This is a genomic window from Holdemanella hominis, assembly GCF_014306155.1.
GTDB lineage: Bacteria > Bacillota_I > Bacilli_A > Erysipelotrichales > Erysipelotrichaceae > Holdemanella > Holdemanella hominis.
The window spans coordinates 57,672-115,342 of record NZ_JACRWH010000002.1; the positions used below are offsets into that span (position 1 = coordinate 57,672).

Genomic DNA, 57,671 nt, shown 5'->3' on the forward strand with positions numbered 1-57,671 from the left:
AAGGTTTAGCTACACTTTGCATCGGTGGTGGTATGGGTTGTGCGACTATCGTAGAACGTGACTAATTTAAATCAATAATAACTAACTACTCCTAAAAAGAGATTCAGACAAAACTGAATCTCTTTTTTCATTGTTTTAACAATTTTACTGCTATAATCTATATGAAGGAGTAACTATGAAATATAATCTACATCAAATACTATTTATTATCGCAGGCATTGCATTTATTATTACCTACCTGTTGTCAAAGAACATCACCTACATACCCTTAGGCATTTGTTTCTTTATACTATCAAGTCAAAATAAAAGAGAAGACCGTTAAGTCTTCTCTATTTTTCGATTTCCTTTAAGATGTTTTCAATCTTATTTCCCTGTTCAAGACTTGTATCTTGAATAAAGATCAATTCTGGCATCTTACGAATCTTAATTTTTTTTGCAACTTGAGAACGAATAAAACCTTTTGATTGATTTAAAACACGCATACCTGCATCGTTACGACCTTGTTTCCCAAGGAATGTAACATAGACTTTGGCTTGTGATAAATCATTTGTACACTGTACATCCGTTATCGTACAAAAACCTAAATTTGGATTTTTCAATTCAAATTGAAGAATATGTGAAATCTCTCTTTGAATTGTCATTTCCATACGTTCTGTTTTTAATGACATACTATTCTTCCACTTCCTGATCTTCGAAGCCTTCTATAATATCTCCCACTTTAATATCATTAAAGTTTTCGATTGTCATACCACATTCGTAACCATTTATAACTTCCTTAACATCATTGTCGAAACGACGTAATGATCCAAGTTTTCCTGTATAGATAACAATACCTTCACGAATCAAACGAACTTTACAGTCACGTTTCATCTTACCATCCATAACCATACATCCGGCAATTGTACCAATCTTACTTACCTTATAGATCTGACGAACATCCGCCTGACCAATGACAACTTCTTCATATACTGGTGCAAGCATACCCTTCATAGCAGCCTGTAATTCTTCAAGAGCCTTATAGATGATGTTGTGTAAACGGATTTCCACGCCTTCTTCTTCGGCTTTTTTACGAATAGCTGCACTAGGACGAATGTTGAATCCATAAATAATCGCATTTGAAGCACTTGCCAATAAGATATCTGATTCTGTAATAGTACCTACAGTTGAACGGATGACATTGATACGAACATTTCCATCAACTTCTAGCTTTTCCATACTTGCCTTTAAAGCTTCCGCAGAACCTTGAACATCGGCTTTGATCAAGACATTGATTTCTTGAACATCACCCTCATCAATTTTCTTAGCCAAATCTTCTAAAGACATAGCACTTGATGAATTACGTTCTTTTTCAATTTGTTTATCCAAACGATGACCCGCGATTTCAGCAGCCTTCTTATAGCTATCATAAGACATGAATACATCACCAGCTCTAGGAACTTCATTTAAACCAATGATTTCAACTGGACAACTTGGTTCAGCATGTTTGATTTCCATACCACGATCGTTTGTCATTTTACGAACACGACCATAACTAGTACCAACTACAACACTATCTCCCGTTTGTAATGTACCACGCTGAACTAATAATGTCGCAACTGGTCCACGACCTTTATCCAACTTGGCTTCAATTACTGTACCAGAAGCATTTGTATCTGGATTTGCTTTTAATTCTTGCATATCTGCCACTAACAACATTGTTTCCAACAATTCTGGAACACCTGTTCCCTTTTTAGCAGAAACTTGAGTAAAGATTGTATCTCCACCCCATTCTTCAGGCATAATTCCTAGTTCACTCATTTCAGACATGATACGATCTGGATTTGCGCCTGGCTTATCAATTTTATTTACCGCAACTACAATTGGAACACCCGCTGCTTTAGCATGGTCTACTGCTTCTTTTGTCTGAGGCATGACACCATCATCTGCTGCAACAACGATAATAACGATATCAGTTACTTCAGCACCACGAGCACGCATAGCTGTAAATGCTTCGTGACCTGGAGTATCTAAGAATGTTACCTTTCTTCCCTTTAAGGATACTTGGTACGCACCAATGTGCTGTGTAATACCACCAAATTCTCCTTCTGTAACATTCGCTTTACGAATTGTATCCAATAATGTTGTTTTACCATGGTCAACGTGACCCATGATTGTGACAACAGGAGGACGAGACACTAGTTTTGATTCATCTTCTTCCACATTTTGAAGTTGTTCTTCAATATCATCTTCGTCAACAACAACCTCTTTATGTACTTCCACATTGAAGTTCATACAGATCAATTCAATATCCTCATCTGACAATACTGTATTGATTGTTGACATATTTCCCATCATAAATAAGAATTTAATGATTTCAGAACTATTTTTGTGAAGCAATTGTGCTAACTGACCTACAGTAATCGCATCACTATATGTGATTTCCTTTACTACTTCTTCCTTTTTAGGTGCATTAGACTGATACGAACTCTTATGCCCTTTTCGATTTGGTTTCTTTTTGTTTTTATTGTTGTTGTTATAAGCCATCGAATCACCTAACCTTTCATCTTTTCGATAATCGCTTTGGCAAAGCCATTATCTACAATCGCAATAGCACTCATCTTTTTATAAGAAACATCATCTAATACAGATGGTTCTACCACTATATACGGCACATTGTAATATGTGCATTTATCCTGAATCTTCTTCATACGGTTTTGTCCGCATAAAGAAGATACAAGTACAAGTTTTGCTTGAGATTTTTGAATACTAACAAGTAAAGAATCACCCTTTGCTACTTTACCAGCACGATAAGCTAGCTGTATCAAATTCGTAACTTTATTCATTGGTAATGATTGCTTCTAATTCCTGATATACTTCATCAGGAATTTCAGTTTCTAAAGCCCTTTGTAAAGCCTTATTCTTTTTGGCAAGAGCCAACGTTTCTAAGCTTTTAGAAATATAAGCCCCATGCCCATTCTTTTTACCTGTCAAATCGATCTCAATTGTTTGTTCAGGTGTACGTACCACACGAATCAAATCCTTTTTTGGGAAACGTTCTTGTGTTACGACACATTTTCGCATTGGAATCTTACGCATTAAACAAACTCCTAGTCATCATAGTATTCATCATATTCTTCGTAGTCAACATCATCGTCCCAGGCATTTTCATCTTCATATTCCTGTTCTTCGATTTCTGCTAACTCTTCATCCGAATAGATTGGTTTCATATCTTCATAGTTGAATTTTTTTACTTCAACTGGTTTCTTTTCTTCTTCAACCTTTTCTTTTTTAGGTTTAGAAACTTGAGGCTCTTCTTGTTTATTTGAAGCATCTGCCATAGATTCAAACTTAGAAGTATATTCCTTTACATCGGCAGCTGTCTTTTCTTTACGATTTTGTTTCGCAATACGAGCCAATTCTTCCATTTCATCGACTTCTTTTTCTTCAACTGTATTTTCTTTTTCAAATAATGTATCTTGAGAATGTTCTTCAACAGCATCCACTTCTTCATCTTCATAAGTAAAATCAGCTACATCGATGTTTTCAATATCTGCTTCATTTGACTTTAATTCTTCAATCTTCTGTTGTTGCTTATAAGCACGTTCTTTGGCTTTCTTTTCTTCATACTCTTCTTGCATTTTCGCACTAATAGCCATGTAATCAATACCCAATTCCTGCATTTCGCTTTCCGATTTGATATCGATCTTGTGATTTGTTAATTTTACAGCCAAACGCGCATTTTTACCACGCTTACCAATTGCCAATGATAATTGATTATCTGGAACAACAACAATCAATCCGTCTTTTACATTTTCATTTGGAATCACCGCAACACCCACACTAGGGCTTAATGCATTCGCAATTAACTCACTAATGTTGTCAGACCATTCGAAGATATCGATTTTTTCACCGTTCAATTCTTCAATAATTGTCTGTACACGACTTCCACGAGGACCAATACATGCTCCAATTGGGTCGATGTTTTCATTGTGTGAATAAACGGCAATCTTACATCTTTCACCAGGATCACGAGCAATGGCTTTAATTTCAATAATTCCATTGTAGATTTCTGGAACTTCACGTTCGAATAAACGACGAACAAATACTGGAGTTGCACGAGACACTAAAACTTGAGCACCCTTTGTTTCTTTGTTGACTTCAGTAATCACAACTAATATGTTGTCGCCTTCCTTATAATGTTCTGTTGGAATCTGAGCTGATTTTTTCATCATCGCAAATGTTTTACCAATATTTACAATGACGAATTTTTCTTCAACTGTTTCAATCGTTCCTAAAACCATTTCATCGACTTTGTCACAATATTCTTCGTAAACCAATGCTTTTTCAGCTTCACGAATCTTTTGTTTCATTACGTTTTTGGCAAGTACAACAGCCGCACGATCAAAATCCGTAAAATCTACTTCTTCTCCAACCATATCACCTAATTGAATGTTTGGATTTTCTTTTTGAGCTTCTTCCAGTTCGATTTCTAATTCATCATCTTCCACTTCTTCAACAGCCATACGCTCGTGATAAATGTGAATCGTTCCATCCTCAACATCCACACGAACATAAGCATCTGGAATTTCGATGTGTTTGCGGTAAGCCTTTGTCAAAGCTTCTTTTAAAGCATCTTCAACAATTTCTTTCGTTAATTGACGATCTGTTTCAATGCCCTGTAGAGCTTTTGCTAAATCTGCAACTTTAATTTTTGGTTTCATCTTTTTTCTCCTATACCTTTACAGCCGTCATAATCAGCTGAATGTTACTCTTTTCAATAGTGATCTTCTTAGTTCTTGTTTTATCACGATATGAAATCGTTACATCATTTTCTGTAGCTTCAATTAGATCACCGATGACTTGATCTAAGCCTTGTTTTGGATCTTTCATTTTGACAAAAACATATTTGCCAACTGCTCTTTGAATTTCTTCATCCGTACGAAGCTCTCTTTCCGCTCCTGGCGAACAAACTTCAAGCATGTATTCTTTGGCATACCAGTCTTTTTCATCAAGCATTGTGCCAATCGCATCTGAGCAAGTTGCACAAGTATCCAAATCCATTGTACCGTCTTCTTTTTCAACCGAAACTCTTAATAATGGTGTACCTTGATTTGTAATCCATTCTAATTCATACAAATGGCATCCATTGTCATTAAGAACTTCTTCAATCCATTCTTTAAGATTGTCCATACATTTCTCCTTAGTAGCAAAATATAAGGAGTGGTACAACCCACTCCTTGAATTTCTATACAATTTATTTATAGCACAAAAAAGCTTTTTTTGCAACTATTTGTTTTCTTCAAGCTCAACATGACGAAGAATAATCGTCTTGATTAGCTCAGCTGCAAGCTTTGGATCATCATTGCATACAATATATTTGTATTGTGATACCATTTTCATTTCGTTGCTAGCCTTGGCAAGACGTTGTTGAATGATTTCTTCAGGCTCAGTGCTACGACCACGAATACGTCTTTCCAATTCCTCCATTGAAGGTGGAATAATAAAGATAGAAATCGCATCCGGACACTTTTCCTGGACTTGAATCGCTCCCTGCACTTCAATTTCCAATAAGACATTCTTTCCTTCATCGCGCAAGCGATTGACTTCCTTTAAAGGTGTTCCATAATAGTTTCCGACAAACTCGGCCCACTCTAAAAGTCCACCTTCTTGAATGGCTTTTTCAAAATCTTCACGTGTTGAGAAGAAATAATCTCTTCCATCCACTTCTCCAGCACGTGGTTTACGTGTTGTCATTGATGTGGAATACGCTAAATTTAGGCGTTCATCTGTTTCAAAATATTTTCGAATTGTCCCTTTACCAACACCACTAGGACCGCTCAAAATGATTAATAGACCTCTTTGCATGACAATCTTGCTCTCCCTCTTTTCATCCATTTTACAAGTCCAAACCATGTGTGTCAAATTTAATTTAACTATGTTATAATTCTTATCAGACTAAGGAGGTCCACTATGGCTATTGACGGATTATTTTTATACAATATTCAAGAAAAATTAAACGCATATACCCCATGTAAAATTGGTAAAATACAAAATATCAGCGATGAAGAAATATTGATTCATCTACACACACGAAATGAAGGAAACCAAAAGCTTGTCATTAATGTACATTCCAACACAAACCGTGTATATATTGCAAACTTTATTCCTGGCATTCAACCAGAACCATCCAACTTTGTAATGGTCTTAAGAAAGCTCTGCTCACAAGCCATTGTCGAATCTTTTGAACAAGTTGGCTATGACCGCATTTTATGTTTACACTTATCTTGTCGCAATGAATTTCAAGACCTTGTGAAATACGATCTAAATATCGAACTTATGGGGAAATACGCCAATATGATCTTAGTCAAAGATGATGTAATTGTAGATGCATTAAAACGGATTCCCGTATATGAAAATGCCAAACGATTCATCCATCCAGGCGCAAAGTATGTAGCTCCTGCTCAACCGGAAAAGAAAAATCCGTTTGAGATCCAAGATATCGATTTAGATCAAAGTCTTGTTAAACAGATCTATGGCTTTTCACCATTACTATCCAATGAATTTATGTATCGCATAAAAAACAACGAAAAATACATCAATATATTAAATGAACTTATTACTTCTAACACTTTATATATCTATCAAAAAGATTTTCATTGTATTGAACTCAAACATTTAAATGAACAACCAAATACCTATACGATCATGGAAGGGCTAAATCATTTATATGAAGAAGATGAACAAAAAAAGCGGATCAAAGAACAATATGGCGATATTATTCGTACTGTAGAAAAGGAAAAATTGAAACAAACAAAAAAGCTTCCAAAGCTAGAACAAGCCTTAGAAGATGGAAAAGACTATCATAAATATCAAGAATATGGTGATTTGATCTTTGCGTATATGTACCAGATTCAAAAAGAAAAAACAATTGTATTACCTTCTTTTGAAACCAATGAAGATGTAACAATTCCAATTGATATGCGTTACGATCTAAAAACAAATGCGAATAAATATTATCAGAAATATCATAAGATGAAACGTAGTTTAGTGATCTTAGAAGAACAAATTGAACAATGTAAACAAGATATTGAATACTATACACAACTCGAAGAACAGCTTCAATACTGCAGTGTCTTTGATGCTGGGGAAATTCGAGAGGAACTTGTTAAACAACGTGTATTGATGCCTAAAAAGGACAATAAACGTAAAAAGAAGAACAATAAGCCAAATGTCCTTCATTTAGAATTTGATGATTGTGAAATCTATGTAGGTAAAAATAACATTCAAAATAACTATGTGACACACCAAGTCTCTAGAAAGAACGATTTATGGTTCCATGTGAAAGACTATCACGGTTCGCACGTACTATTAAAGAGTGAAGACTTTACCGAACCACAAATTCGATTATGCGCAATGTTAGCCGCGTATTACTCAAAAGGTAAAGATTCAAGTTCCGTACCCGTAGATTATTGTTTGATCTCACAAATTAAAAAGGTACCTGGATCTAAGATTGGTTTTGTGACAATGAAATCCAATAAGACCATTTATATTGACCCAGATGAAAATCATTTATTAGAAATCATTAAAAATCATCAAATAAAGTAAAAGAGATGGAAAATTCCATCTCTTTCTTTTATCCTTTTACTTCGACTGTAGAACCATCAGGACCCGGTGTGTTTTTCAAGTAATCAATGATTTCTTGACGCTTCTCCGCTTTACAAGGCTTACATGCGATATGATCCATATCACCTGTTACCAAGGCTTCAGCCATACCACTACATCCAGGGAATCCACAACCTCCACAGTTATATCCAGGTAGTAATGATGTTACTTTTTCTACACGTACATCTGCTTCTACTTTTAAATATTTGTCGGCAACACCTAAACCTAAGCCAAGTACTGCACCAAGTACAAGCATCATAATTACGGCTACGATTACCATATTTATTCTCCCTTCACTTGATTGTGAGCTGGATTGTTTGTACAGGCATAATCCTTACATCCATCACAATCCGCTTTTAAATCTTCACACCCTTCAGGTTTGGGTGTTTTTTTATTCATTAAGTACAAAACAATATAGATAGCGACTAATGCGCCAAAGAACAATATTGCCAATAAGTATTTCATTATACAATTCCTGTAAAGCAAGAGAAAGCCATAGCCATGATGGCAGCCACAATCAATGCGATTGGATTCCCAACAAAGGCATTTGGAACTTCACTTTGTTCTAGTCTTTCACGAATTGTAGAGAAAATGAATAATACAAGGGCAAATCCTAATGGAGTACCGATTGAGTATACTAACATTTGTGCAAAATTATAACTACTAGAAATATTTACTAAACATACATTTAAAACAACACAGTTTGTCGTAATCAATGGTAAGTAAACACCTAATGATTTATAAAGTGCTGGACTTGTCTTTTTAATGAACATTTCTGTTAATTGAACTAAAGAAGCGATTACCAAGATAAATGTAATCAAATCCATAAATTCAAGTTGTAAAGGTACAAGTACTAAATAATAAAGTGCATATGTAACAAGTGCTGCAACAACGATAACGAAGACAACGGCAACACCCATACCGATTGCTGAGCTTTTCTTTTTAGAAACACCCATGAATGGGCACATACCTAAGAATTGAGTTAAGATAACGTTGTTAACTAAAACACTCGTTACTAAAAGTGCCATTAATTCACCCATCTTACTTTTCCTCCTTCGCTGCAGCCTCTTCTTTTGCTGTTACATGTTGTTTATAAGCACCAACAGCAGCGGCTAAAACCGCAAATGTAATGAAGGCTCCAACACTAGATCCAAAGATACTCACTGTGAAGTCTTCGGGAATAATGTGTAAGTTTAACCAAACTTGCGCTTCGTTAAATGGATTTACCACTTTGATTCCACCTGTTGAAATCAATTCACGAATAAATGACATCGCTAATACTGCTAGAGTATATCCTAGACCCATTCCTAAACCATCAAGAGCTGAATCTAAAACACCGTTTTTACTTGCGAAAGCTTCTGCACGCCCCAAGATGATACAGTTAACTACAATCAACGGAATGAATACACCTAAACTTGTATTTAAACTTGGCGCATAGGCTTGAATCAACATTTGAATGATTTTTACCAATGTGGCGATGATGACAATATAAACGGGAATACGAATTTCATCTGGCGTAATTTTACGAACACATGAAATAATCACGTTGGACATGATTAATACGATAATAACACTAACACCCATACCAATCGCATTGTTTACAGTTGTAGTGATGGCTAGTGTTGAACAAATTCCTAAGAACAATGAGAATACTGGGTTATCTTTTATTAAACCCGCTTTAAAGTTTTCAAAACGATTCATCTAGATAACCTCCTTACTTTAATGTATCGACAAGTTTTGCCGCTTCATGAATACCACTAACAACAGGACCAGAAGAAACAGTCGCACCAGAAATTGTATCCAATTCACCAGTCGCATTTTTTCCTTCTAGAGATTTCTTAAATGGAGCTTCTGTTACTTTCGAACCTAAGCCCTTAGTATCTCCATTGCTGATGGCATTGTATTTGTCGATTTTCTTACTGTCTTTATCAATAGAAACTAAGAATACTGTTCCTTCTTTATATCCACTTACACTCATGTTAAAGATATAAACGTTTTTATATTCATAAACCTTTTGAACTGTATTAGAATCCAATGTTGCATCGACCACTTTAAAATCATTTGCGTTCGCATCTGGATACATAGCTAATAATGATTCTTTTTCTTGTTTTTCATTATTTGCAGCAATAACAGGGGCAGTCATTTGATTCGCAAATGCCAAGGCACCACCTGCAACGGCTGAAACAATAGCCAAGAATAAACCTAAATGTACGATCTTGTTCATAGTGTTACCTCCACTGTTTCAACAACAGCTGCAGTTTCAGGAACAGCATCTACCTTTTGAATGGAACTAGCTGCATAGAAGCTTATAGCTAAACCAATCAAAGCTAGACATGCACAAACAATTCTTGATTTTTTTACCAATTCCAATTGTTTTCCATCGAAATAAGATTCGATCCAAGGTGTAAACATATTCATCAATAAGATGGAATATAAGCATCCTTCTGGAAGATTTGCTTTTAAACGAACTAAAGTTGTTAAAATTGCTGCACCCATCGCAAATACAACACGACCACTTGCACTTGTTGGACTAGTGACTGGATCTGTCAACATAAATACAGCACCAAAAATAACACCACCTGTTAATAAGTGTAATAATGGATACCAAATAACAGCTGGAATTCCATGGTATGAATCAATGCCTGTAATAGCCGCTACAACGGCTGTTAATACAAAGATTGTTCCTAAATAAACAACGGGAACTCTCCAATCAATAATTTGACGAACCGCAAGTACTACACCAATAATCAAAATCAAGATTGAGAATGTTTCACCAATAGATCCAGGATATGTACCTAAAGCTAGACCTGCAAAGCCTCCATATTGAGACAAGAATGAATCCAATACAGTTGCATTGCTTGGTAACCAATGGTATGTGCTCGCAATCACTGTTGTTGGTGTTGCTTGTGAAATTAGGCCTACACTCACACCTGTAAAAGCTTGTAGAATCACAGCACGTCCTACAGCTGCAGGGTTAAAGATGTTTTGTCCAAAACCACCAAATAATAATTTCGCAAGTACAATTGCGAATACTGTCGCAATAATAACTGCATAACAAGACATATTCACAGGTACCATTAAAGTTAAAATGATAGCTGTTACCCATCCAAATGAGCTCTTTAAGAAAGTTTTAACATCTTTCTTCATAATCTTTGCGAAAATGGATTCGCAAACGAATGTAGTAATTAAAGAACAAGCTAATAAAAGAACACAATGTAAAGCAGCACTAGCTCCCCATGCAGAGGCATAGTAAATAACGGCTGCTGCAAACACAACAAGTAAACTTAAAGATAATTCTTTCATGATACGTTGTGTTGACAAGTTATTCTTAATGCTTGGACTTACATGAAAAGTAAATTTCATTTGAATCCTCCCTACTTTTTCTTAAGCATAACAATACGTTTTGCCTTACGAACATTTTCAGTTACATCGATATGAGATGGACAAATATATGTACACATTCCACATTCGATACAACTCATAACGCCACGTTTTGACATTTCGTCAACGTCATTGGCTTTTAATGCAGCTGTAATTCTTACTGGCTGTAAACCACTTGGACAATGATCACTACATTTACCACAACGTAAACATGCGATCGCATCATCGTTTGCAGCTGGAAGTACAGTTAATGCATTCATAGCACGATCAACGACGAACATATCATTGACAATGGTTTTACCCATCATAGGTCCACCTGAAATCAAGCGGACAGTATCTTGTGTATATCCACCACAAGCTTCGATGATTTCACTAACAGGCATACCAACTGGTACACATACGTTATGAGGATCTTTTACGCATTCACCACTAACCGTTAGATTCTTTTGTGTGATGGCTTCTCCTTTTTCAAAGGCTTTCGCAATCGCGATGGCACTTGAAGCATTTCCAATGATAGCACCCGCTTCTGCAGGTAATCCACCATATTCTTTATGTAATACTTCACGCACTAAAACACGTTCCCAACCCATTGGATACACATCAGGGACTGGACGAACCTCAACTCCAGCCGCATCTGTCAATACAGATTTTACTTTTTCAATTAAATCTGGGTGAGATTCTTTGATGCAAATGTAAACCATTTTGGCTTCAGCCATTTTCTTCATGATTTTTGCACCTGTAACTAAATCTTTGGCATCATCCATGACAGATCGGTAATCGGCTGTGATGTATGGTTCACATTCAACGGCATTGATCAAAACATAATCAACTCCATCTGGTTTCATATATTTTACATAGGTTGGGAAACCAGCTCCACCTAAACCAACAATACCTGCATTCTTTACAAAATCAACACACTCTTGGCGAGTAGCACTTTGCCAGTCTAATGGCGCAAAAGATTGAACTTTCGTTTGTTTAAAATTGCATTCAATCACCATGTGATTTTGTGGACGCAAAGAATTGTGCATACGCTTAACAATTCCTTTGTAAGTTCCAGAAACACTTGAATAAATTGGCACATAAAAACCTGACTTTGTTTCAGCCAGTTTTGTTCCAACCGATACAGTATCACCCTCTTCGACAAGAATATCAAAGTCTAAAGTACGGCCTGCAACCAAAGGAATATAGACTTCCTTTTTAGGCATAAGATGTAATAATTCAGACTTTTCTGTCAATTCTTTTTTACCACGGATATGCTGTCTCATTGGTCCTAAAAATAGTGACATATAAATCCTACCTCCCATTTATACTTTTTAATCATAGGCCTTTTTTTTCACAAGTTCAAGAATTTTTTGACAATTTCCCATAATTCAGGTAAGTACTTACATTTACATTAAATGGAAAACATTTTATAATACTTTTATGCAAAAAAATAAATCCATTCTATCCTGGCTGGTAATATCCGTATGCTTTCTAATCTTTATTAGTTCCGTTATATTCTTTGTTCAAAATAAAGGTAATGAAACAACAGAAAACCTAAATGTTACATTAACAGATATTGGCTTTGACACGCCCATCACTCTAAATTGCTCATGTTCACAAGCCGATTTTGCCAAGTATACAAAGATTATAAGAAAGACATTTAAAGAAAACAATAAACGCTTTGACCAGTACCACGCCTATAAAAATATGAATAACCTATATACATTAAATCATGAAGCTTATAATCATCCGATTCAAATGGATGAAACCTTTATAGATTGTTTAAAACTAGCCATGCAGATGCAGTCTGAAAACTCACAATTTGATATCAGCCAAGGTGCACTTTTAAATCTATGGCATGAGGCTAGAGAAAACACGCAAATCCCTCCAAGTGATGACAAGATTCAAGAAGCTTTAAATCATATTGACTTAGATAAAATTCAAATATCTGGTCATGAAGTATCTTATTTAGATCCAAAACTATCCATCGATCTTGGTGCCATTGCCAAAGGATATACCGCTCAACTTGCCAAAGAAGCATTAAATAAAGCTGGCCTAACCAATGGATATATCAATGCGGGAGGTAATGTTGTCTTACTTGGCGAAAAAGAAGATGGCACAAATTGGAAGATTGGTATTCAAAGTCCAGATGCAAGTGATGCCCTAGTTCAATATTCAACAAAAAAAGCCACTTGTTTAGTTACAAGTGGAGATTACCAAAGATATTTTACATATAAGAATAAAAAATATTCCCATATCATTGATCCTAAAACCGGTTATCCTGCAAACTATGTTCGAAGTGTAACCGTCATCACAAAAGATTCAGGCAAGGCCGACGCCTTAAGTACAACGTTGTTCTGTATGAGTGTTGAAGATGGAAAGAAATATTTATCCACACTGGATTATGATGTACAAGCCATATGGATCGTAGATAAAGATAGTGATGTTTCATCGGATTTAGAAACAAAAGATTATAAAATCATCACAACTGATAAAATAAAAAACAGAGTAACTCTTGTCGATTAGAGTTACTCTTTTCATTTACATATTAATCATGTAATACGTGGTTACAACGATCACACAATCCATCTTCATTATCAGATTCAGTATAGTTCCAGCAACGAGGACATACATGACCTGTAGCCTTTTCTACTTGTACCTGACAAACTTCAAATTGTTCTAATTCATCCGTTGTGAATGTGACTTTAGATACAATAAACCATTGTGCTACATTACTTAATACACGATCCATAATTTCTTTTTGTGCATCACTTACATGTAATACGACATGTGCTTCTAATGATTTACCAATTAAACCTTCAGCACGTGCATTTTCTAATGCTTTGAAGACATCCTTACGAACTTTAAATAATTCTTCCATATCCACTTTGATCTTTTCAACATCAAAATCCAATTCTAGATCTTTGAATGTCGTTAAGTGAATACTTTCGGCATCAAAGTGCATGTAGTCATTGACTTCTTCACAAGTATGAGCCAAGATTGGAGCCCACAATTTAGTCATCACTTCAACAGCATTATAAAGTACAGTTTGAACTTGACGACGAACTGGTGCATCTTCTTTTTCAATATAAAGAATGTCCTTCGTGTAATCTAAGTAGTAAGCGGATAATTCATTTGTCATTAAGTTTGTCAAATATGTAACAACATCGGAGAAACGATATTCATTATAAGCTTTTCTACAGAAATCTACAGCATCTTTTAATTCAGTTAAAATATATTGATCCAATTCACTTAATTCATTGAAGCTTACACAATCTTTGGCAGTAAATTTTTGATCATCTAAGTTTGCCATTAAGAAACGCAATGTATTACGTACTTTACGATAGTTTTCACTGACTTGTTTCAAAATCTTTTGACCCATTGAAACATCCGCTTGATAATCTACGCTACAAGCCCATAAACGTAAGATATCTGCACCATATTTCTTTGTGATTTCACTAGGAGCTACGGCATTCCATTGTGATTTAGACATCTTAACTCCCTTTTCGTCCATAACGAAACCATGTGATAAAACTTGTTTGTATGGAGCTTTACCATGAACGGCAGTACCAACAATCAAACTAGAGTTGAACCAACCACGATATTGGTCACTTCCTTCAAAATATAAGTCAGCAGGATAGCCCAAACCACGATCCATCATAGCGCCTGTATGACTTGATCCTGAGTCAAACCAAACATCCATAGTATCTGTTTCTTTACGGAAGATACCATTTGGTGAATGTTCATTTGTATACCCTTCTGGTAATAAATCTTTAACGTCTCTTTCAAACCAAACGTTTGATCCATATTCACTAACTAACTTGGCTACATGATCAAAAATAGCTTGATCCATAATTGGAGTATCGTCTTCTCCATAAATAATAGGAATTGGAACACCCCAAGCACGTTGACGAGAAATACACCAGTCATTACGATCAGCAATCATATTGTGCATACGTTGTTCACCCCAAGCAGGTACCCAAGATACAGAGTGAATTTGTTCTAACAGTTCATCACGAATTTGATCAATTGACGCAAACCATTGTGTTGTAGCACGGAAAATAATAGGCTTTTTAGTTCGCCAGTCATGTGGATAAGAGTGGGTAATGAATTGAAGTTTTAATAATACACCCAATTCATCTAATTTTTGAGTAACTGTCTTGTTGGCATCTTCCACATATTGGCCGGCAAGCCATTCACCAACATCATCCATCATGCATCCTTGTGCATCAACGTTACAATATACTGGTAAACCATATTTCATACCAATGTTAAAGTCATCCACACCAAATCCAGGTGCTGTATGAACACATCCAGTACCAGCATCAGCTGTTACGTGATCTCCGCACATCAATAAACTTTCTCTTTCTGGATACAATGGGTGTGTACATGTAATGTATTCGAATTCTTTTCCTTTGAAAGTCTTTAAAACATCACGTTTTTCAACTTCAAACTTATCACATAATTCTTCAACCATGCTTGAAAGCATAATCAATTTTCCCTTTTCTGTATCCACTAATGAATAGTCAAAATCAGGATTTACACTAATTCCTAAGTTTGCAGGAATTGTCCAAGGTGTTGTTGTCCAAATCACAAAGTTGCAGTCTGTTTCCAATACACCTTTTCCGTCTTTAACAGCAAATTTAACATAAATAGTTGGGCTCTTTACATCTTTATATTCAACTTCTGCCTCCGCTAAAGCTGATTCACTACTTGGTGACCAATATACTGGTTTTAATCCTTTGTAGATTAAACCTTTCATGGCCATCTTTCCAAAGATTTCGATCTGGTGTTTTTCAAAACCCTTTTGAAGAGTGATATATGGATGATCATAATCTCCAATCGATCCTAGGCTTAAGAATCCTGCTTTTTGATTGGCTACTTGTTTTAAAGCATAGTCGTAACAGATTTTTCTAAATTCAGCAATTCCCATTTTCTTACGGTCATACCCCAATTTAGTCACAGCGGTTTCAATTGGTAAACCATGTGTATCCCATCCTGGAATATATGGTGTGTTGTATCCTTCCATAAAGTGAGATTTTACAATGACATCTTTTAACACCTTATTTAAGGCATGTCCTAAGTGGATGTCACCATTTGCGTAAGGAGGACCATCATGTAATACAAATGATTCTGCTCCTTTTCTTCTTTCTAACATCTTTTCATACAATTTTTCATCTTGCCAGCGTTTTTGGAAACCAGGCTCTTTTTTAGTCAAATTTCCACGCATTTCAAATGCCGTTTTAGGCATATGAAGTGTTTCTTTGTAGTCCATACTTTATCTCCTTTTCCAAATAAAAAAAACGTCCTTATAAAAGGACGTAATAAACACGCGGTACCACCTTAATTCATAGTTTTCACTATGCACTTTCATGAGATAACGGCTCAACCGGATCAAACTACTATCATTTCATAAGATCAGCTCAAAAGGGATACCTTAATTCTTATTCATACAATGTTTCACCAAAACTCATTGCTCTCTACAATCCTAACGAATAAAGGCGTGTCTTTATCTTAGCTAAATATATTGATCAAAGTTCAAAACAAGTCTACCCTTTTTTGTGGTAGAAACCACTTCTTTAAACTGGAATCGACCTGTCTTTCTGATTGACACGAAATCATTATTGCACAATTGTAAATTTTGTTCAAGTACCACATCATTAACTTTCACAAATCCTGCATGAATCTTTTTTAACGCTTCACTTCTAGAACAATGTGACAATTGCGCAACTACACTATCTAAACGTAAACTGCTGCACATAACATGTATTTCTTTTTTGTTATTTTCCGTAATGATATAGTCTAAACACTCTTCAAAATGAACTGTACACTTACCAATCTGCGTACAATTGTCAATGATATATTTTGAAATCTTTTCTTTACAAAAGATATATAGATTCTCTTTTTGCACAATCAAATCCCCAATAACACTTCTTTCAATGCCAGAGTGCATTAAACATCCTAAAAGATCGGAGTGGGTTAATGTTTTAAATTTTGAATTGTATGTGGCATGTAGACAAACGCAATCACTAAAGCCCTCATACCCTTCAGGTATAAAACATGCGATCTTTCTTTCTGCATTCTCGTACCCACCATCAAAAACAAGACATATATTTTTGGGCACCATGCTTTGAAGAATGTTCTGTTCAGAAATCGATAAAAAATAGGTCATGATCGGCCTATTTTGTTTTTGAAAGATACGAATTTGATCTTTCATCTGCGAAATAAACACCTCATGACCTACCATAAATGAGCTCATTAAAAGTAATTATTAGTCTTCATCTTCGAAGTCGTCTGGACTTCCTAATGAAATAGTTCCTTGTACACCAATTTCAGCTGGAGAACATAAAATTACGTTTTGACCGATTTTCTGAATTTTTCCATCAAGCGCATAAACAACACCTGTTAAGAAATCAATTGTACGTTGTGCATAATCACGATCTAGCTTGTGTAAGTTAACTACTACAGCACGACCTTCTTTTAAGCGTTGTCCTACTTCTTCAGCTTCTCCAAAGCTTCTTGGTTCAAACAATACCATTTTTGTATTTGAATTCAAAGAAGTTGCGTTCGTACGAGTTTTTGGTCTCTCATAACGACTTTGAGGTTCTACTTCTTCTACCTTTTCAGCTTGTGGTGCTTCTTGATAATCATCATCTTCTTCGATTGGAGCAACGAAGTCTTTTACTTTATCCATAAATCCCATGGGAAAAACCTCCTTAACGAACATAATTATAGCACAAAGAATAACTTATTCAAACTTATATTCTTTTTTTTCTTTCAGAACAAAAGACATGCCATTTTGACATGTCTTTCACGCGTTTATTCTGTTTCAATCAAGCCATAGCCACCATCATGACGTTTGTAGCAAACGGCAATCTTATTTGTTTCATCATCTGTATAAATGAAGAAATCGTGTCCTAATAATTCCATTTTCATGATGGCTTCATCTAAGCTCATTTCCTTTGGAACGATAGATTTAGTACGAACTACTTCGTCATCATCTACATCTTCATCATTAAATAATTCATGATCTAAGAAAGCTTCCGCAAGTGATTCTTTATTTTTACGTGTTAAACGTGTTTTTGTTCTACGAATTTGATCTTCCAATTTATCTACAGCACGATCAATAGCTGCATATAAATCGTCATCTACAACCTCGGCACGTAGAATCGCATAACGTGTTGGGATTGTAACTTCAATTTTTTGTTTTGTTGGATATGTACGAACCAAGACATTCGCTACATCATCCTCTCTGATAATGAAGTACTTTGTTAAAACATCCAATTTTTTATGGATCTTATCTGAGATTCCCTGAGTTACTGTGATGTTTTTTCCTACAATATTGACTTTCATATTATGTACCTCCTATATGATTTGTATTGCTACTTAGATTATAGCACGTTTATTTTGTTTTACATTTTTCGACAAGAAATGACAAAAATATAACCAGTTTTGCCAAGGAGGTTGACAAGACACAATGTAACTATTTTCAGAAAATAACTTGCATATTTTCATTGAATGAGCTATAGTATAGCCAGGTGATTAACATGAACATTCAATCTACATATTTTTACTTTAGATAGCCCTAATTAAGCCAATCACAACTGAATGGTATTTTAATTAGGGCTTTTAAGCATTAACAATTTTACTGTTAATGCTTTTTTGTTACTCACAAATGGAAAGAAGGATATTATTATGATTATTACTTTAAAGAAAAATGCACCCAAACACGATGTCGACAAATTGATTGACAAATTCGAAGGCATGAATCTTCAAGTCACAATGATTCAAGGAGATAACTATAACGTCTTTGGTTTAGTTGGAGATACAAGTATCGTAGATGAAAAAAGCGTTATGGCTAACCCTATCGTCTATAACGTGCAACGTGTTGCTCAACCTTATAAATTGGCCAACCGTATGTTTCATCCAGAAGATACCATTGTAGATGTGAATGGTATTCAAATCGGCGGCAAAAAAATTGCGATGATTGCAGGTCCATGTTCTGTTGAGGGTGAAAACCAAATCTGTCGTATTGCCAAAGAAGTAAAAGCTGCCGGTGCAGATATGTTAAGGGGTGGCGCTTATAAGCCTAGAACAAGTCCATACGCATTCCAAGGTATGGGTACTGCAGGAATCATGTCCATGGTAAAAGCTAGAGAAGAAACAGGACTTCCTATTGTATCTGAACTTATGAGTGCAGAACACTTAGATGAATTCGTAGAAAACGTAGATATCATTCAGATTGGTGCACGTAATATGCAAAACTTTGATTTATTAAAAGCTGTAGGAAAAACGAAAAAACCAATTTTATTAAAGCGCGGTATGAGTGCTACGATTCAAGAATGGATCATGGCTGCTGAATACATTATGTCAGAAGGAAATCCAAACGTCATTTTCTGTGAACGTGGTATTCGTACATTTGAAACCTATACACGAAATACATTGGATTTAAGTGTTGTACCAATCATTAAAGAAAGAACACACTTACCGATCATCATTGATCCAAGTCATGCCGCTGGTGATTATAAATTAATTGAGTCCTTATCTCTTGCTGCTATTGCAGCTGGTGCTGATGGATTGATCATTGAAGTGCATGACGATCCAGAAAATGCTTGGAGTGATGGTGCTCAAAGCTTAAAACCAAAACGTTATGCCGAACTTATTGAAAAAGGAAAAGCCATCGCAAAAGTTATTGGAAGAGAGTTATAAGAAACTGCACACGCAGTTTCTTTTTATGTTAGAATGTTTTGGGTGATATAATGAACAATCCTTATCCTTATTCAAATGACAATAAAAGATATCAAACCATTAATTATTATTTTCGCAACAAATACCATCAAAAAGTAGCGAAGATTCCATTAAATGCTGGCTTTACCTGTCCAAACCGTGATGGATCTAAAGGAACAGGAGGATGCACTTTCTGTTCGAGTATGGGCTCAGGTGATAGTATTTTATGCTTTGATGATTCTTTACAAAAACAATATAAAGAAGGCTTAAAGCGCATGCAAAATAAGTGGCCTGATTGTATTGGGTTTGCGTATTTTCAAAGTTATTCCAATACATATGCTCCACTACCTATCTTGAAGAAAATATATGACCCTTTCTTTAAAGACCCAAACATTCCTGGCGTCGCGATCGCAACACGTGCCGATTGTATAAATGATGAAATTATAGACTACTTAAATAGTCAAAATAAAGAAGTCTGGCTAGAGTTAGGTCTTCAAAGCGTACATGAAAGCACCATGGAACGCTGTAATCGAAAACATTCAACACAAATCGTGTTTGATTGGTTAGACAAATTAAAGGACACAAACATCAAAACATGTGTACATATTATCAATGGACTTCCTGGTGAAGCCAAACAAGACATGTTAGAAACTGTCAAACAGATTTCTAAACATCCTGTCGATGCGATCAAGATTCATATGCTGCATTTGATTGAAGGGACACAAATGGCTAAAGAATATGAAAAAGAACCATTTCATATTTTAACTTTAGAAGAATATGTCGATATTGTAGTCGATCAATTGGAGTTATTACCCCAAGAAGTCATCATTGAACGTTTAACAGGTGATGGAATTGCGAAAGATCTAATTGTGCCAAAATGGACAATCAAGAAAACGATTGTGACAAATGAAATTGATAAGTTAATGGTAAAAAGAAATACGTGGCAAGGCAAACATGTCTAACCACGTATTTTTATTTATTTCAAATTTAAACAATAATATCTTTTCTTACCACGACGAATGATTACATAGTTAGATACATATGCTTGAGTAGAATCAATAACTAAAGCTTCATCATTGACTTTGACACCGTTTAAGCTAATGGAATTCCCTTTGATCCACTCTCTAGCTTCACGACGACTCGAAGCAATCTTAGCCTCTACTAAAACATCGATTAAAGTCTTTCCAGATTCTTGATCTACTTTGTCCATGTTTTTAACCGCATCTAAACGTTGTTGTTCATCCAAATCATTGAGTTGACCTCTGAATAATGCGTTTGTGATTTTTAAAGCCGATTGTAAACCTTCTTCACCATGTAAATCACGTACAACTTCTTCAGCCAATTTCTTTTGTGCCTCACGTCTTCCAGCATCTTCCTTTAAAGATACTTCTAAAGCATCAATTTCTTCTTTTGTTAGGAATGTTAATTTCTTTAAATATTCAATGACCTTTGAATCATCCGTGTTGAATAAGAATTGATATAATTCGTAAGGTGAAGTCTTTTTAGGATCCAACCAAACCGTTCCCGTTTCACTCTTACCAAATTTAGTTCCATCCGCTTTCGTAATTAATGGCATAGTCAAACCATAACATTTCACGTCCGCGCCACATTTTTTACGAATTAACTCTAGACCTGAAGTGATATTTCCCCATTGGTCCTGTCCACCAATCTGCATTGTACAACCTCTGGTCTGGTATAGATTTAAGAAGTCCAAAGATTGAAGGATCATATAAGAAAATTCTGTATAACTGATTCCTGAATCTAAACGTTTTTTAACAGTTTCTTTATTCAACATATAGTTTACGTTGAATAATTTTCCATAGTCACGTAAAAAATCAATAATTGTGATATCTTTTGTCCAATCTAAGTTATTGACCATGTCAAAGCCCCATAATTTAGAGATTTGTGCATGTAATGCATCATAATTTGATTTTAATACTTCTGGAGTCAACATACTTCTTTCTCCAGTTGCCTTTGGATCTCCAATAAATCCAGTGGCTCCACCCACCAACATGATTGGGTGATGTCCATGTTTTTCTAAACGTTTTGCCATTAATAAAGATGAATAATGCCCAATGTGCAAGCTATCTGCCGTTGGATCTGTACCAATATAGAATGTAACTTCCCCATTATTGATGACATCTTCTACTTCTTCACTTGTGACGTTGTCAACTAAACCACGCCATTTCAATTCTTCAAATAATTCCATTTTTTCCTCCTGATAATAAAAAAAATCGCCCTATAAGGACGATTGAATCGCGGTACCACCTTACTTCATACAAAATATTTTTTTGTATGCACTTAAACCTTTAACGCAGGTATACGTCAAAATTGAAGCTCCAAGGTGTATTCCACAGGTCTATTTGAAACTTTACACCAGCCAGTTTCTCTCTAAGAAATAGATAATCTGTGTACTCTTTCTTATCATAGCGCATTTATTATATCGAATCTAGAAACTAAACTCAATAAATATGTTTTAAATTGTTGTAAATTTTAAAAATAAATGGTTTACATGGAAGGATGAAGTTACCAATATATTCATGCACTACAGCATTAAAACCTCTTTTAAAATCAAAAACTCCATATCCCTCTTGTTCAGGTTCGAATAAACCACTAATACCATAGAAGTTATAGTACTCATACCCTTCTTCTATAGCTTCTTGAATCATATTCCAATGAATCGCATATGGTCCTCTAAAGACTCTTTGTTCATAATTACTTGATCCAACCAAATAAATAATTTGATTTGAATACTTCAAGAATAAACAACAAGCCAATGGTACTATTTCACCATATTCATTTCTTAAACCTGAAATTTGGTTTAATTTTTTCTTTAAAGAATTATAGTATTCTTCATCCGTCTTTAAACGTTTTTCCTTTTTAACATTACCAGGATTTGATTCTAAGAATGTCTTTGTCTTTTCAATATCTTTTAAAGTCTTATCATATTCTTTCTGTATTTTAGAAGAATATTGATCTAAATCTAAATAAGACAACCACGTTTCTACATGATCATCGCCATAGAACTCATAAAGTTCTTTATAATAGTTTAAATCAAAAGCATGGAAGTTATGACGCTTACTCGTCTCTTGTTCCATAGAATCTAGAATATCTAATTCATTAACATTTAATTTTCTGACATTTACACAATATTTTTGTGCACTACGAACGTCTTGTCTTGTTGTGTAAGAAAACTCTTTAAAAATATCATCGGCCGTTTTATTACGTAGATCTAAACTTGAACACCAACGACACTCTTTATTTAAATCATAGCCTTGAGTCAATGGAAGTTGTACAAAGCCTGATGACTTCAAATTTTCTACTACATCAAAATTATTGAATCCACCTTCAACAATATCTCCATCTTTATCTCTTTCTTGTAAATCAATCTCCGGATCTGTTTCTAGATACACAACATTCTTCTTTTTAAGATATTTTTTCAACTCGGATACAAAACTATTAAGCTTATCCTTTTGTTTATAATCAGCAATAAATCCTCTTGAAATATAACAATATTTAAAGACTTTCATCAAAGGAATATATGCAAGCATACACGTTGCATATACATTACCTTGCTCACTAGCTTGAATAAATTCAACTTGCCAGCCATCATGCATAAACTTTTGTGCCTGAAAATCCGATTGTTGAAAGATAACAGCATCAAGAGTATCTAAATAATTACGATACTCTTGGATACTTATGGTTTTGATTTGCATAAACACACCTTCTTAGTTGGCAACAATGTTTACAACTTTACCCTTAACAACAATCACTTTACGAATTGTCTTACCTTCAAGCTGGCGTTGGACTGTTTCAAGTTCCATCGCTTGTTTTTGAAGTTCTTCATTGCTAGAACCAACAGCCGCTTCAAACTTACCACGCACTTTACCATTGACCTGAACAACACAAGTGATTGTATCTTCCACTAATTTAGCTTCATCATATGTTGGCCAAGGCTCATACGCAATTGTATCTTCGTGACCTAATAATTGCCACATTTCTTCACCAATATGAGGTGTAATACATGAAAGCATCTTCACGATTCCTTCGGCATATGGTTTATAAACGGTGTCAGCCTTATATGCTTCATTCACAAAGATCATCATTTGTGAAATAGCTGTGTTGAAACCTAATGCTTCATAATCTTCGGTAACCTTTTTAACTGTCTGATTATATACTTTATCTAATTTACCATCGTTTGTATCTGTGATTTTACCAGATTCAATAAATAAACGATAAACACGATCAATCCATCTTCTAGCACCATCACATCCTGCCATGGACCATGGTTTACTTTGTTCCAATGGTCCCATGAACATTTCATATAAACGTAGTGTATCGGCACCATATTTCTTTACGATATCTGAAGGATTGACTACATATTCTGGGAATCGTTTACCCATTTTGATTCCATTTTCACCTAAAATCATACCTTGGTGTACTAATTTCTTGAATGGTTCCTTACATGCGACAATACCCTTATCGTATAAATAGTTATTCCAGATACGTGAATACATCAAGTGTCCTACCGCATGTTCTGGTCCACCAACATATAAGTCAACAGGCATCCAGTGCTTTAATAATTCTGGATCGGCCAATTGTTTATCATTGTGTGGATCAATGTAACGTAAATAATACCATGAAGATCCGGCAGATCCAGGCATAGTACTTGTTTCACGAACACCCTTTACGCCATTTTTGTTGTATTGTTTCCATTCTGTCGCATTTTCAAGTGGTGCCTTACCATTGTGTCCTTTGTAGTCTTCAAGTTCAGGTAAAATCAATGGCAACTCTTCATCTGGAAGAACATAGTCTGTTCCATCTTCTAAGTGTACGATTGGTACTGGTTCTCCCCAATAACGCTGACGAGCAAAAATCCATTCACGGAAACGATAGTTAACTGTTTCTTTGGCAATCCCCATATCCACTAATTTTTTCGTAATCGCTACTTTTGCCTCTTCTACAGTAAGACCTGTAAATTCTTCGGAGTTGATTAGCTTGCAGCCTTTTCCTAAATAGTCCTGTTTTTCAAAGGCATGTTCACTTACGTCTTGTCCTTCGATAACTTGAATCCTGTCAATATTGTGGGCAATCGCATATTCAAAGTCACGTTGATCATGACTTGGTACAGCCATGACAGCTCCTGTTCCATAGTTTGCTAAAACGAAATCTCCAATAAAGACTTCAACTTCCCTTCCATTGACTGGGTTGATGGCTTTAATACCTTCTAGACGACATCCTGTTTTTCCTTTATTCAATTCTGTACGGTCCATTTCAGATTTTGAAACCGTTTCTTGAATATAAGCTTTTACTTCTTCTTGATTTTGAATTCTTGGCATTAATTCTTGTACTAAATCTCCATCTGGTGCAAGCACCATGAATGTAATACCATAAATTGTTTCAATACATGTTGTAAAGATAGAGAATTTTCCACCACCAACAATATCAAATTGAACTTCAACACCTGTTGAACGACCAATCCAGTTTCTTTGCATTTCCTTTGTCGATTCTGGCCAATCAATTTCATTTAAACCTTCTAGTAATCGTTCCGCAAAAGCAGCCTGGTCGATACATAGTTGTTTCATATTTTTACGAATAACTGGATATCCACCACGTTCACTCTTACCATCGATAACTTCATCATTCGATAATACTGTACCCAATTCTTCACACCAGTTTACTGGCATGTCTACATATTTGGCATAGCCATCTTTGTACAATTGTTTAAAGATCCATTGTGTCCAATGATAGAAATCTGGATCAGATGTTGCGATCATTTTTGACCAGTCATAGTCAAACCCTAATTCCTGCAACTGTTTTGTGAAAGTCTTGATATTTGTTTGTGTGAAGCCATTTGGGTTATTTCCTGTTTGAACAGCATATTGTTCAGCTGGAAGTCCAAATGAATCATATCCCATTGGGTGAAGCACATTATATCCCTGCATACGTTTCATACGCGAAACAATATCTGTAGCTGTATATCCTTCTGGGTGTCCAGCATGCAATCCGACACCGCTTGGGTATGGGAACATGTCTAGTGCATAAAATTTAGGTTTTGAAAAATCCCAAACATCCGTTTTGAATGTTTCATGATCTGCCCAATATTTCTGCCATTTTTTTTCTACTTCTAAATGATCGTACATATTAGCCTCCTATTAAAAATAAAAAACGTCCTTGAAATCTAAGGACGTTTGTACGCGGTACCACCTTAGTTCACAATTCTCATTGTGCCCTCAAACTCTTTATCGCAGAGTATACGGATAACATTACTCATCAGCTCCTTAGCAAGTTCAAAGGCTGTACAATGCTAAATTTCACCAACTTTAGCTCTCTAAAAATTGTCATTTCCTTCTACTACTCTAATTCATCGCTATGCATCAATTTTATCGTTTTTTTCATTGTTCGTCAATATCAACCGAAACGATTGCCTTATCATCATAATAGATTTTCATTGAAACATCTAAATATGTACATTCAATAAAAGTCTCATGATCTTCAAAATGCACATCTATATTCTGTATCCTTTCATCTTTGTCCTTTATTATTTTTTCACTCGTATGACACAACTTAATGCGATTATTATGATGGATCATATGCTTGGCATGATCTACAATGGATAGTTCAAGAATATTTTGTTGATTCGCTTTTAATAAATACACATTTTGAAGGGTACTCAACGATAAAAAGGATACAATCTGAAGCACAAGAAATAAACACACTAAACTTACTTCACTCGCATACCCATTAATAGAGTTCAAAGTCATAGGTTTTATTCTTCTTTTTGAACCAAACATAATATCCATCTTCTTTCTTATAAAATATAGCCTCATCAATTTGTTCCATATAGATTTCATAGCCAGGACTCTTCACAATGCGATGCTTATCAAAATACAAGACTTTCTTTTCATGATTTAGAATATAACTTAGACAATCCGATTCTATTTTCAAATCATTTGATTGTGCAAGTTCTCTTCTTAATTGTAAAACCGCAAATTGATTCTGCGTATCCACATCCATATGGGCAAATTGTAAAGCACAACGCATAAGCATACAGCCTAATAAGCTGACTAAACTTGTGATAAACAACGCCAACAAAGCTTCAATCAGAGTAAAACCATTTCTTTTCAATTTTTTCATCAATCTTAAGATTCCTTTGGAAATATAAAGTATAAATGCCATTCAATATAAGACTTGCACAAACCAAAATCACAAAGAACGCAAACAAGGCATCTTCGAGTAAAAAGCCATTATTCTTTTTCAAGACGAACCCTCCCAGCTCCAACCTGGAAAACAAGTTTCATTTGACTCGATGCATTTTGACAATGGAGTGACATAGCCTTAGACATGTTGCCCTTGGAATTGTAGTAAAAAGATACATGATCACACGCAATACCATGTGGTATCTTATATTCGACATCATCCATATAGATCGAATCACCAATTTCAACATATACTTTTCGATGTTTTACATACGCTTTTTCCTGAGCCGTAACACATAGAGTCTGCAGATTTTTCATAAACACATATAAAGAAGAGTGCATCTTTGTAGAAAGTCCAAATCCAAGCATAGAAACAATAAGCAGCACCACTAACATTTCAACAAGGGTAAATCCATTCTTATTGGGATACGGCTTGCCCATCTACGATCACCACTTTACTATGATCCGGACATGTATCCTGTCCCTTTTTTAAATAACCAAAATCAATCAATTCCTGCACACTTGTTGGCGTTTCTAATTGATCGATTTCATACAACATGATTTGCGAGTTGACAATTTCAAGTAAAGCTTCACACCCCTTATTGCGAATAATTTTTTCTTTTTGTTGAATATTTGGAAGTGTGATCAATAAAAGTAGCGCAACAATCAACATCACAATCATCATTTCAAGTATTGTAAAACCATTTTTCTTTTCCATTTTTCTTTCTCCTTTTAGAATTGATTTAACATATTGAGTGGCATCATCATAATTTGATAGACAATCAAAACTAAGATTCCAATACTGATATACGAAAACAATTGAATACCCGTCGATATCTTCTTGACAGACTTGTCTAAATCCAAACTGCATTTCTTCATGTACAAGTCAAAAAAGACATGCATTTGGTTGCTCGTTAAGGCATAGACCAACATCTTTTTAAAATCCGAATCAAACACGTCGATTTCTAGAAAACTTTCTTCTAGACTCTTTCCATTTTTTAAACATGAAAGAATTTCATTTGAAACCTTTCCAACAACACTAAAATCTATACACGCTAATGTTTCTAAAATTTCCTGTGTCGAAGTATAAGACTTGTCTAAAGCTTGATACATACATACAAATTGGAGCGATATCATTTTTTTCATTAACCGAAATGGACATTTCATTTTCGAATTGTATTTATAAAACAATACATAATAAAGAAACAAATAGAAGATCATGGATAGAATCGCAAATCCAAACCCCCACTTTAATAGATGGATAAACACAAATACCATCCCATTTGAAATGTAGTCTTTCATTTGAACAAGGACATAGTCTGAAAAGAATAGAATCATAAAGAACGCAAAGATCAATAAAAAGAACGGATAGCTAATCTTCTTTAAAAGTGTTTCAAAAAAAGTATTCGAACTTTTCTCAATTTTATTTACGCAATCCAACGCATCTCTTAAATTTAATTTTTCAGATAGAATTCGCAAATATTTAAAATACAATTTCTTTTGATTTAGAGTAAATATTTCTTGAAGATTCATCCCTTCTTTTAAATACGTTATGATTTCTTCATCCTTTTTAAATGTTAAACGAATCAACGTATCTAATGGCAAGCCTTGATTCATCAACATCGCAAATTGTTCAATTTCATCCCGATAAACTAAGACTATCGTACTTTGCTTGGGCATCCACGATATATCCTTTTTTAATGCCTTCTGTAATCTTTTTAGATAAAGTTTTAAATTCTTTTGGATACCTTCCGTGTTCCAAGACATACTGCAACGTTTTTTGATCCATAATTTCATAAACACATACCTTAGAGTCACCTTTAGAATATAGGCGTTGCGAAATAATGGCCGTACAAACACTAGCCAGATCTTTCTTAGATACACCTAGATCTTCAAGACGACGAATACACTCCTTCCCATCTTTGGCATGAATACTCGTAAAAACAAAGTGACCGGTTAAACTCGCTCTCAAGACCATCTTTGCGGTATAACTGTTTCTTGTTTCACCAATACAAATAATGTCAGGATCATGCCGCAACAATTGTTCAATGCCGACATCATAGGTAAATCCCATACTTTCATTGATCTGCAGCTGCAAGTAAGAATCATCCTCAATCTCAATGGGATCTTCAAGACTGACTACTTTATGCTTTTTAGTTTTGGCAATCTCATGAAGTAAGGCATGTAGAGTCGTGGTCTTTCCACTATTGGTCGGACCTACACTGATGACAAGGCCTTGTCTTAATGGTACAAGTGAATTGAAATAATTCGTGTCTTCTTTCCATAAAGATAAAGCTTTTAGTTCAATCGCATGCATCGTATTCAACATTCGAATAACACCCGTTTGCACGTTATGATTATTCAGCATACTGAAACGACAAAAGATTTCGTGATTATGAAGTAAAATTTTGAATTGGCCACTCTGTGGAACATATGGACTGGTAAGATCCATTCTAGAAATGAACTTGAGATACTCAAAGAATGCAGGCTGCCAAATATCTTGGTAAACATCTAACATATCATTTTGCGTTCGAAGTTTGATTTGAAGTTTTTGATTCTGCATAACAAAATGAATATCACTTGCCTTTTTTTCAATCGCATACGCAATGAGATCTTGCAATAAGTCATCCATTTTTTATCACCCCCTTCTCATATACGAAAAAAAAAGCAGAAATTTTAATAAATTTCTGCATATTTTAAACTTTCGTTCCATTTTTTCTCTTGCGATAAAGAAGTGGATGGGCCATGACCTGGATATACTTTATAATCCTTGTCTAATTGAACCAATTTTTTTAAGGATTGTTTCATACTAGATACAGAGCCTGTTGCCAAATCCATTCTTCCAATAGATCCTTGAAATAAAACGTCTCCAGTAAATAAACAATCTTCAATTTTTAATACAGTTGAACCGATGGAATGTCCTGGACAATACATGGCTTCTATATCAAATCCTGCAATGGTGTTCTTTCCTTCTAAAATGGGTTTACATTTTGCGACACATGTAACATCCATATAGAAGGCAGAAGATGAATTTAAATCGGAATCTTGAAGAAAATCAAATTCATTGGGATTTAAATACACATCGCAATGGAATACATCCACAATCTTATCTACGCCAGAAATATGATCAAAGTGAGCATGTGTTAAAACAATGGCATCTAGAGTGCATTCATTTTCTTTTAAGATGAATTCAAGGTTTGGATACATATCTGCAGGATCAATCAAGATGGCATGATGATTTTCCATCACCAAATAACAATTAGCCTGTACGGGTCCTAAGGGTTGTTGAAGTACTTTCATAGTCTAATACATAAAAAAGACCGAATAAAACGGTCTTTCTTACTTTTTCTCCTTATGTTCAGTCTGCTGATTGCATTTTGGACAATATTTTTTAACAGTCATACGTTCAGGATGTTTTTTCTTATTTCTTGTACCAATATAGTTTTCTTCACCGCAAACAGAGCACTTAAATGTAATACGATCTCTCATGTTCAGTCCTCCTCACATTAGTAATTACTAGTTGATTCTAGCATAACTTACAAGTCAATTTCAAGTCATTTTCAAAATTTTAACTAGCTGGATACAATTCAAAATATGTTTTTACCACTTCTGGCATAACAGCCGTTGTACAAATGTTTGGTGCAACGTTCTTAGTATTCATTGAAGAAGTCGGTGCCGAGCACGCAAAAGACATCGCTGGAGACGAACTTGGTGCATACCCAACTAGGTTTGCGGTTGTATAGTCGCCAACTTCAGCTGTACCTGTTTTAGCCGATACTTCCACGCCAATATCCTTTAGCCCATCCCCACAATAGCCAGAAGATACACAGGCTTTAAATCCTTGTTGCACACGCTCTAAATATTGTGCATTCTTTTCAGGCAATGTAGATTTAATTTTTTTGCCATTACTCACAATTACTTCACTCGAATTGACTTCTGTCGCATAGGCCATAAAGTGTGGTTCATATAAATTACCACCTGAGGCAATGGTTGTACCATATGTAGCCAATTGAAGTGGTGTATACATATCAAACTGACCAATCGAATAGTTTAGTAACATACCTGGTTCAGAACCATAACCCATATAAGAGCTCGATTCATTTGGCACGTCCACACCCGTCTTATTGCCTAGGCCAAACATCGAATAATAAGAACGCATTAAATTTAGCGTACCTTGAAGGTCTGACACAGCTAATGGTTCTTTTTCTACATAGCTTGAACCGGCTAAACGGATGGCTACATTAAACATATAAACGTTACTACTTACTTGTAGTGCAGATACATCATCAACAGGTCCATGTTCTTCATACGAACTAAATTCCTGACCACCAATATTCATAACTTTATCGACAATCACTTCACCTGGACTTACGACATGTTCACTCTCACCCATATAGACAGTAGCCCCTTTGATACAAGATCCGGGGTTCACTAAAGACATATAGTTACCAGAGGCAAAGTAAGTCATTTCTTTAGTGTCTAAATCCATTTGGTAGCCGGACATCGCAAGTACCGAACCATCTTTTGAATTTAAAACAGTCGTAAATAAAGATTGGAAGTTTTCACGATTTTTCGTACCCCCATTCTCACTCAAAGTATTCTTTAATACATTATCTAATGTAGATTGAAGATCTATATCAATTGACAAGTGAATGTCATATCCTTTTTTAGCTTCCTGAATCACTTCTTTTTGCGCTAGCCCCTTTGAATCATAGGTGATCTTGGCAATTTCTGGAGTTCCTGCTAGTAAATCATTATATTGATATTCTAGGCCCGATTTCCCAACACTTGCATTATATTGATAACCTTTAGATAGATAATAACTGGAAAGCTCACTTGGTAATCCTTGGGTACTTGTAGTAACACTACCTAAAACGTCGGATAAAGATTCGCCATATGGATATTCGCGTTTCCAGCCTCCAAAATCAACGTCAAAACCAGGAAAATCCGTTTTATGTTCCACCAAATACGCGACATCATCATCACTGATATCTTCTAATACAACATTTTCTTGACCTGTACTTTGTTTGGCCACCATTCTTTGGTAGATGACACACATCTTTAGATCGGCCTGAGACATTTCTCCAATTTGTTTCTTACCAATACGATCCATTAAAATTTGATATCTTTTACTTTCAGCATCACCACCCCATGCCCCATTTTTATATTGTTTAAATTCTTTAGCAGTCAATAAATGATTGGCGGCATATTCACTATCACTTGGTGATAAGAATGATTTGTAAGTGATATACGCTTGTTTTTTATCTTCATCCGTAAAATCTTTAGCACTGACACTGAAGACTTTTACAATACGCTTGGCATAAAGTTCATAATCATCTTCATCAAAATTATTGGGTGAAGTAAAAACGATATTGTGACTGACTACTGTTTTAGCTAAGATTCTTCCCTTACAATCATAAATCTGTCCTCGTGGTGCCGATGTATATTGTTTGATGGACGTATAGTCTTCACGCTTTGCGGTATAGTCATTATATGAAATGATCTGCAGATAAAACAATCGTAAAAAGATGACCAAGAAGCACACGACTATTGTGAGTGTAAGTATCAATATACGATTGGAAATGACTTGATCAACAGATACATTTTGATTTGCCCTTTTCAATGTTTTTCTACTCTTTTTCAATTGGATCCCCCTTTGTACGAAACAATATATATTATACACGTTTCCAAGATGAAATGGAAAAAAAAGAAGGAATGGCGTATACTTTAGTCATGGAGGTTGTCTATGAAAAGAACAGAAACTCGTCAAGTAAAAGTAGGAAATCTTGAAATTGGACATAATAATCACGTCATTATTCAGTCTATGTGTAACATAGAGACTAAAAAGGCCGATGAAGTTGCCAAACAAATTTTAAGCCTAGAAAAAATGGGATGCGAATTGATTCGTGTCAGCTGTATGGATATGGAGGATGCCAAAGCCATTAAAGATATTAAGAAACAAATTCATATTCCATTAGTAGCCGATATTCATTTTGATTATCGTTTAGCCTTGGCATGTATTGAGGCAGGCGCAGATAAGATTCGTTTAAATCCAGGTAATATTGGGGCTAGAGAAAATGTAGAAAAGGTTGTGAAGGCGTGTAAAGAAAAACACATTCCTATTCGTATTGGAATCAATGGTGGTTCTTTAGAAAAGGATATTCACGAAAAATATGGTAGGCCAACAGCCCAAGGTATGATTGAAAGTGCTAAAAGACATGTACAAATTCTAGAAGATCTCGATTTCTATGATACTGTATTATCTTTTAAATCAAGTGATCCATTACTTTGTATTGAAGCCTATCGCTTGGCTGCCCAAACCTTTGATTATCCATTACACTTAGGTGTAACCGAAGCTGGTACCACAATGACAAGTGCCATTAAGTCCAGCTTAGCTTTAGGTACATTATTAAATGAAGGTATTGGAAATACAATTCGTATTAGTGTGAATGGGGCTCCTGAAAAAGAGATTCCAATTGTCAAAGAATTATTAAAAGATTGTAAATTGATTCAAAACGTACCGAATCTAATCGCATGTCCAACTTGTGGACGTACACAATGGGATATGGAGCCGGCCGTAAATGAGATTGAAAGCTATCTTCAAACCGTCAATAAAGATGTCACAGTAGCCATCATGGGATGTGCTGTCAATGGTCCGGGAGAAGCAAAACATGCCGACATTGCAATTGCAGGCGGCAAAAAAGAGGGGTTATTAATCAAGAAGGGTGAAATCATTGAAAAGATTCCTCAAGACAAGATTGTGGCTCGTTTAAAGGAAGAAATTGAAAAGTTTTAAAAAATCTCAGCGCAAAGCTGAGATTTCTTCTTTATAAGGCGCCTTTCCATCAATAAAAGGTGTCTCTAATATTTTTGTGACATGTTCTAATTTAGGATGATGCACAATGGAGTGCAATACATCAAATCCTATATAACCTTTGCCTAAATTTTCGTGCCGATCCTTATGTGCACCAAGTGGATTCTTAGAATCATTGATATGCATACATAAAAGATTCTCTAAACCTAAAATAGAATCAAATTTATCTAAAACTTCATCAAAATGCGTAATATCATACCCGGCATCCCAAATATGACATGTATCCATACAATAGCCAACACGCGATTTTTTATGGATTCCTTCATAGATTTTGGCTAACTGTTCAAAGGTAAAGCCACACTCATTGCCTTTTCCAGCCATCGTTTCTAGGGCAATCTTAACTTCTGTATCATCATGATCTAACACTTCATTTAAACCATTGATAATCCATTCAATACCCACATCCATACCCGCTCCTACATGACTTCCTGGATGCAGTACAAGTGTTTTTGCACCAATTTGAGAAACACGCTCTAATTCCGTCTTTAAAAAGTCTTGACCAAACTGGGCTGTTTCTGGTTTTAGAGCATTAGCCAAGTTAATGATATACGGTGCATGTACAATCACGCGATCGATAGAAAAATTGTGTTCAGCCATATAGTCTTTGGCTTCTTCTATCTTTAATTTAGATACGTCCACACGACGCGTATTACTTGGAGGACCTGTATAGATCATACAGGCATTCGCTCCATAGGATAGTGCTTCTTCAATAGCGCCTTTAAAGTAATTTGGAGCTTTAAAAGATACGTGACTACCTAAATAGATCATACGTCCATTCCTTTTTGGCGTTGTCTTTCTTTAGCACGCTCTTTTTGTTGGCGCTTAATATCCGACTTAATCATTTCACGACGCTTCCTACGTTTCATACGATCAATTTCCTGGCGTTGTCTTTTCTTATAGTTTGGTTTTACTTTCTTTTTCTTGTGAACGATTTTTTCCACTTCTTCATGAAATTCATCCTTTTTCATAGGACGCTTGTTCACATATGGTTTTAAATCTACAAATTGTTTATTCTTTACATCCTGATGTTCAAATTCAATGCCTTGTTTGATTAATGACTGAATTGATTTCGCATCACTTTCTTTATATAAAGCGATACATTGTCCATCACGACTCGCTCTTCCAGTACGACCTGCACGGTGGATATAGAATTTTAAATCTTTTGGGAATCCACAACTAATAACGTGCGTAATTCCTTCTAAGTCAATTCCACGACTGGCAATATCGCTGGCTACAATGTAACTTTTCTTCTGGCTTTGAATCATTTTAATGGCCTGCATACGCGCACGTGATTCAAGCCCTGAGTGAAGTTCGACTAGATCATATCCATTTTCACGCATGGTTTTCGCAATACTTTGAGCTTCTAGTGTAGTATTCGCAAAAATCAAACATACATAAGGTTGAATACATGGAAGTACGTCTAAGATCTTTTGTTCGTAGCTCTTATGCTTACAAGGAACTAAAATGTGTTTTACATCGCTTTGGAAAGCTTCTTCCTTTTTGATTTCAATAAATTCTGGATCATATAAATATTTCTTTAAGAATGGTTGTAAAGATTCTGGAATAGTTGCTGAGAAAACCATCATTTGAACCTTCTTATCCATCTTCGATAGAATTTCATCAATATCTTCTAAGAAACCAAATTCTAATGTCATATCCGCTTCATCGATTACGACAATTTTAGCCGTATCCAAACGCAAGACATTATCTTTAATAAACATGTCTTTCATTCTTCCAGGCGTACCAATGACGATTTGTGGCTGCTTTTCCATTTGTGTCACTTTTTCCATACCACCTGTGACTAATTTCACGCGTACATTGAAGTGTTTGGCAATCTTACGACAACGATCATACAATTGATATGCAAGTTCTCTAGTTGGAGCTGAAATAACAGCTTGTACACAGTCTTGATCAAAGTCTAGCATTTCAAAGATAGGCATAAAGAAAGCATGTGACTTTCCTGATCCTGTACTTGATACACCAATGATATCTCTATTTTTATTTTTACGATTTAACACCTGTTCTTGAATCGGTGTTAAAGTTTTAAAATGTTCTAAATCCATTATTTCTTGAATACGATTATTCATTATTTTCACATCCTTTACTTTAGTATTATCCCAAAATTCTTCCCATTTTACAAATACAAAAAATTAGGGCATAATGTATACATGAAAACACAAAATATCATTATAGTCAAGCCTCAGGGCTATTGCGGTGGGGTTTTAAAAGCCATTGAAACCGCCAAAAAAACAAGAATTCAATATCCAGATCAAAAGATTACCATATTGGGTAATCTAGTGCATAATCAATATGTCAAAAAAGCGCTTCAATATTATTCAATTGATACCATTGAAGATAAGACAAAGACACGCGTGGAATTATTAGATGAAATCCATGAAGGCATTGTGATCTTTACAGCGCATGGCGTCAGTCCTAAAGTCTATGAAAAGGCCAAAGAAAAAGGATTGATTTTGGTGGATGCGAGTTGTCCATTTGTACTTCAAACACAAAAGATTGTGAAGCAATATTTAGATGAAGAGTATACCATTCTCTATATTGGTAAAAATAAACATCCCGAAGCCGAATCTATTTATACAATGAGTGAGCATGTGCATTTGATTGAACCACATAAAGAGATTCCTAAAGTGAATACTTCAAAGATCTTTGTGACAAACCAGACTACTATGTCGATCTATGAATTGAAGGATACGTTTGAAAAAATTAGACGCTTATACCCGAATGCCCTCTTCCACGATGAGATTTGTAACGCTACGCGTGTTCGGCAACAAGCTATTTTAGATTTAAAAAACGTCGATTGTTTGATTGTCGTGGGAGATCCAACTAGTAACAATTCGCAAAAACTTGTTGATATTGGAAAACAGGCTGGCATTGAACATGTCTTCTCGATTCAAACGGCCGAAGATATTGATAAGAAAGATTTTGAAAAATATACCACAATTGCGATTACAAGTGGTGCAAGTACGCCTACGTATTTAACGAATCAAGTCAAAGATTATTTATCTTTCGATATGAAAAAACCAAAAATCCGTATTCAGGAAATTCTGTGAGTACGGATTTCTTTTATATATTCAATTTTTTCAATAAATTCAGGTTTATTGACTTTGGAAAGAATATTTTTATACTTATTCTCTTCAAAATCTAAATACGCTGCATATATTTCATCAATAAGCATGTTTACACCAAAGTAAAGTTGGGATGTAGAAACCTCTTGTTCCTTATCTTCGCAAACACAATCAAGAATAGGATAGTAGTGTCCATGATCATAAATCATTTTTTCTCTTACAATATGAATATGATGATCGTGTAAATATTCTCTTAAGGCAAAATCATCTTTATGACAAGATAATAAAAGACGTAAACCACGATACAAATTTCCCTTTGATAGGATATCGATAATAAGTTTTCCTCCCATGCCACAAATAATGATTTGGTCTACATCGCTTTCTAAGCCCTGAATGCCATCTAATAATCGACAAGATACCAAATCGGATAAGTGATTCTCTTCAATCGTTTTCTTGGCATTATCTAATGGGCCTTGTGCCACATCACAGGCATAGCCTTTTTTAGATTGATGATTCAGAATGGCGTTGCAGACAACATAGGCATGATCACAGCCAATGTCCGCAATGCACTCTCCATTCACCCATTCTAATATTTCTTGAATTCGATTCGAACAAGGTATCATTATTTTACGAAATCTCTTAAACGCTTGCAACGATTTGGATTTTTCAATTTACGTAATGCCTTGGCTTCAATCTGACGAATACGCTCACGTGTTACGTTAAATTCTTTGCCAACTTCTTCAAGTGTACGAGTTCTTCCATCTAACAAGCCAAAACGCAAACGCAATACTTTTTCTTCACGTTCTGTAAGACCTTGTAGAACGGCATTGATTTCGTCTTTTAATAATTGGTTGTTTGTGTAATCATCTGGAGATAATGTATCCTTATCTTCAATGAAGTCACCTAAGTGCGAGTCGTCTTCTTCACCGATTGGTGTTTCTAGGCTGACTGGATCCAGGGCAATCTTTTGGATTTCACGAACCTTTTCCGCTGAAATATTCTCCATCTTTTCGGCAATTTCTTCTGGTAATGGATCACGACCTAAATCTTGCACCAATTGACGTTGAATACGCGTTAGTTTATTGATCGTTTCAACCATGTGTACGGGAATACGAATTGTACGTGCCTGGTCTGCGATTGCACGTGTAATAGATTGACGAATCCACCATGTCGCATATGTAGAGAATTTGAAACCTTTTGTGTAGTCAAATTTTTCAACAGCTTTAATTAGACCACAGTTTCCTTCTTGAATCAAATCTAAGAACAACATGCCACGTCCTACATATTTTTTAGCGATAGATACAACTAAACGAAGATTTGAAGAAATCAACATTTGTTTGGCTTGTTCACCGTCCGCAATGACTTTTGCGAGTTTCTTTTTCTCTTCATCACTTAAATCAGGTTTTTTCATCGCTTCTTTGGCTTCTTCCCCTTCTTGGATCTGACGAGCAATGATGGGCTCTTCTTTTGGATCCAACAATGGAATTTGACCAATTTCTTTTAGATACATCTTAACGGGGTCATTAATCTTGGCATGAGATGCATTAGCGAATGTCTTTTCCAATTGCGAAATTTCTTCCGCAATTGAATCTTCTTCGTCCAAATCCTCGTCGCTTAGATCATCGTCTAAGACTTCATCATCATCTAATTCGTCCCCATCGATAAATTCGATTAAGTTTTCGTCGATCCAGTTATATAGATCATCCATTGTATCATCATCTAAATTTAAAGCACTTACCGCATCTAAGAATTGTTTTTGGGAAACATCGGCATTTTCTTCTTTACTCTTCAGCAAGAATTCTTTTGCCTCTTCTAAGCTTGTAAACTTTAATTTTTCATTTGCCATTCTTTCATCCTTCCTTTCGATGTAAGATTTCATTTCTTTGAATAATTAATTCCTGTTTTTTACTAGCCAAGGAAATCTTTAACATCGGATCTTGCACACTCTTGATCTGATCATTGAGATTGTCAATTTGGGCTTGTAAAGTACATTCTTTGATCTTCATTAAACTATCGTTAAAGAAGTCTTCATTATATCCATCAACATGAAACGCGTTTTCCATCAGGCTTACCAACAAATTACGGACGTCTTCTTTTTCAATGTAGCTCATCAGTACATCAAAATCAATGTGGTCCATATTTCGATACATGTCGTAACAATATAATGACAATTCTTCACAGACTGGATCTTGGAAAAAACCAATCTGATCTTTGAATTGATCGGCCGCAAGTTTACTGTTTAGAATCATCCATAAAACACCGTGTTCGGCAAGTGTTCTTCCATTTTTTAATGGCTCTATATTTCGAACCACAGCCGCATTATTTCTGGATTCTTTTTTGGGTGCCGGAATATTTGCAGATTGATGTGATAAATCAAATCCTGTCAAATCTCGGATACGAGAATAATAATCGGCCTTTTCAAAATCGGTACATGTCCTTTCAATGAATGACTGCATTTCCGATGTGAATTTTTTCTTATCCTCGTAATTGTCTAAATCATATTGGTTCGGTAAATAATCAAATAAGAATTCTACAAATGATACAGTTTTATGAACAGATAAATAGAGTTCATCTTTTCCTAGTTCATTAAAGATTTCATCTGGGTCTTTACCGGTTGTATTTTTTACTATGGAAAAATTCAGTCCGTAATCAACGGCTAATTTTCCAAACTTATAGGTAGCGGCTTTACCAGCTCGATCCCCATCGTAACAGACAACCAAAGGAACGTTTAAGCGTTTTAATAGCGTTATTTGTTCTTTTGTACAAGCTGTTCCTAAACAAGCAATACTTTCATGAATATCTGCCTTTTCAAAGGCAATGACATCCATAGCTCCTTCAACTAATATGCATCGCTTGTTCTTTTTCGCAAATGCTTTGGCTCTATGATAATTAAAAATCAAATTGCCCTTATGATAGATCTTTGTTTCAGAAGTGTTGATATATTTGGCTACATCCTTATCCTCATTTAAGCGCCTGGCCGTAAATCCAACGGGATTTCCATTTTCATCATGAATTGGAATCATCAATCGATTGTCGAATACGGCATAGGTATCTAGATCGTGAGTACGAATTAAACCTGTATCTGTGAGTATTTGTTCGTTAAAACCTTTTGCCTTGAGATACTTCACACTACGACTCGATTCAGGTGCATACCCAATCTCAAATCTTTTTATAATATCTTCATTTATTTTTCTTTGACTTAAATACCTTTTCACGCTTTCGCCATTCTCACTCTGCAACTCATATGTTAAAAAGCGAATGTACGATTGAACGCAGTCATATAAAGGCTGATTTTGATCAACCTTGAGTTGAAACTGACTTTTATCCATGTGTAAAGGATAATGAATCAGTTCTGCAACCTTACAAACGGCTTCTAGAAATGAAATGTTTTCAATCTTTTGTACAAATGTGAAGACGTTTCCTCCAGTACCGCATACGAAACATTTAAATATTTGTTTATCAGTTGAGATTGATAAACTAGGATCGTGATCATCATGAAATGGACAAATTGCTTTATAGTCTTTGCCTTTTTTTTCTAATGTGATATAACGGGACATCACATCAACAATATCAGCCTGCTGACGAATGGCCTTTATATCATCTTCTGATATCCAGCTCATTAAAATTCAATTCTTTTTTCAATATATGAAACAAGGTCATCTAAAGCGATACGTTCTTGTTGCATAGTATCACGATCACGAACCGTAACACATCCATCGTTTGCGGTTTCGAAATCTACCGTAACACAGAATGGTGTACCAATCGCATCTTGACGACGGTAACGTTTACCAATGCTTTGTGCATCATCGTACGTTACACTAAAGTGTTTAGCTAATTTAGCGAACACTTCATCCCCTTGATCAGATAATTTTTTAGAAAGTGGAAGTACAGCTACTTTATATGGAGCTAATGCCGGGTGTAATTTTAAGACAACACGAGAATCATTTTCTAATTGTTCTTCTTGGTAAGCTTCACACATTACGGCCAACATCAAACGTTCAACACCTACACTTGGTTCGATAACGTATGGAATGTATTTTTCGTTTGCTTCTTGATCAAAATATTCTAAGTTTTGTTTAGAAGTTGTCTGGTGTGCTTTTAAGTCAAAGTCCGTACGGTCTGCGATACCCCATAATTCACCCCACCCGATGGGTTCAGAGAAGTGGTATTCGATATCACTTGTACCATTTGAGTAGTGTGCTAATTCTTCTGGATCATGAGCACGTAAACGAATGTTTTCTTCGTTGATACCCAAATCCTTTAAGAATTGAACACAGTTTTTACAATAGTATTCAAACCAATCTAAATCCGTTCCTGGTTTACAGAAGAATTCAAGTTCCATCTGTTCAAATTCACGTGTACGGAAAATGAAGTTTCCTGGTGTAATTTCGTTACGGAAACTCTTACCAATCTGTCCAATACCGAATGGTAACTTTTTACGCATTGTTCTTTGTACGTTTTTGAAGTTGACAAAGATTCCCTGTGCAGTTTCTGGACGCAAATAGATTGTACTCTTCGCATCTTCTAATACACCTTGGAATGTTTTGAACATCAAGTTAAATTGACGAATGTTTGTAAAGTTTTTAGCTCCACATTTTGGACATGTAATTTCATGTTCAGCGATATAGTTTTCCATATCTTCATTTGACATACCACCACAGTTTACTGTGTGATTGCTGGCTTCTTCAATCAATTGATCCGCTCTAAAACGGCTCTTACATTCTTTACAATCCATTAATGGATCACTAAATCCGCCAACGTGACCACTGGCAACCCATACATTAGGGTTCATTAAGATTGCACTCTGCAATCCTACATTGTGTTCACTTTCCTGGATGAAACGTTTCCACCATGCATTTTTAATATTGTTCTTTAATTCAATGCCTAAAGGACCAAAATCCCAAGTATTTGCCAAACCACCATAAATTTCTGAACCTTGGTAAACAAATCCAGAGGTTTTCATGTGATTTACTACATCATTGAATGTCTTTTCGTTCATGTTATTTACCTCATTTCTTTCATGTATACAGACAAAAGGATACACTTTCATATTATATCTCATTTATCAACAAATTTCTAGACTAAATCCAAAGACACACGCAAAGAAAAAGCCATGATTTCTCATGACCTGTTTTTAATCAACCACTTAAAAATAGGTTCTCTTATTTTCATATGTTTTGTACCACAAAACTAGTGCGTCGCAAGATATAGAATCGCTTTCTTGTACTTCTCTAGCCTTTGATAATCTTGTTTTGTGGGTTCTTTGATTCTTGTGATATCCAAGTTATGTAAAAGGTCTGCAACCTTTATCTTTTTAGCTAACTTTGATGTAGATACTCTAGATATATATTCAAAATAAGATTCATCTTTTCTATGCGTTAATGTAATTACACCATCTACGATTTCATTTGGGAACATATTTCTCAATTCATCTTCTGTGACATTTGTATCTTCTAATACATCATGCAAATACGCAACTGCCTTTTCTGTATCCGTATCCATATAAGAAGCCACTTTCATCAGATGCAAGATATAATCTTTCCCTGCTTTATCCACTTGTTTAGAATGTGCCTTTTTTGCGATTTGAAATGCTAATTCATGAAACATTACTTAAAACCTCGTATACTTTCTAAAAAGCGAATGCTTGGATAATTCTTATGAGTATGATACTCCATCCATTTGGCTAGATAGATTAAGTCATCAAGATTGAAATTGAAATGATCTTTAACATACTCTAAGTTTTCTTCTTTGCACCTAAATAGAGCGCGATATTTCTTTAATTGTTCTACACTCCATTTTGGATATTGATTGTGATTGCACTTTTCGCATAAGAATCCACCATCTTTTACAGAAAGAGTTTCGACTCTTGTGCTTTCACAATGTACACACCCTTGGATAAACGGTTGGATCCCTTCTTGTTCAATACAATATTTTAGAATGATGCAGGCCCAGAAATAAAAATCATCTAAGTCTTTGTCGGCTGCGTTCCAACAATCCAATACTATATTGAATAAATTCTCTTCTTTTTTAGTTTTAGAAATCAAGTCGTGCAATACAAAACAACAACTCGATTTAAACAGATCTTCTTGAATGTGATAGTAATAATGAATGGTTTGTCCTTGTAGTAATAAGGGCATTTTCGTCTTATCTTCGATCATGAATTCATTATAAGAAAAGGGCTGTACAAGCCGCAAATTCTTAGAATTGGGTTTGAACAGTCCTCTTGCGTATAAAGTTAAAATGGAATCTGTCGTCAATACTTTGACTAGGCCATCCTTATCTTTGTATTCACCAACACTTAATACAAGTGCCTGAATCTTAGTCTTCATCGATTTGTTCTAATTCGTCTAAACCGAATTCTTTGATCTTGTTTTCGTGATTACGCCAATTCTTTTCGACACGCACAAAGAGTTCCAAATCCACACTGCATCCGAGCATATCTTTTAATTCCTTTTGTGCATCTAAACGAATCGAACGAATCATACTCGCTTGTTTACCAATCAAGATTCCCTTCTGTGATTCACGATCGACTACCACCATCATTAGAAGATACATGCGGTTGCCACGTTTTTCTTTACGCTCTAAAATAACCGCTACACTATGAGGGATTTCCTCATGTGTTTTAAATAAGATCTTTTCACGAACAATTTCACACATTCTAAAATTAATATCATGATCCGACTTCATTTCTTCAGGAAACATTGGCTCGCCTTCTGGCAAATACCCTTTGAACACCTTCAACAACTCTTCGAGATTGTCTTTATCCAAAGCACTGATTGGAACAATATCATTAAAGTCATATTGTTTCTGCCAATACATCAAACGCTTTAATAATTGTTCCTTACCAAGCTTATCAATCTTATTCATGATCAATACAACCGGTTTATGTAATGTTTCAATACGTTTTAAGATGAATGAATCTCCAGTTCCAAAGGCTTGAGAGCCATCTACGATCCATCCGATCACGTCACAATCTTCCATTGCTGAATAGGCATTCTTATTTAAGACGCGTCCAAGTTGTTGTTGCGGCTTATGAATACCCGGTGTATCTACAAACACATATTGACAATCTTCATTTGTCAAAATACCCGAAATATTGTTTCTTGTCGTATTCGGTTTGTCCGACATGATTGCGATTTTTTCTTTTAACAATGCATTCAACAATGTTGATTTTCCTGCATTGGGTCTTCCTACGATCGCAATAAATCCTGATTTATAATTACTCATTTTACCTCCGTTTTAAAATAGTTTGGGCAAAAATACATAAAGCCCAATACATGCGGCAAGCATGCTGATAATAAAGACAGCTCCTGCGGCCATATCCTTAATATGTTTGGCTTGTTCTGTATGTTCAAGAGAAATATAATCAACGCATCTTTCAATACACGAATTGATGATTTCACTAAACCATACTAAACCAATGGCGAAAATCAACATCATCCACTCATTTAGTGAACAATGAAAGAGAATGCCGCACAATATGACAATCAATCCAAAGATGCCTTGAAGACGAATACTGCGATCACAAGTGAAAGCGTAAAACAGGCCTTGAAAAGCATATTTAAATCTACCTTTGAACCAATTCATCTAAGATCTCATCCTGTAAAGCAAACATCACCTTTTCATCCTCTTCCTTCATGTGATCATATCCCATTAAATGAAGTAATCCATGGCAGAATAAGAAACATGCTTCACGACGAATCGAATGACCATAGGCTTTAGCTTGATCACGAATCGCTTGCACATTGATGAAAATATCACCAAGTTCATATTGGTCTTCTTCAATCCACATATCACTCATATCATCTTGAATCGCAAAGCTAATGACATCTGTAGGACGGTCAACATTACGATAGTCACGATTAATTTCGTGAATCTGTTCAGGTGTTACATAAATTACCGATAAACTCCAGTCTCCCTTTCTGTCTAACACCTTGCAGGCACGTTCTAATATCATTTCAAAATCTTTTTTGTATCGATAGACACTTCTATCTTTTGCGTTATTTGTAAAAATTATTTCCATGCCTTGATTATACACTAAACCAAGAAAAAAAAACTTTTTTTTCGAAAAAATCAAACATCTAAATAACGTGCCGGTTTGTTTCAAGTCGTCCGGTAACATTTCGATATCCACTCCATCTTTCTGAATCATTCGATATTCCGATTCATTCATTCTTTATTGATGAAGTTTTTATTATATGCATTTTTATAAATACTTCAGAATTTCATCCATGATCTATGTATCTATCATCCAGTAAGATATCATAAACTTCTGATCCTGTTCTGATACCAAAATCTTAATATAAAAAAGAGTTCAAAACGAACTCTTACTTTGTAGTTTCTCTAAATAATTTTGAGAATGAAATTTCAATATCTTTGTTCTGTTTAACCGTCTCATCTTCCACTAACATCTTAGTTAGTAAACGCATCGCAACAGCTCCTAAATCATATTCAGGAATGTTGTAAGTTGAAATTGTTGGACGCATCATTGTCAAATATTTTGAGTTCAAGATACATACAAGTTCTGTGTCATCTGGAATTGAATATCCGCATTCTTTACATGCGTTCATTAAAGCGATGGCCTGAGAATCACGGAATGTGATGACCATACGACTTGGCTTGTGGTTCTTGTAGTAGTCTGATAAGAATGTGTAGCTTGATTTGTAGCTATCATCGTATGTAACATACTTATCAAATACCAATCCTTTTTCTGCATAAGCACGATCTACACCCGCTTTCAATTGTTCCATCATAGAAAGATTCAATTTATCTTCTACCATAGAGATATCATCAATGCCCTTTTCGAAGCATTCATTCACAAATTCATAAGCCATACGTTCGAAGTTGATATATACATTTCCAACGTTACCAATCTTTTGGCCTTTTAATTTACTTCCAACTACAACCATTGGAATTTGGTATTCATGTAAAACTTCCATTTCATCTTCTGAGAAGTTGTCGTTAAACAAGATAACACCATCGACACGTGATTTAATAATAGATTCAATCACATCCTGCATTTTTGAAATTCCCTTGCTTGTTGTATGGAACATGATGTTGTAGTTATAGATTTTTGCGACATCCATCAAACCATTCAAGATTTTTGCGTTGTACGCAAACAATTTCTCGCTCATTACGATTGAAATTGTCGTAGTTTTAGACAATGCTAAACCTTGCGCAATCGCATTTGGTTTATAACCCAATTTTTCAATCGCTTGTTGAACACGCATACGTGTATCTTCACGCACTACATTACTATCATTAATAACACGTGATACAGTTGCCAATGAGACATCGGCTTCTTTGGCAACATCATAAATGGTAATTCGTTTCATTCCTATTCGTCCCCCTTATTAAAAATCTTCTTTAATCCACTAAACAATGCTTCGGTAGCTTTACCCGTTACTTCTTCTGCTTTATCAACGGCACGAATAACAGAATCATTCGTACGAATTTCATCGACTTTTTCATCCGCCTTATCAATCACCTTGCGCAAAGAATCATTTTTTCTTAGTGTTTCTTTTCCATATTTAAAGCCATCAACAACCAATCCAGCTGTACCCTGTAAGAATTCTTTTCCAGCTGACATTGTCTGTTTAAATTGTTCACTTTCACTTACTTCAACCACTTTATCCTTTGTCGAAGAAAGAATATCTTTCACATCATCTTTTGCCTGCGATAATGCTTCCTTAACCTTTTCAGGATCTGAAGCATCCTTTAATAAGTCACGCACATCATCGAATAATTTTTCGATTTTGCTCTTGGCACCCTCAATAATTCTTTCATTATCTGTATTTTCGGATTCATGCATTACTTCAAGCTCTAGCATCGATTCTTTTTCTAAATCATCAATTAATTGTTTTTCATCCATGTCATTCATCCTCCTTTGTTTCTATGCTTTCTTTTCCAGTTTTTTTACTTTGAAACCAGTCTTTGGCATTTTGTACATTTTCACTGAACGCACCAACCACATTTATAAATGCTTCTTTTGCGGTTTGATTTATCTCATCCACCGTATTTGAAATATTTTCTGCCGTTTTTAATGGCGCATCTAGTTTTTTCAATTGATCATTGGCCGTATCCAATGTTTTTGAAACTTGTTTTAAAGTTTCAATCAATTGTTTCAAAAAAAGAATCATATAAATTAATGCGATGACACCAACGATGGGTAACACATATGAAAATGCACGAGCTAATGTACTCATAAAGATATCTAAACTCACAATACCACCTCAGAAAGATTATAACATGAACTTTCTAACTTATCTATTTATTTTGAAACTTTTTTCACAAGTGTGTAAACGCTACAAATAATAAAGGAAGTGTCGAATTACTCAAACACTTCCATAAAATACATTCTAGACGCAAAATTTAGGGAAATGATGAACATGTTCACCATAAACGCAGGCTTTCATTTAACACTCACATATCTCTATACTCTTCAAAACAAGATATGCTTAAATCGATGTATGACCATGTTGTTTTTTTCATATTTTCTTTGAAATCAGCTCATCCTTTATTATTTTCTCTGTTAATTCAAGTATTTTCGTATGAATGGAGTGAATGGCTTTTGAAAACTCCACATCATTTTTTCCGGTAGGATCACTCAATCCCCAATCTTCTCTATATTTGCATGGAATTGCAGGACAATTTACATTACATCCCATTGTGATCACAATATCTACTTGCGGTATTTCTGACAACAGTTTGGAATATTGTGTTTTTTCCATGTCTATTTGATACATGTCTTTCATTAAACGTACGGCATCTTGATTGATTTGTGGTTTTGTTTCTGTTCCAGCGGAATAGCTTTCAAATACATTTGAAGAAAGATGTTTTGACAATGCTTCCGCAATTTGACTACGACACGAATTATGTACGCAGATAAAAGCCACCTTTGGTTTTTTCATAAATACATACCCACCTTTCCTAGTTTTTAGCTTCGTCTTAGGTCAATGTTTTTCCATAGGATATGATTTCACTTCTTCTGTCTTAACAGAACAAAAAGCCTATATCCTAATGAAAAGGTATAGACTTTTATCCTTAGATACTCTTATAAGATTTTTTCTAATTTATCTCTCAATAAGTAGATGTCCTTACTAGACATAAAGACGAAGGCTGCTGGAGCTAATTCTTTTAACTTTTCAGCTGAAGCATCATCTACATCTAATAAAATCGCATTAGGACAACGATCCATTAAATCTTGAATTGTGACTGTGATTGTTTCATCTTCTCTTACGGCATTTTTAGGGAAATCCAGTAAACATACTTGATCCGCCGTATTTAAACTCTTCGCAAAGTCATCCAAGAAATATTGTAGACGTGAATAACGATCTGGTTTATATAACGCTACGATTTTCTTTTTTGGATATTTTTTACGAACTGCATCAATCATTAGACGAATCGCTGTTGGATGGTGTGCATAGTCATCGACTAATACACTATCCTTGACTTCATCAATCACAAATCGACGAGCGATTCCTTTGTAGTCTTGTAAGCCTTGTACAATGATATCGGCTGGCATACCTAACATATGGGCTAGCGCAAAACATCCTAAGGCATCCTGCATAAAGGCATCTCCCACTTCATTTAATTCAACGTGAGCTAGAATTTCACCATTATGCTTACAATCAAAATGCATACCAAATGGGCCTTGTTCTATATGAATGGCTTGATAATCATTGCCATCCTTTAAACCATATGTAGTTACTGGCACATTGTAGTGTAGATTTTTAAGGTGTTCATCATCCCCAAAGATGACAATGCTTTTTTTGACTTGGTTTGCAAAACTTTGGAATGCCGATACATAATCATCCATATCTTTATAGTAGTCAATGTGATCCAATTCAATATTCGTGATGATCGCATAATCTGGATGATATGTCAAGAAATGTCTTTGAAATTCACAAGATTCTAATACAAAATGGTTGGCATGTTCTGGCATATAGCCATGGCCATCTCCAATTAAGTATGCACATTCATCTTGTAAAGAAAGAACTTGGCCTAAAATACCTGTTGTTGTGGACTTACCATGCGTTCCCGCAACACAGATGGAACTGTATGACTCTAATAAAATACCTAAGTATTCATTATAATAATATGTTTTTACAGTTGGATTGTCCATCGCTGCTTTCACTTCCGGATGCGTTTGATCAAAAGATAAACCAATGATCACTGTGTCATTGTCCTTGATGTTAGCAGAACTGAACGAATAGATTGGAATATGACGTGCTCTTAATCCATCTTCTGTAAAGATATATTTATCGATATCACTACCTGTGACCTCTTTATGTTCATCATGTAAGATACATGCCAAGGCAGCCATACCTGTTCCTTTAATACCAATAAAATGATAAGCCATTTTATTCACCTTCTTTGTCAAATAACGATTCTTGTTTGTTGGTTTCCTTTTTTGGCTTCTCTAACATTTCAGAAAGATTCATATTTTTCTTTGATTCTTCAAGCTTGTATTCAGGAATGGAATCCGCAGGCTGCATACTTGGTAAGTATGTTCCATACATTGGAGATAAGATCTTTGAGAAATCTTCATCTTCTGGTTTGTTTAACGTAATCGCATCGTGCACTTTATCAAATTCTTTTTTAGAATCTTCCACATTTCCAAAGATTGGAGAAATGACTGGTTGATAATCTAAATCTTCGGCAACACGACGTACTTTTACGGATTTATGACGATCATATTTATACACTTTTTGTTTCGGTTTTGCTTCTTCTTGCGCAATCGAATCGACATCTAAGCCTTGGAAAATTGTTGTTTTCTTAGGCTTAGGTTGAATAATCGCCTTTTCAAAAATAGGAGAATTCATAAAGTTTTCAGGATCCGTTTCAATAGAGCTTTCTGCTTCCTTTAAAATTGGCTCTGGCTTTACAACTTCTTCTTCTTGAACTTGTGGCTCTGCAACAACAGGTTCAGGTGTTACTTCTTCTTGTTTCGCAGGTTCTTCTACGACTTCTTCTTCATCGTCTTCTTCAACATCTTCATTGAAGATCGCATGCATTAAATCCTTTAACATATTTCCTTCTCACTTTCTATTGTCTGATTCAGAAATGCTTCTATTTCTTCTTTTGTCTTGCGAAGTGTAGAAACAAATCTTGATATTTCTTTTCCATCCTTGAAACATATAAAGCTAGGAATACCCATCACTTCATATTCAATCGCAATATCCATACAATGATCACGATTTAAAGAATAGAACTGTAAATCACTAAATTGCTCTTCAATTTCAGGCAAGAAAGGTTTGATGTACATACAGTCTGGACACCAAAATGCCGTAAACATCATCACTTGAATGCCTGAATTTGTTAATGCGTTTAAAAATTCATCTTTATTACGAAGTTCAGTCATGTGCATATCTCCAAACACAACGATAAATTGGCTGACCTAAAGAAATGAATTTTTGTTCATATTCTGTAATCGCATCTTCATCATGTTTTTCACGACGATAATCTACACTGATTTCAACCATCTTAAAACCAGCATTTTGAAATTCAATCAAGCTATACTCAAATAAAGCACTGTTATCGGTTTTCATTTGGATTTCACCATTGAAAGATAAAATACGCTTGTATTGATCTAAAAAAGTAGCGCTGGATAAACGTCTTTTCGCATAGCGCTTTTTAGGCCATGGATCCGAGAAATTCAAATGGATCACATCCACTTCACGCGGACCAAACCATTCTCCAATGGAACTCGCATCTTCTTGAATCAGTTTCAAACGTTTCTTTTCTGTATCCTCATCGTATTTTTTTGCGGCAATACCTGCAGCACTCTCATTCTTTTCAATCGCAATAAATCCAGTGTCTGGATACATCTTAGCCATATCTAAAGAATAGTTTCCTTTACCACATCCAATTTCGATATGTAAAGTATCTGTATCCAATAGCTTTTTCCAGTTTCCTGCTTGTTTGGATGGTTCTTTTACTAAACAACTCGCAGTAGGCAAATAGTCTGTTGCCCACTTTACTTTACGCATTCTCATATTAGCTACACAATGCCACGATCGCATCGGCATAAATACAGATAGCTTGTAATAAGTTATCTAATTTAATACCTTCATCGCGTTGGTGACATCCTCCTACAAAAGCATCGGTTTCTATCACTTCATTTGGAAGTTCTGGTCCATAAGATACAAAATTTTCAAATTTACGAGCATACGTTCCACCACCAATTGTGATTGGACAAGAGAAAGTATCGCCTGTGTATTTTTGGTAGACACTCATTAAATCTTTCACTAAACGAGAATCTGGGTCTACGAATAATGGTGTTGAATCTCCACGATTTTCTGCTTTGATATTTGAAGTCAAGTTTGCACAAGTTGCATCAAATTTTGACATGATTTCATCGGCATTTGTATCATTTGGATAACGAATATCAATTAAGATGTCTGTTTCATTGTTTTCCATATTGACAATACCCGTATTCATTGTCAAGAAAGACATATATAAACCATCTTTTTCAATACCTACTGGTTTACCCATCCAGTCTTTTAGTAAGAAATATAAATCTTTTGAAAGTTGATCATTATAGGCTTCACCAATAAAGTTCAACAATAAGACGGCGGCATTTACACCATTATATGGCATAGCTGCATGCGCAAATGCACCATCAATATGTAAAGTTACACCATCTTCACTTCTTTTGATGGAACCCTTAACGCCTTGCGTAGCACAATAAAATTTAAATAAATCTTCTTGTTGATAACTCATGACATCCACTGTGACATCAGCTTTACCAATCACGATATTTGGACGGCTTCCCGCATGAAGTTTCTTGATGACAGTTGCATCACTACTTACTAAGCCAACATGTAAGCCACCTTTTTCACCATAAATAACTGGAAAATTGGCATCTGGTACAAATCCCATTTGTGGAACTTCGGCATGATCAACATAGTAGTTCATACATTCCATACCTGATTCTTCATCGCATCCCGTAATCAACATGACTCTTTTTTTCAAAGGAATGTTTAAGTCACGAATCATCTTTAATGCATAGTATCCAGCTAATGCAGGACCTTTATCATCCATAACACCACGTCCAAAGATGTAGCCATTTTCTAATGTTACTTTTAAAGGATCTTTTGTCCATCCTTCGCCTAGTGGCACAATGTCCAAGTGTCCTAAAACACCAAATGTTTCTTCTCCTTGACCATATTCAACAACACCTGCATATCCATCAATGTCTTTGGTTTCAAAGCCATCGCGCTTAGCCATATCTAACATGGCATCCAATACGTCACGACAGTTTTTTCCAAAAGGAGCATTTTCAGCTTTCGTTGATTCATCACGAACACTTTCATATGATACAAGTGTATTTAAGTCTTTTAAGAAATCGTCTTTATATTTAAGTACTTCTGTATTAAAATCCATAATTTTCACCTCTACCCAACTATTTTACCACATAGTCAAGAAAAAAGAACTCGTTTTTAACGAGTTCCTAACTTTTACGCTTCTGTTTTTTCTTCTTCTGTTTTAGGTTTTGGAAGTAAAGCTTTTGCACTTACATTGATACGACCCTTATTGTCGATTTCTGTAACCTTAACATCGATGATATCGCCAAGTTTTAACACGTCTTCTACTTTATCTACACGGTGGTGAGAAATCTTAGAAATGTGTAATAAACCATCTGTATTACCAAACAAGTTCACGAAAGCACCGAATTTTTCAAGACGAACAACTTTAGCTGCATATACATCTCCAACTTTGGCAACACGTACGATGTCACTAATCATTTGTTTCGCCTTTTCGATTGTATCGTAATCATTGTGATAGATGACTACTTTTCCATCATCATCAATATCAATTTTTACATTGTCACATTGTGCAATGATTTCGTTGATCATTTTTCCACCAGGTCCGATTACATCTTTAATCTTATCTGGATCAATGTTCATCATCGCAATCTTAGGTGCATATGGACTCAATTGTTCTCTTGGACTTGAGATACATGCCAACATGTTATCTAAGATTTCTAAACGTGCCTTGTGAGCTTGTGCCAATGCTTCTTCGAAGATATTTTTAGTAATACCTGTTACTTTGATATCCATCTGTAAAGCTGTGATACCATTTTTCGTTCCGGCAACCTTAAAGTCCATATCTCCAAAGTGATCTTCCATACCTTGGATATCTGTTAAAACAGTATATTTACCTGAATTATCATCCATGATCAATCCCATCGCAATTCCCGCAACAGGTGCTTTGATTGGAACACCAGCAGTCATTAAAGACATTGTTCCTGCACAAATACTTGCCTGAGAACTAGATCCGTTACTTTCCATAACATCCGCTACTGTACGAATTGTATATGGGAATTCATCTACACTTGGTAACACTTGAGCTAAAGCTCTTTCACCTAAGGCACCATGGCCAATTTCACGACGTCCTGGATTTCCCATACGTCCAGTTTCACCAACACAATATGGTGGGAAGTTATAGTGGTGCATGAAACGTTTTGAATCGACAACAGTTAAGTCATCGATAATCTGGTTGTCATTTAATGCACCCAATGTAGTTGTAGATAATACCTGTGTTTCTCCACGAGTAAATAAAGCCGAACCATGAACACGAGGAAGTAAATCCACTTGTGAGTTCAATGGACGGATTTCATCGATTTGACGGCCATCTGGACGTACTTTGTCTTCAATGATCAAACGACGTACTTCGTCTGCTTCAATACCACGACAGATTTCACGAGCTTGTTTCACCGCATTGTTTTGATCTTTTTCAGATTCATATTCTTTGTTTGCGATCATTTGGGCTGCTTCATCTGTTAAATCATCAATTTTTCCGTAACGCTCTAATTTTTCTTTAATCGATACAGCTGCACGAATTTGTGCTTCAAAGTTTGCACGAACTTCACTATTGATTGTTTCATCTACAGCATACAATTCAATTTCACGTTTTTCTTTACCACAAGCGACTACGATTTCTTCTTGGAATGCACATAATTTTTTGATTTGTTCATGTCCAAACATCAATGCCGCAAGCATATCTTCTTCGCTAACTTCTTTAGCACCAGCTTCAACCATGTTTAAAGCTTGTGCAGTACCCGCAACAGTTAAATCGATATCACTTTCTTCCATTTGAGCCACTGTAGGGTTGGCAACCAATTCTCCATTGATACGTCCAACTTTAACACCTGCGATTGGTCCATTGAATGGAATATCTGAAATACATAATGCCAATGAAGCACCAAACATAGCTGCCATTTCAGGACTTGCATCTTGATCTACACTTAATACCGTGTTGACAACCTGTACTTCATTACGGAATCCTTCCGCAAATAAAGGGCGGATTGGACGGTCGATCATACGCGCTGTTAATGTCGCATGTTCGCTTGGTCTTCCTTCACGACGTAAAAATCCTCCTGGAATTTTTCCAACAGAATATAATTTTTCTTCAAAACTTACTGTCAAAGGGAAAAAGTCAATCCCTTCTTTTGCCTGGTTTGATGCACATGCAGTTGATAAAGTCACCGTATCTCCATAACGGATAATAACGGCTCCATCAGCCTGTTTTGCGATTTCACCAGTTTCTACTGTGATCCCCCGACCACAAAAATCTAAATGAAACTCTTGTTTCGCCATTTTTTCACCTCAATCATACTTTTATATTCTATCAAATAAATGCATAAAAAAAAAGTAATCTTTTCGATTACTTTCTTAAACCTAATTTAGCGATCAATGCTTTGTAACGGTCTAAATCTTTACCCTTCAAGTAAGCTAACAATTTTTTACGACGACCAACTTTTTTCATCAATCCACGTTGTGAGTGGTAATCGTGTTTGTGTTCTTTGAAGTGTTCAGTTAAACGGTTGATTTCTTCAGTCAATACAGCGATTTGAACTTCAGGAGAACCTGTGTCACCTTCGTGTACTGCATACTCTTGCATAATTGCTTGTTTTTCAGATTTTAATAACATTTTTCTTCCTCCATGTATATTAGTCCTTTTCTACCGAGCGAAAGGTTGGAAGTTTCCAGACTCTCAGTACAAAAGCTATTAAATGATATCATTCTATCATCATAAAATCAACTAGAATCGTATTTAATATTTCAAGTCCAGCATCATTTAAATAGATACATTCCCCTTCGAAACAAAAATACTCATGATACGTATCTAATACAGTGGCATAATGATTTTTAAAATCATTCTGATATTTCAAATTCCATTCTCTTATATTCAATCCAAACTTTGTACGCAATGCCATCATGATCGCATCCATACCTCGTTCAGATAGTGGTTCAGGAATATATGTAGAACAAGGACCCTTCAAACAATACTGCTTTAAACTTGTCGTATTATCATAACGAATGCCATCAATTCTTCCACTTGCGCCACAGCCAAAGCCATAGAAGTCTTTATCTTGCCAATAGGCTAAATTGTGTTTGGAATAATAGCCTGGCTTACAAAAGCTAGAAATCTCATAATGAATATACCCAGCTGCTTCAAGTGTTTTCGTAATGTATTCAAACATATCCGCTTCAAGATCTGGATCGCAAGGCTCTACACCTGTCTTTCCAAATATTGAATTTTCTTCGATCTGTAAAGAATAGATGGATAAGTGTGGTATATCTAAACTTAAAAATGTAAAAATATCTCTTTTCACATCTTCCATTGTTTGATTGGGAAGTCCAAAAATTAAATCAATGGAGAAATTATGAATACCACTTTCTTGAATCCATCGAATCACATTCTTAGCCTGATTGGATGTATGTCTTCTTCGACAGACTTTCAATAGATCATCATTAAAGCTTTGTACACCCAAACTAATACGGTTGACTCCCAAAGAAACATAAGATGCTAGTTTTTCTTCATCTAAGGATTCGGGATTGCATTCTACAGTAAATTCATCAATACTTGATGGAAAGCCATTTCTTATCGATGCAAAATCATCCAAACTCAATACACTTGGTGTGCCTCCACCAAAATAAAGAGTATGAAGATTTGAAATCTTATACTCTTGAATTTCTTGTATTAACTTTTCTTTCCAACTTGAAAAGAATTGTTCATTTTTTTGAATACGGACAAAATCACAATACGCACATATCGAATCACAGAACGGAATATGTACATAGGCTGATGGTACCATTAGTCGTCATCCATACTTAAAACGGCCATGAAGGCTTCTTGAGGAATCTCTACCGATCCAACCATCTTCATACGTTTCTTTCCTTCTTTTTGTTTCTCTAACAATTTCTTTTTACGCGAGATATCTCCGCCATAACATTTTGCCAATACGTTTTTACGCAATGCCTTAATGTTTGTACGTGCAATGATCTTTCCACCAATGGCTGCCTGCACAGGAATTTCAAATTGCTGCTTAGGAATCAAGTCTTTTAATTTTACGGCCATCGCATTACCGCGGTTGTACGCAAAATCTCTAAAGACAATCGTAGATAGGGCATCGACGATCTGTCCATTTAATAAAATATCCATCTTTACTAGACTGCTTGTACGGTATCCACTAAATTCATAGTCAAAACTAGCATATCCTTTTGTACAAGATTTCATCTTATCAAAGAAATCATAAATAATTTCACTTAATGGCATTTGGTAAACCATCATCATACGAACATCATCTAAAACTTGAAGGTCTACATATTCACCACGTTTTTTCTGACAAAGATCCATCATCGGACCCACAAATTCTTTTGGCACCATGATGTCACACTTCACATATGGTTCCTCAATATGATCCACTTTTTGAGGTTCTGGTAAAGCCGATGGGTTATCAACTTCTTCCATAGTACCATCTGTTTTATAGACATGATAAATTACGGAAGGACTTGTTGCGATCAAACTAAGATTGTATTCACGCTCTAAACGTTCTTCAACTACGTCCATATGTAATAAGCCTAAGAATCCGCATCGGAATCCAAACCCTAAAGCTTGTGATGTTTCCGGTTCATAGTGTAGAGCCGCATCGTTTAATTTTAATTTGGACAATGCTTCTTTTAAGTCGTCATAACGCGCATTGTCTACAGGATACAAACCACAATATACCATTGGATGCATTTCACGATATCCAGATAGTGGCTCACTTGCAGGATTGGATGCAACTGTAATCGTATCACCGACACGAACATCTTCAATGTTTTTAATGGCTGCACTGACCCATCCTACATCTCCACAGTTCAACTGGTCTTCCACAACTTCTTTTGGTGTACGAACACCCACTTCTGTGACTTCATATTCAGCGCCGGTTGCCATAAAGCGAATCTTATCTTTTGGTTTGATTGTTCCATTCTTTACCGATACAAACGCAATGATTCCACGATAGGAATCATAGAAAGAGTCAAAGACTAAAGCTTGTGTTGGTGCTTCTTTATCCCCTTTTGGACTTGGTAATTTATGCACGATTTCTTCTAGCACTTTATCCACATTCAATCCCGATTTAGCACTGATTTCAACCGCTTCACTACAATCTAATCCAATCAAGTCTTCAATTTCTTTTTTTACAACTTCCGGTTGGGCACTAGGAAGATCCACCTTATTTAATACAGGCAAGATTTCCAAGTCGTTTTCTAATGCCAAATATACATTAGCTAAAGTCTGTGCTTGTACGCCTTGAGCTGCATCGACAACTAAGATAGCCCCATCACAAGCCGCTAAAGAGCGAGACACTTCATATGTAAAGTCGACATGGCCTGGTGTATCAATAAGATGGAACAAATAGTCTTGTCCATTTTTGGCATGATATACAAGCTGTACGGCATTTAATTTAATGGTGATACCACGCTCTCTTTCTAGATCCATTGAATCTAGAAT

The 57,671-nt window shown here is 35.5% G+C and carries 62 protein-coding genes and 3 other annotated features (2 of these 65 cut by a window edge); of the genes, 7 read left to right on the top strand and 55 right to left on the bottom strand.

Translation table 11 applies throughout. The features are described 5' to 3' along the window. Nucleotides 1–65, top strand: partial view of an acetyl-CoA C-acetyltransferase gene (locus H8911_RS01010; RefSeq protein WP_117923889.1) — the final stretch only. Its footprint begins 1,120 nt before the window's first position; only the last 65 of its 1,185 coding nucleotides appear in the window; its start codon lies off the left edge, out of view; the stop codon is at nucleotides 63–65. 264 nt (nucleotides 66–329) lie between these two features. On the opposite strand, the gene rbfA is transcribed toward H8911_RS01010, so the two are convergent. The 7 genes from rbfA to gmk form a co-directional block, all read right to left on the bottom strand. Beyond that, nucleotides 330–668 (bottom strand): 30S ribosome-binding factor RbfA, encoded by a 339-nt coding sequence (rbfA, locus tag H8911_RS01015; RefSeq protein WP_186998417.1) that lies wholly within the window; start codon nucleotides 666–668, stop codon nucleotides 330–332. A 1-nt stretch (nucleotide 669) separates the two neighbouring features. Next, complete coding sequence (gene infB, locus H8911_RS01020; RefSeq protein ID WP_186998418.1) at nucleotides 670–2,523, bottom strand: translation initiation factor IF-2; 1,854 nt, start codon at nucleotides 2,521–2,523, stop codon at nucleotides 670–672. A gap of 8 nt (nucleotides 2,524–2,531) precedes the next feature. Then, nucleotides 2,532–2,822 (bottom strand): L7Ae/L30e/S12e/Gadd45 family ribosomal protein, encoded by a 291-nt coding sequence (locus tag H8911_RS01025; RefSeq protein ID WP_117923883.1) that lies wholly within the window; start codon nucleotides 2,820–2,822, stop codon nucleotides 2,532–2,534. Beyond that, nucleotides 2,815–3,075, bottom strand: a complete 261-nt coding sequence (rnpM, locus tag H8911_RS01030; RefSeq protein ID WP_117571801.1) for an RNase P modulator RnpM — start codon at nucleotides 3,073–3,075, stop codon at nucleotides 2,815–2,817. Before rnpM ends, H8911_RS01025 begins: the two co-directional genes overlap by 8 nt. 11 nt (nucleotides 3,076–3,086) lie before the next feature. Continuing rightward, a complete protein-coding gene (gene nusA / locus H8911_RS01035; protein ID WP_222620921.1) occupies nucleotides 3,087–4,700 on the bottom strand; it encodes a transcription termination factor NusA in 1,614 nt (537 codons plus the stop codon). Between the two features lie 10 nt (nucleotides 4,701–4,710). Beyond that, nucleotides 4,711–5,169: a ribosome maturation factor RimP gene (rimP, locus tag H8911_RS01040; RefSeq protein ID WP_117923879.1), complete on the bottom strand. Its 459-nt coding sequence runs from the start codon at nucleotides 5,167–5,169 to the stop codon at nucleotides 4,711–4,713. 96 nt (nucleotides 5,170–5,265) lie between these two features. Further along, complete coding sequence (gmk, locus tag H8911_RS01045) at nucleotides 5,266–5,844, bottom strand: guanylate kinase (RefSeq protein ID WP_117923877.1); 579 nt, start codon at nucleotides 5,842–5,844, stop codon at nucleotides 5,266–5,268. Between the two features lie 105 nt (nucleotides 5,845–5,949). Here gmk and H8911_RS01050 point away from each other — a divergent pair, with 105 nt between their 5' ends. Beyond that, entirely contained in the window at nucleotides 5,950–7,584 is a 1,635-nt protein-coding gene (locus H8911_RS01050; protein WP_117923875.1) for an Rqc2 family fibronectin-binding protein, read from the top strand. 28 nt (nucleotides 7,585–7,612) lie between these two features. Here H8911_RS01050 and H8911_RS01055 read toward each other — a convergent pair whose 3' ends face one another. From H8911_RS01055 to H8911_RS01085, 7 genes are read right to left on the bottom strand one after another with little or no spacing between them, the layout of a single operon-like run. Then, a complete protein-coding gene (locus tag H8911_RS01055) occupies nucleotides 7,613–7,921 on the bottom strand; it encodes a (Fe-S)-binding protein (protein WP_117923873.1) in 309 nt (102 codons plus the stop codon). A 2-nt stretch (nucleotides 7,922–7,923) separates the two neighbouring features. Then, the gene (locus tag H8911_RS01060) at nucleotides 7,924–8,106 is read right to left on the bottom strand and encodes a hypothetical protein (protein ID WP_117923871.1); all 183 of its coding nucleotides are present in this window, start codon (nucleotides 8,104–8,106) and stop codon (nucleotides 7,924–7,926) included. Next, a complete protein-coding gene (locus H8911_RS01065) occupies nucleotides 8,106–8,681 on the bottom strand; it encodes an electron transport complex protein RnfA (protein ID WP_117923869.1) in 576 nt (191 codons plus the stop codon). Before H8911_RS01065 ends, H8911_RS01060 begins: the two co-directional genes overlap by 1 nt. A gap of 1 nt (nucleotide 8,682) precedes the next feature. Further along, nucleotides 8,683–9,342 (bottom strand): electron transport complex subunit RsxE, encoded by a 660-nt coding sequence (gene rsxE, locus H8911_RS01070; RefSeq protein WP_117571603.1) that lies wholly within the window; start codon nucleotides 9,340–9,342, stop codon nucleotides 8,683–8,685. Between the two features lie 13 nt (nucleotides 9,343–9,355). After that, nucleotides 9,356–9,865 (bottom strand): RnfABCDGE type electron transport complex subunit G, encoded by a 510-nt coding sequence (locus tag H8911_RS01075; RefSeq protein WP_117923867.1) that lies wholly within the window; start codon nucleotides 9,863–9,865, stop codon nucleotides 9,356–9,358. Beyond that, nucleotides 9,862–11,004, bottom strand: a complete 1,143-nt coding sequence (locus H8911_RS01080; RefSeq protein ID WP_117923865.1) for an RnfABCDGE type electron transport complex subunit D — start codon at nucleotides 11,002–11,004, stop codon at nucleotides 9,862–9,864. Before H8911_RS01080 ends, H8911_RS01075 begins: the two co-directional genes overlap by 4 nt. Nucleotides 11,005–11,015: 11 nt before the next feature. After that, a complete protein-coding gene (locus H8911_RS01085) occupies nucleotides 11,016–12,308 on the bottom strand; it encodes an RnfC family protein (protein WP_186998419.1) in 1,293 nt (430 codons plus the stop codon). A gap of 136 nt (nucleotides 12,309–12,444) precedes the next feature. On the opposite strand from H8911_RS01085, the gene H8911_RS01090 reads away from it, so the two are divergent. Then, on the top strand, nucleotides 12,445–13,530 hold the full coding sequence (locus tag H8911_RS01090) for an FAD:protein FMN transferase (RefSeq protein ID WP_186998420.1): 1,086 nt from the start codon (nucleotides 12,445–12,447) through the stop codon (nucleotides 13,528–13,530). A gap of 22 nt (nucleotides 13,531–13,552) precedes the next feature. Here H8911_RS01090 and ileS read toward each other — a convergent pair whose 3' ends face one another. The 4 genes from ileS to hpf all read right to left on the bottom strand — a co-directional run bounded on the left by ileS (nucleotide 13,553) and on the right by hpf (nucleotide 18,357). After that, entirely contained in the window at nucleotides 13,553–16,279 is a 2,727-nt protein-coding gene (gene ileS, locus H8911_RS01095) for an isoleucine--tRNA ligase (RefSeq protein WP_186998421.1), read from the bottom strand. Between the two features lie 37 nt (nucleotides 16,280–16,316). Continuing rightward, nucleotides 16,317–16,529, bottom strand: a binding site (T-box leader). Continuing rightward, a complete protein-coding gene (locus H8911_RS01100) occupies nucleotides 16,523–17,251 on the bottom strand; it encodes a YlmH family RNA-binding protein (protein WP_186998422.1) in 729 nt (242 codons plus the stop codon). It overlaps the preceding feature by 7 nt. Before the next feature lie 24 nt (nucleotides 17,252–17,275). After that, nucleotides 17,276–17,707, bottom strand: coding sequence for a cell division protein SepF (locus H8911_RS01105; RefSeq protein ID WP_117571610.1), 432 nt, complete (start codon nucleotides 17,705–17,707; stop codon nucleotides 17,276–17,278). A 116-nt stretch (nucleotides 17,708–17,823) separates the two neighbouring features. Next, a complete protein-coding gene (hpf, locus tag H8911_RS01110; RefSeq protein ID WP_186998423.1) occupies nucleotides 17,824–18,357 on the bottom strand; it encodes a ribosome hibernation-promoting factor, HPF/YfiA family in 534 nt (177 codons plus the stop codon). Nucleotides 18,358–18,699: 342 nt separating this feature from the next. Here hpf and aroF point away from each other — a divergent pair, with 342 nt between their 5' ends. Together aroF and mnmL are read left to right on the top strand one after the other, a co-directional pair. Further along, entirely contained in the window at nucleotides 18,700–19,713 is a 1,014-nt protein-coding gene (aroF, locus tag H8911_RS01115; RefSeq protein WP_186998424.1) for a 3-deoxy-7-phosphoheptulonate synthase, read from the top strand. Between the two features lie 50 nt (nucleotides 19,714–19,763). Then, a complete protein-coding gene (gene mnmL / locus H8911_RS01120) occupies nucleotides 19,764–20,693 on the top strand; it encodes a tRNA modification radical SAM protein MnmL/YtqA (protein ID WP_186998426.1) in 930 nt (309 codons plus the stop codon). 14 nt (nucleotides 20,694–20,707) lie between these two features. On the opposite strand, the gene tyrS is transcribed toward mnmL, so the two are convergent. From tyrS to H8911_RS01185, 13 genes are all read right to left on the bottom strand, one after another. After that, nucleotides 20,708–21,940, bottom strand: a complete 1,233-nt coding sequence (tyrS, locus tag H8911_RS01125) for a tyrosine--tRNA ligase (protein WP_117923849.1) — start codon at nucleotides 21,938–21,940, stop codon at nucleotides 20,708–20,710. 31 nt (nucleotides 21,941–21,971) lie between these two features. After that, nucleotides 21,972–22,168, bottom strand: a binding site (T-box leader). A 25-nt stretch (nucleotides 22,169–22,193) separates the two neighbouring features. Continuing rightward, the gene (locus H8911_RS01130) at nucleotides 22,194–23,447 is read right to left on the bottom strand and encodes a peptidoglycan bridge formation glycyltransferase FemA/FemB family protein (protein ID WP_186998427.1); all 1,254 of its coding nucleotides are present in this window, start codon (nucleotides 23,445–23,447) and stop codon (nucleotides 22,194–22,196) included. 12 nt (nucleotides 23,448–23,459) lie between these two features. Further along, nucleotides 23,460–25,874 (bottom strand): leucine--tRNA ligase, encoded by a 2,415-nt coding sequence (gene leuS / locus H8911_RS01135; protein ID WP_186998428.1) that lies wholly within the window; start codon nucleotides 25,872–25,874, stop codon nucleotides 23,460–23,462. A 37-nt stretch (nucleotides 25,875–25,911) separates the two neighbouring features. After that, nucleotides 25,912–26,108 (bottom strand) — a binding site (T-box leader). An 18-nt stretch (nucleotides 26,109–26,126) separates the two neighbouring features. Beyond that, complete coding sequence (locus H8911_RS01140; RefSeq protein ID WP_117923843.1) at nucleotides 26,127–26,495, bottom strand: hypothetical protein; 369 nt, start codon at nucleotides 26,493–26,495, stop codon at nucleotides 26,127–26,129. Further along, complete coding sequence (locus H8911_RS01145; RefSeq protein ID WP_158567575.1) at nucleotides 26,476–26,868, bottom strand: prepilin-type N-terminal cleavage/methylation domain-containing protein; 393 nt, start codon at nucleotides 26,866–26,868, stop codon at nucleotides 26,476–26,478. Before H8911_RS01145 ends, H8911_RS01140 begins: the two co-directional genes overlap by 20 nt. Beyond that, on the bottom strand, nucleotides 26,831–26,992 hold the full coding sequence (locus H8911_RS01150) for a hypothetical protein (protein ID WP_158567574.1): 162 nt from the start codon (nucleotides 26,990–26,992) through the stop codon (nucleotides 26,831–26,833). Before H8911_RS01150 ends, H8911_RS01145 begins: the two co-directional genes overlap by 38 nt. Beyond that, nucleotides 26,979–27,371: a prepilin-type N-terminal cleavage/methylation domain-containing protein gene (locus H8911_RS01155; protein WP_186998429.1), complete on the bottom strand. Its 393-nt coding sequence runs from the start codon at nucleotides 27,369–27,371 to the stop codon at nucleotides 26,979–26,981. The genes H8911_RS01150 and H8911_RS01155 overlap by 14 nt, the downstream gene beginning before the upstream one ends. Next, nucleotides 27,349–27,648, bottom strand: a complete 300-nt coding sequence (gene comGC, locus H8911_RS01160) for a competence type IV pilus major pilin ComGC (protein ID WP_117571621.1) — start codon at nucleotides 27,646–27,648, stop codon at nucleotides 27,349–27,351. The genes H8911_RS01155 and comGC overlap by 23 nt, the downstream gene beginning before the upstream one ends. A gap of 14 nt (nucleotides 27,649–27,662) precedes the next feature. Beyond that, nucleotides 27,663–28,610: a type II secretion system F family protein gene (locus H8911_RS01165; protein WP_186998430.1), complete on the bottom strand. Its 948-nt coding sequence runs from the start codon at nucleotides 28,608–28,610 to the stop codon at nucleotides 27,663–27,665. Further along, nucleotides 28,570–29,562 (bottom strand): ATPase, T2SS/T4P/T4SS family, encoded by a 993-nt coding sequence (locus H8911_RS01170; RefSeq protein WP_186998431.1) that lies wholly within the window; start codon nucleotides 29,560–29,562, stop codon nucleotides 28,570–28,572. The genes H8911_RS01165 and H8911_RS01170 overlap by 41 nt, the downstream gene beginning before the upstream one ends. Nucleotides 29,563–29,606: 44 nt before the next feature. Next, nucleotides 29,607–30,230 carry an MBL fold metallo-hydrolase gene (locus H8911_RS01175; RefSeq protein ID WP_186998432.1) on the bottom strand — a complete coding sequence of 208 codons (624 nt, stop codon included), beginning with the start codon at nucleotides 30,228–30,230 and terminating at the stop codon, nucleotides 29,607–29,609. Nucleotides 30,231–30,269: 39 nt separating this feature from the next. Further along, complete coding sequence (gene rpmG / locus H8911_RS01180; RefSeq protein WP_003864966.1) at nucleotides 30,270–30,419, bottom strand: 50S ribosomal protein L33; 150 nt, start codon at nucleotides 30,417–30,419, stop codon at nucleotides 30,270–30,272. Nucleotides 30,420–30,498: 79 nt separating this feature from the next. After that, nucleotides 30,499–32,574 carry a peptidoglycan D,D-transpeptidase FtsI family protein gene (locus H8911_RS01185; protein WP_227402525.1) on the bottom strand — a complete coding sequence of 692 codons (2,076 nt, stop codon included), beginning with the start codon at nucleotides 32,572–32,574 and terminating at the stop codon, nucleotides 30,499–30,501. A gap of 102 nt (nucleotides 32,575–32,676) precedes the next feature. Here H8911_RS01185 and ispG point away from each other — a divergent pair, with 102 nt between their 5' ends. Then, nucleotides 32,677–33,726: a flavodoxin-dependent (E)-4-hydroxy-3-methylbut-2-enyl-diphosphate synthase gene (gene ispG / locus H8911_RS01190; protein WP_117923830.1), complete on the top strand. Its 1,050-nt coding sequence runs from the start codon at nucleotides 32,677–32,679 to the stop codon at nucleotides 33,724–33,726. Nucleotides 33,727–33,732: 6 nt separating this feature from the next. On the opposite strand, the gene H8911_RS01195 is transcribed toward ispG, so the two are convergent. Together H8911_RS01195 and H8911_RS01200 are read right to left on the bottom strand one after the other, a co-directional pair. Further along, nucleotides 33,733–34,572: a deoxyribonuclease IV gene (locus H8911_RS01195; protein ID WP_117923828.1), complete on the bottom strand. Its 840-nt coding sequence runs from the start codon at nucleotides 34,570–34,572 to the stop codon at nucleotides 33,733–33,735. Further along, nucleotides 34,569–35,891, bottom strand: a complete 1,323-nt coding sequence (locus H8911_RS01200) for a DEAD/DEAH box helicase (RefSeq protein WP_186998433.1) — start codon at nucleotides 35,889–35,891, stop codon at nucleotides 34,569–34,571. Before H8911_RS01200 ends, H8911_RS01195 begins: the two co-directional genes overlap by 4 nt. An 81-nt stretch (nucleotides 35,892–35,972) precedes the next feature. Here H8911_RS01200 and ispH point away from each other — a divergent pair, with 81 nt between their 5' ends. After that, a complete protein-coding gene (gene ispH, locus H8911_RS01205; RefSeq protein WP_117923824.1) occupies nucleotides 35,973–36,872 on the top strand; it encodes a 4-hydroxy-3-methylbut-2-enyl diphosphate reductase in 900 nt (299 codons plus the stop codon). Here ispH and H8911_RS01210 read toward each other — a convergent pair. The 22 genes from H8911_RS01210 to lepA all read right to left on the bottom strand — a co-directional run. Beyond that, entirely contained in the window at nucleotides 36,857–37,510 is a 654-nt protein-coding gene (locus H8911_RS01210) for a tRNA (adenine(22)-N(1))-methyltransferase (protein ID WP_186998434.1), read from the bottom strand. The genes ispH and H8911_RS01210 overlap by 16 nt on opposite strands. After that, entirely contained in the window at nucleotides 37,510–38,733 is a 1,224-nt protein-coding gene (rpoD, locus tag H8911_RS01215) for an RNA polymerase sigma factor RpoD (protein ID WP_186998435.1), read from the bottom strand. Before rpoD ends, H8911_RS01210 begins: the two co-directional genes overlap by 1 nt. 4 nt (nucleotides 38,734–38,737) lie before the next feature. After that, on the bottom strand, nucleotides 38,738–40,507 hold the full coding sequence (gene dnaG / locus H8911_RS01220; protein ID WP_117923818.1) for a DNA primase: 1,770 nt from the start codon (nucleotides 40,505–40,507) through the stop codon (nucleotides 38,738–38,740). After that, a complete protein-coding gene (locus H8911_RS01225) occupies nucleotides 40,507–41,886 on the bottom strand; it encodes a glycine--tRNA ligase (RefSeq protein ID WP_118114510.1) in 1,380 nt (459 codons plus the stop codon). The genes dnaG and H8911_RS01225 overlap by 1 nt, the downstream gene beginning before the upstream one ends. Nucleotides 41,887–42,077: 191 nt before the next feature. After that, nucleotides 42,078–42,494, bottom strand: a complete 417-nt coding sequence (locus H8911_RS01230) for an HD domain-containing protein (protein ID WP_186998436.1) — start codon at nucleotides 42,492–42,494, stop codon at nucleotides 42,078–42,080. Then, entirely contained in the window at nucleotides 42,494–43,216 is a 723-nt protein-coding gene (gene recO / locus H8911_RS01235; RefSeq protein WP_117923814.1) for a DNA repair protein RecO, read from the bottom strand. Before recO ends, H8911_RS01230 begins: the two co-directional genes overlap by 1 nt. Next, entirely contained in the window at nucleotides 43,206–44,114 is a 909-nt protein-coding gene (gene era, locus H8911_RS01240; RefSeq protein WP_186998437.1) for a GTPase Era, read from the bottom strand. Before era ends, recO begins: the two co-directional genes overlap by 11 nt. Nucleotides 44,115–44,126: 12 nt before the next feature. Beyond that, a complete protein-coding gene (locus H8911_RS01245) occupies nucleotides 44,127–44,474 on the bottom strand; it encodes a diacylglycerol kinase family protein (RefSeq protein WP_186998438.1) in 348 nt (115 codons plus the stop codon). Then, a complete protein-coding gene (gene ybeY, locus H8911_RS01250) occupies nucleotides 44,455–44,910 on the bottom strand; it encodes an rRNA maturation RNase YbeY (RefSeq protein WP_117923899.1) in 456 nt (151 codons plus the stop codon). The genes H8911_RS01245 and ybeY overlap by 20 nt, the downstream gene beginning before the upstream one ends. A gap of 304 nt (nucleotides 44,911–45,214) precedes the next feature. After that, nucleotides 45,215–46,222: a LacI family DNA-binding transcriptional regulator gene (locus H8911_RS01255; RefSeq protein ID WP_117923807.1), complete on the bottom strand. Its 1,008-nt coding sequence runs from the start codon at nucleotides 46,220–46,222 to the stop codon at nucleotides 45,215–45,217. Nucleotides 46,223–46,224: 2 nt separating this feature from the next. Then, on the bottom strand, nucleotides 46,225–46,758 hold the full coding sequence (locus H8911_RS01260) for a hypothetical protein (RefSeq protein WP_186998439.1): 534 nt from the start codon (nucleotides 46,756–46,758) through the stop codon (nucleotides 46,225–46,227). A 1-nt stretch (nucleotide 46,759) separates the two neighbouring features. Then, on the bottom strand, nucleotides 46,760–47,110 hold the full coding sequence (locus tag H8911_RS01265; protein ID WP_117923803.1) for a hypothetical protein: 351 nt from the start codon (nucleotides 47,108–47,110) through the stop codon (nucleotides 46,760–46,762). A 264-nt stretch (nucleotides 47,111–47,374) separates the two neighbouring features. Continuing rightward, nucleotides 47,375–47,797: an arsenate reductase ArsC gene (locus H8911_RS01270; protein WP_186998440.1), complete on the bottom strand. Its 423-nt coding sequence runs from the start codon at nucleotides 47,795–47,797 to the stop codon at nucleotides 47,375–47,377. Nucleotides 47,798–47,940: 143 nt separating this feature from the next. Next, nucleotides 47,941–49,248: a UDP-N-acetylmuramate--L-alanine ligase gene (locus tag H8911_RS01275; protein ID WP_186998441.1), complete on the bottom strand. Its 1,308-nt coding sequence runs from the start codon at nucleotides 49,246–49,248 to the stop codon at nucleotides 47,941–47,943. Nucleotide 49,249: 1 nt separating this feature from the next. Further along, nucleotides 49,250–49,918: a hypothetical protein gene (locus H8911_RS01280; RefSeq protein WP_186998442.1), complete on the bottom strand. Its 669-nt coding sequence runs from the start codon at nucleotides 49,916–49,918 to the stop codon at nucleotides 49,250–49,252. Continuing rightward, nucleotides 49,912–50,250 carry a thioredoxin family protein gene (locus H8911_RS01285; RefSeq protein ID WP_117923795.1) on the bottom strand — a complete coding sequence of 113 codons (339 nt, stop codon included), beginning with the start codon at nucleotides 50,248–50,250 and terminating at the stop codon, nucleotides 49,912–49,914. Before H8911_RS01285 ends, H8911_RS01280 begins: the two co-directional genes overlap by 7 nt. Continuing rightward, the gene (gene trmB / locus H8911_RS01290; protein WP_286162663.1) at nucleotides 50,243–50,878 is read right to left on the bottom strand and encodes a tRNA (guanosine(46)-N7)-methyltransferase TrmB; all 636 of its coding nucleotides are present in this window, start codon (nucleotides 50,876–50,878) and stop codon (nucleotides 50,243–50,245) included. The genes H8911_RS01285 and trmB overlap by 8 nt, the downstream gene beginning before the upstream one ends. Nucleotides 50,879–50,885: 7 nt before the next feature. Then, a complete protein-coding gene (gene pepV / locus H8911_RS01295) occupies nucleotides 50,886–52,274 on the bottom strand; it encodes a dipeptidase PepV (protein WP_117923791.1) in 1,389 nt (462 codons plus the stop codon). 74 nt (nucleotides 52,275–52,348) lie between these two features. Next, a complete protein-coding gene (gene pnp, locus H8911_RS01300) occupies nucleotides 52,349–54,490 on the bottom strand; it encodes a polyribonucleotide nucleotidyltransferase (protein WP_186998443.1) in 2,142 nt (713 codons plus the stop codon). 67 nt (nucleotides 54,491–54,557) lie between these two features. Then, nucleotides 54,558–54,824, bottom strand: a complete 267-nt coding sequence (gene rpsO / locus H8911_RS01305) for a 30S ribosomal protein S15 (RefSeq protein WP_117923787.1) — start codon at nucleotides 54,822–54,824, stop codon at nucleotides 54,558–54,560. A gap of 88 nt (nucleotides 54,825–54,912) precedes the next feature. After that, nucleotides 54,913–55,992, bottom strand: a complete 1,080-nt coding sequence (gene hemW, locus H8911_RS01310; RefSeq protein WP_186998444.1) for a radical SAM family heme chaperone HemW — start codon at nucleotides 55,990–55,992, stop codon at nucleotides 54,913–54,915. After that, nucleotides 55,992–57,671, bottom strand: partial view of a translation elongation factor 4 gene (gene lepA, locus H8911_RS01315; protein ID WP_186998445.1) — the 3' portion only. The gene runs 123 nt beyond the window's last position; the window shows 1,680 of its 1,803 coding nt (coding positions 124–1,803); its start codon lies beyond the right edge, outside the window — the gene reads right to left on this strand; it ends in the stop codon at nucleotides 55,992–55,994. The genes hemW and lepA overlap by 1 nt, the downstream gene beginning before the upstream one ends.

Bases quoted from the DNA above. Each gene is read 5' to 3' on its own strand.
- era (WP_186998437.1), bottom strand. From the start codon at position 44,114: ATGAGTAATTATAAATCAGGATTTATTGCGATCGTAGGAAGACCCAAT.
- H8911_RS01090 (WP_186998420.1), top strand. From the start codon at position 12,445: ATGCAAAAAAATAAATCCATTCTATCCTGGCTGGTAATATCCGTATGC.
- recO (WP_117923814.1), bottom strand. From the start codon at position 43,216: ATGAAGACTAAGATTCAGGCACTTGTATTAAGTGTTGGTGAATACAAA.
- rpsO (WP_117923787.1), bottom strand. From the start codon at position 54,824: ATGTTATTAAAATCTGAAAAACAAGCAATTATGCAAGAGTATGCAGTA.
- H8911_RS01195 (WP_117923828.1), bottom strand. From the start codon at position 34,572: ATGATCTATTTAGGTAGTCACGTATCTTTTAAAGCTCCAAATTACTTT.
- pnp (WP_186998443.1), bottom strand. From the start codon at position 54,490: ATGGCGAAACAAGAGTTTCATTTAGATTTTTGTGGTCGGGGGATCACA.
- H8911_RS01060 (WP_117923871.1), bottom strand. From the start codon at position 8,106: ATGAAATACTTATTGGCAATATTGTTCTTTGGCGCATTAGTCGCTATC.
- nusA (WP_222620921.1), bottom strand. From the start codon at position 4,700: ATGAAACCAAAAATTAAAGTTGCAGATTTAGCAAAAGCTCTACAGGGC.
- H8911_RS01100 (WP_186998422.1), bottom strand. From the start codon at position 17,251: ATGGTAGGTCATGAGGTGTTTATTTCGCAGATGAAAGATCAAATTCGT.
- H8911_RS01255 (WP_117923807.1), bottom strand. From the start codon at position 46,222: ATGAAACGAATTACCATTTATGATGTTGCCAAAGAAGCCGATGTCTCA.
- H8911_RS01105 (WP_117571610.1), bottom strand. From the start codon at position 17,707: ATGGGATTTATGGATAAAGTAAAAGACTTCGTTGCTCCAATCGAAGAA.
- infB (WP_186998418.1), bottom strand. From the start codon at position 2,523: ATGGCTTATAACAACAACAATAAAAACAAAAAGAAACCAAATCGAAAA.
- H8911_RS01170 (WP_186998431.1), bottom strand. From the start codon at position 29,562: ATGGATGACTTATTGCAAGATCTCATTGCGTATGCGATTGAAAAAAAG.
- H8911_RS01285 (WP_117923795.1), bottom strand. From the start codon at position 50,250: ATGACTGAACTTCGTAATAAAGATGAATTTTTAAACGCATTAACAAAT.
- H8911_RS01200 (WP_186998433.1), bottom strand. From the start codon at position 35,891: ATGAATAATCGTATTCAAGAAATAATGGATTTAGAACATTTTAAAACT.
- H8911_RS01050 (WP_117923875.1), top strand. From the start codon at position 5,950: ATGGCTATTGACGGATTATTTTTATACAATATTCAAGAAAAATTAAAC.
- H8911_RS01085 (WP_186998419.1), bottom strand. From the start codon at position 12,308: ATGTCACTATTTTTAGGACCAATGAGACAGCATATCCGTGGTAAAAAA.
- hpf (WP_186998423.1), bottom strand. From the start codon at position 18,357: ATGAAAGTCAATATTGTAGGAAAAAACATCACAGTAACTCAGGGAATC.
- H8911_RS01225 (WP_118114510.1), bottom strand. From the start codon at position 41,886: ATGAACGAAAAGACATTCAATGATGTAGTAAATCACATGAAAACCTCT.
- ybeY (WP_117923899.1), bottom strand. From the start codon at position 44,910: ATGGAAATAATTTTTACAAATAACGCAAAAGATAGAAGTGTCTATCGA.
- H8911_RS01230 (WP_186998436.1), bottom strand. From the start codon at position 42,494: ATGTTTCATGAATTAGCATTTCAAATCGCAAAAAAGGCACATTCTAAA.
- rnpM (WP_117571801.1), bottom strand. From the start codon at position 3,075: ATGCGTAAGATTCCAATGCGAAAATGTGTCGTAACACAAGAACGTTTC.
- H8911_RS01075 (WP_117923867.1), bottom strand. From the start codon at position 9,865: ATGAACAAGATCGTACATTTAGGTTTATTCTTGGCTATTGTTTCAGCC.
- trmB (WP_286162663.1), bottom strand. From the start codon at position 50,878: ATGCGTAAAGTAAAGTGGGCAACAGACTATTTGCCTACTGCGAGTTGT.
- H8911_RS01055 (WP_117923873.1), bottom strand. From the start codon at position 7,921: ATGGTAATCGTAGCCGTAATTATGATGCTTGTACTTGGTGCAGTACTT.
- rimP (WP_117923879.1), bottom strand. From the start codon at position 5,169: ATGGACAATCTTAAAGAATGGATTGAAGAAGTTCTTAATGACAATGGA.
- H8911_RS01140 (WP_117923843.1), bottom strand. From the start codon at position 26,495: ATGACTTTGAACTCTATTAATGGGTATGCGAGTGAAGTAAGTTTAGTG.
- hemW (WP_186998444.1), bottom strand. From the start codon at position 55,992: ATGGTACCATCAGCCTATGTACATATTCCGTTCTGTGATTCGATATGT.
- pepV (WP_117923791.1), bottom strand. From the start codon at position 52,274: ATGGATTTTAATACAGAAGTACTTAAATATAAAGACGATTTCTTAAAA.
- H8911_RS01065 (WP_117923869.1), bottom strand. From the start codon at position 8,681: ATGGGTGAATTAATGGCACTTTTAGTAACGAGTGTTTTAGTTAACAAC.
- H8911_RS01210 (WP_186998434.1), bottom strand. From the start codon at position 37,510: ATGATACCTTGTTCGAATCGAATTCAAGAAATATTAGAATGGGTGAAT.
- H8911_RS01270 (WP_186998440.1), bottom strand. From the start codon at position 47,797: ATGAAAAAACCAAAGGTGGCTTTTATCTGCGTACATAATTCGTGTCGT.
- H8911_RS01155 (WP_186998429.1), bottom strand. From the start codon at position 27,371: ATGGGCAAGCCGTATCCCAATAAGAATGGATTTACCCTTGTTGAAATG.
- rpmG (WP_003864966.1), bottom strand. From the start codon at position 30,419: ATGAGAGATCGTATTACATTTAAGTGCTCTGTTTGCGGTGAAGAAAAC.
- H8911_RS01145 (WP_158567575.1), bottom strand. From the start codon at position 26,868: ATGAAAAAATTGAAAAGAAATGGTTTTACTCTGATTGAAGCTTTGTTG.
- rpoD (WP_186998435.1), bottom strand. From the start codon at position 38,733: ATGGCAAATGAAAAATTAAAGTTTACAAGCTTAGAAGAGGCAAAAGAA.
- H8911_RS01130 (WP_186998427.1), bottom strand. From the start codon at position 23,447: ATGCAAATCAAAACCATAAGTATCCAAGAGTATCGTAATTATTTAGAT.
- ileS (WP_186998421.1), bottom strand. From the start codon at position 16,279: ATGGACTACAAAGAAACACTTCATATGCCTAAAACGGCATTTGAAATG.
- rbfA (WP_186998417.1), bottom strand. From the start codon at position 668: ATGTCATTAAAAACAGAACGTATGGAAATGACAATTCAAAGAGAGATT.
- H8911_RS01245 (WP_186998438.1), bottom strand. From the start codon at position 44,474: ATGAATTGGTTCAAAGGTAGATTTAAATATGCTTTTCAAGGCCTGTTT.
- H8911_RS01080 (WP_117923865.1), bottom strand. From the start codon at position 11,004: ATGAAATTTACTTTTCATGTAAGTCCAAGCATTAAGAATAACTTGTCA.
- rsxE (WP_117571603.1), bottom strand. From the start codon at position 9,342: ATGAATCGTTTTGAAAACTTTAAAGCGGGTTTAATAAAAGATAACCCA.
- H8911_RS01025 (WP_117923883.1), bottom strand. From the start codon at position 2,822: ATGAATAAAGTTACGAATTTGATACAGCTAGCTTATCGTGCTGGTAAA.
- gmk (WP_117923877.1), bottom strand. From the start codon at position 5,844: ATGCAAAGAGGTCTATTAATCATTTTGAGCGGTCCTAGTGGTGTTGGT.
- tyrS (WP_117923849.1), bottom strand. From the start codon at position 21,940: ATGGAATTATTTGAAGAATTGAAATGGCGTGGTTTAGTTGACAACGTC.
- H8911_RS01275 (WP_186998441.1), bottom strand. From the start codon at position 49,248: ATGGCTTATCATTTTATTGGTATTAAAGGAACAGGTATGGCTGCCTTG.
- H8911_RS01175 (WP_186998432.1), bottom strand. From the start codon at position 30,230: ATGAAAGTACTTCAACAACCCTTAGGACCCGTACAGGCTAATTGTTAT.
- leuS (WP_186998428.1), bottom strand. From the start codon at position 25,874: ATGTACGATCATTTAGAAGTAGAAAAAAAATGGCAGAAATATTGGGCA.
- H8911_RS01260 (WP_186998439.1), bottom strand. From the start codon at position 46,758: ATGGATGAAAAACAATTAATTGATGATTTAGAAAAAGAATCGATGCTA.
- H8911_RS01165 (WP_186998430.1), bottom strand. From the start codon at position 28,610: ATGCCCAAGCAAAGTACGATAGTCTTAGTTTATCGGGATGAAATTGAA.
- comGC (WP_117571621.1), bottom strand. From the start codon at position 27,648: ATGGAAAAGAAAAATGGTTTTACAATACTTGAAATGATGATTGTGATG.
- aroF (WP_186998424.1), top strand. From the start codon at position 18,700: ATGATTATTACTTTAAAGAAAAATGCACCCAAACACGATGTCGACAAA.
- ispH (WP_117923824.1), top strand. From the start codon at position 35,973: ATGAAAACACAAAATATCATTATAGTCAAGCCTCAGGGCTATTGCGGT.
- ispG (WP_117923830.1), top strand. From the start codon at position 32,677: ATGAAAAGAACAGAAACTCGTCAAGTAAAAGTAGGAAATCTTGAAATT.
- dnaG (WP_117923818.1), bottom strand. From the start codon at position 40,507: ATGAGCTGGATATCAGAAGATGATATAAAGGCCATTCGTCAGCAGGCT.
- mnmL (WP_186998426.1), top strand. From the start codon at position 19,764: ATGAACAATCCTTATCCTTATTCAAATGACAATAAAAGATATCAAACC.
- H8911_RS01280 (WP_186998442.1), bottom strand. From the start codon at position 49,918: ATGTTAAAGGATTTAATGCATGCGATCTTCAATGAAGATGTTGAAGAA.